General features: G+C 54.4%; 53 protein-coding genes and 1 tRNA gene (2 of these 54 only partly in view). 25 read left to right on the forward strand and 29 right to left on the reverse strand.

What is annotated here, in order from left to right; all coding sequences use genetic code 11:
- Window positions 1-320 carry the 3' portion of a GNAT family N-acetyltransferase gene (locus IM317_RS16185; protein WP_033146518.1) on the forward strand. The gene continues 85 nt to the left of window position 1, outside the view, so 320 of the gene's 405 nt are visible here — the last part of the coding sequence; the start codon falls outside the window, past its left edge; the stop codon is at window positions 318-320.
- A 64-nt stretch (window positions 321-384) separates the two neighbouring features.
- Here IM317_RS16185 and IM317_RS16190 read toward each other — a convergent pair.
- Window positions 385-472 (reverse strand) — tRNA-Ser (locus IM317_RS16190).
- A gap of 130 nt (window positions 473-602) precedes the next feature.
- Window positions 603-2,231, reverse strand: a complete 1,629-nt coding sequence (locus IM317_RS16195) for an ABC transporter substrate-binding protein (protein WP_033145136.1) — start codon at window positions 2,229-2,231, stop codon at window positions 603-605.
- 269 nt (window positions 2,232-2,500) lie between these two features.
- Here IM317_RS16195 and yccA point away from each other — a divergent pair, with 269 nt between their 5' ends.
- Window positions 2,501-3,160, forward strand: coding sequence for an FtsH protease modulator YccA (gene yccA / locus IM317_RS16200; RefSeq protein ID WP_023335168.1), 660 nt, complete (start codon window positions 2,501-2,503; stop codon window positions 3,158-3,160).
- A 54-nt stretch (window positions 3,161-3,214) separates the two neighbouring features.
- Here yccA and IM317_RS16205 read toward each other — a convergent pair whose 3' ends face one another.
- Together IM317_RS16205 and IM317_RS16210 are read right to left on the reverse strand one after the other, a co-directional pair.
- Window positions 3,215-3,691: a hypothetical protein gene (locus IM317_RS16205; RefSeq protein WP_033145135.1), complete on the reverse strand. Its 477-nt coding sequence runs from the start codon at window positions 3,689-3,691 to the stop codon at window positions 3,215-3,217.
- Window positions 3,688-4,443 (reverse strand): winged helix-turn-helix domain-containing protein, encoded by a 756-nt coding sequence (locus IM317_RS16210; RefSeq protein WP_033145134.1) that lies wholly within the window; start codon window positions 4,441-4,443, stop codon window positions 3,688-3,690. The genes IM317_RS16205 and IM317_RS16210 overlap by 4 nt, the downstream gene beginning before the upstream one ends.
- Window positions 4,444-4,776: 333 nt before the next feature.
- Here IM317_RS16210 and IM317_RS16215 point away from each other — a divergent pair, with 333 nt between their 5' ends.
- The 6 genes from IM317_RS16215 (at window position 4,777) to tusE (ending at window position 10,988) form a co-directional block, all read left to right on the forward strand.
- Window positions 4,777-5,496, forward strand: coding sequence for a fimbrial protein (locus IM317_RS16215; protein ID WP_223998189.1), 720 nt, complete (start codon window positions 4,777-4,779; stop codon window positions 5,494-5,496).
- 75 nt (window positions 5,497-5,571) lie between these two features.
- Entirely contained in the window at window positions 5,572-6,078 is a 507-nt protein-coding gene (locus IM317_RS16220; RefSeq protein ID WP_021240847.1) for a CS1 type fimbrial major subunit, read from the forward strand.
- Between the two features lie 72 nt (window positions 6,079-6,150).
- Window positions 6,151-8,868 (forward strand): TcfC E-set like domain-containing protein, encoded by a 2,718-nt coding sequence (locus tag IM317_RS16225; protein ID WP_033145132.1) that lies wholly within the window; start codon window positions 6,151-6,153, stop codon window positions 8,866-8,868.
- 1 nt (window position 8,869) lies between these two features.
- The gene (locus IM317_RS16230; RefSeq protein ID WP_033145131.1) at window positions 8,870-10,027 is read left to right on the forward strand and encodes a CfaE/CblD family pilus tip adhesin; all 1,158 of its coding nucleotides are present in this window, start codon (window positions 8,870-8,872) and stop codon (window positions 10,025-10,027) included.
- Window positions 10,028-10,037: 10 nt separating this feature from the next.
- Window positions 10,038-10,589 (forward strand): LuxR C-terminal-related transcriptional regulator, encoded by a 552-nt coding sequence (locus tag IM317_RS16235; protein ID WP_033145130.1) that lies wholly within the window; start codon window positions 10,038-10,040, stop codon window positions 10,587-10,589.
- A 69-nt stretch (window positions 10,590-10,658) separates the two neighbouring features.
- On the forward strand, window positions 10,659-10,988 hold the full coding sequence (gene tusE, locus IM317_RS16240; RefSeq protein WP_008499913.1) for a sulfurtransferase TusE: 330 nt from the start codon (window positions 10,659-10,661) through the stop codon (window positions 10,986-10,988).
- On the opposite strand, the gene yccX is transcribed toward tusE, so the two are convergent.
- Genes yccX through IM317_RS16255 form a run of 3 tightly spaced genes read right to left on the reverse strand, consistent with a single transcriptional unit; the run spans window position 10,985 to window position 12,634 of the window.
- Window positions 10,985-11,266, reverse strand: coding sequence for an acylphosphatase (yccX, locus tag IM317_RS16245; protein WP_033145129.1), 282 nt, complete (start codon window positions 11,264-11,266; stop codon window positions 10,985-10,987). The two genes, tusE and yccX, sit on opposite strands and share 4 nt — an antisense overlap.
- Before the next feature lie 11 nt (window positions 11,267-11,277).
- On the reverse strand, window positions 11,278-12,066 hold the full coding sequence (locus tag IM317_RS16250; protein ID WP_033145128.1) for an AraC family transcriptional regulator: 789 nt from the start codon (window positions 12,064-12,066) through the stop codon (window positions 11,278-11,280).
- A 10-nt stretch (window positions 12,067-12,076) separates the two neighbouring features.
- A complete protein-coding gene (locus IM317_RS16255) occupies window positions 12,077-12,634 on the reverse strand; it encodes a kinase inhibitor (RefSeq protein WP_033145127.1) in 558 nt (185 codons plus the stop codon).
- A 173-nt stretch (window positions 12,635-12,807) separates the two neighbouring features.
- Between IM317_RS16255 and rlmI the strand changes: the two genes are divergently transcribed.
- On the forward strand, window positions 12,808-13,998 hold the full coding sequence (rlmI, locus tag IM317_RS16260; RefSeq protein WP_032658151.1) for a 23S rRNA (cytosine(1962)-C(5))-methyltransferase RlmI: 1,191 nt from the start codon (window positions 12,808-12,810) through the stop codon (window positions 13,996-13,998).
- Window positions 13,999-14,058: 60 nt separating this feature from the next.
- On the forward strand, window positions 14,059-14,376 hold the full coding sequence (gene hspQ / locus IM317_RS16265) for a heat shock protein HspQ (RefSeq protein WP_008499919.1): 318 nt from the start codon (window positions 14,059-14,061) through the stop codon (window positions 14,374-14,376).
- A gap of 36 nt (window positions 14,377-14,412) precedes the next feature.
- Here hspQ and IM317_RS16270 read toward each other — a convergent pair whose 3' ends face one another.
- Window positions 14,413-14,826, reverse strand: a complete 414-nt coding sequence (locus IM317_RS16270) for a CoA-binding protein (RefSeq protein WP_028012609.1) — start codon at window positions 14,824-14,826, stop codon at window positions 14,413-14,415.
- Between the two features lie 173 nt (window positions 14,827-14,999).
- On the opposite strand from IM317_RS16270, the gene IM317_RS16275 reads away from it, so the two are divergent.
- Both IM317_RS16275 and mgsA read left to right on the forward strand, forming a co-directional pair.
- Window positions 15,000-15,662 (forward strand): DUF2057 family protein, encoded by a 663-nt coding sequence (locus tag IM317_RS16275; protein WP_033145125.1) that lies wholly within the window; start codon window positions 15,000-15,002, stop codon window positions 15,660-15,662.
- An 80-nt stretch (window positions 15,663-15,742) separates the two neighbouring features.
- Window positions 15,743-16,201, forward strand: coding sequence for a methylglyoxal synthase (mgsA, locus tag IM317_RS16280; protein WP_033145124.1), 459 nt, complete (start codon window positions 15,743-15,745; stop codon window positions 16,199-16,201).
- A 57-nt stretch (window positions 16,202-16,258) separates the two neighbouring features.
- On the opposite strand, the gene helD is transcribed toward mgsA, so the two are convergent.
- Window positions 16,259-18,313 carry a DNA helicase IV gene (gene helD / locus IM317_RS16285; protein ID WP_033145123.1) on the reverse strand — a complete coding sequence of 685 codons (2,055 nt, stop codon included), beginning with the start codon at window positions 18,311-18,313 and terminating at the stop codon, window positions 16,259-16,261.
- A gap of 123 nt (window positions 18,314-18,436) precedes the next feature.
- Between helD and IM317_RS16290 the strand changes: the two genes are divergently transcribed.
- Window positions 18,437-18,883 (forward strand): YccF domain-containing protein, encoded by a 447-nt coding sequence (locus IM317_RS16290; RefSeq protein WP_023311032.1) that lies wholly within the window; start codon window positions 18,437-18,439, stop codon window positions 18,881-18,883.
- A 19-nt stretch (window positions 18,884-18,902) separates the two neighbouring features.
- On the forward strand, window positions 18,903-21,065 hold the full coding sequence (gene yccS, locus IM317_RS16295; RefSeq protein WP_033145122.1) for a YccS family putative transporter: 2,163 nt from the start codon (window positions 18,903-18,905) through the stop codon (window positions 21,063-21,065).
- Here yccS and IM317_RS16300 read toward each other — a convergent pair.
- On the reverse strand, window positions 21,022-21,648 hold the full coding sequence (locus IM317_RS16300) for a TfoX/Sxy family DNA transformation protein (RefSeq protein WP_033145121.1): 627 nt from the start codon (window positions 21,646-21,648) through the stop codon (window positions 21,022-21,024). The genes yccS and IM317_RS16300 overlap by 44 nt on opposite strands.
- Window positions 21,649-21,865: 217 nt before the next feature.
- Here IM317_RS16300 and sulA point away from each other — a divergent pair, with 217 nt between their 5' ends.
- On the forward strand, window positions 21,866-22,375 hold the full coding sequence (gene sulA / locus IM317_RS16305; RefSeq protein WP_033145120.1) for an SOS-induced cell division inhibitor SulA: 510 nt from the start codon (window positions 21,866-21,868) through the stop codon (window positions 22,373-22,375).
- A 354-nt stretch (window positions 22,376-22,729) separates the two neighbouring features.
- Window positions 22,730-23,785 (forward strand): porin OmpA, encoded by a 1,056-nt coding sequence (gene ompA, locus IM317_RS16310; RefSeq protein ID WP_023311028.1) that lies wholly within the window; start codon window positions 22,730-22,732, stop codon window positions 23,783-23,785.
- A gap of 63 nt (window positions 23,786-23,848) precedes the next feature.
- Here the strand turns inward: ompA and matP are convergent, their stop codons facing one another.
- Window positions 23,849-24,301 (reverse strand): macrodomain Ter protein MatP, encoded by a 453-nt coding sequence (gene matP / locus IM317_RS16315; protein WP_032658161.1) that lies wholly within the window; start codon window positions 24,299-24,301, stop codon window positions 23,849-23,851.
- Window positions 24,302-24,487: 186 nt separating this feature from the next.
- Between matP and IM317_RS16320 the strand changes: the two genes are divergently transcribed.
- Both IM317_RS16320 and fabA read left to right on the forward strand, forming a co-directional pair.
- On the forward strand, window positions 24,488-26,248 hold the full coding sequence (locus IM317_RS16320; RefSeq protein ID WP_033145119.1) for a Lon protease family protein: 1,761 nt from the start codon (window positions 24,488-24,490) through the stop codon (window positions 26,246-26,248).
- Window positions 26,249-26,316: 68 nt separating this feature from the next.
- A complete protein-coding gene (gene fabA / locus IM317_RS16325) occupies window positions 26,317-26,835 on the forward strand; it encodes a 3-hydroxyacyl-[acyl-carrier-protein] dehydratase FabA (RefSeq protein WP_008499931.1) in 519 nt (172 codons plus the stop codon).
- A 72-nt stretch (window positions 26,836-26,907) separates the two neighbouring features.
- On the opposite strand, the gene rmf is transcribed toward fabA, so the two are convergent.
- The 6 genes from rmf to rlmKL all read right to left on the reverse strand — a co-directional run bounded on the left by rmf (window position 26,908) and on the right by rlmKL (window position 34,834).
- The gene (gene rmf / locus IM317_RS16330; protein WP_013097261.1) at window positions 26,908-27,075 is read right to left on the reverse strand and encodes a ribosome modulation factor; all 168 of its coding nucleotides are present in this window, start codon (window positions 27,073-27,075) and stop codon (window positions 26,908-26,910) included.
- A gap of 255 nt (window positions 27,076-27,330) precedes the next feature.
- Window positions 27,331-27,897, reverse strand: a complete 567-nt coding sequence (gene pqiC, locus IM317_RS16335) for a membrane integrity-associated transporter subunit PqiC (protein ID WP_033145118.1) — start codon at window positions 27,895-27,897, stop codon at window positions 27,331-27,333.
- Window positions 27,894-29,534, reverse strand: a complete 1,641-nt coding sequence (pqiB, locus tag IM317_RS16340) for an intermembrane transport protein PqiB (protein WP_033145117.1) — start codon at window positions 29,532-29,534, stop codon at window positions 27,894-27,896. The genes pqiC and pqiB overlap by 4 nt, the downstream gene beginning before the upstream one ends.
- Window positions 29,535-29,538: 4 nt before the next feature.
- The gene (pqiA, locus tag IM317_RS16345; protein WP_033145116.1) at window positions 29,539-30,792 is read right to left on the reverse strand and encodes a membrane integrity-associated transporter subunit PqiA; all 1,254 of its coding nucleotides are present in this window, start codon (window positions 30,790-30,792) and stop codon (window positions 29,539-29,541) included.
- A gap of 13 nt (window positions 30,793-30,805) precedes the next feature.
- Window positions 30,806-32,713 (reverse strand): ABC transporter ATP-binding protein, encoded by a 1,908-nt coding sequence (locus IM317_RS16350; protein WP_033145115.1) that lies wholly within the window; start codon window positions 32,711-32,713, stop codon window positions 30,806-30,808.
- A 12-nt stretch (window positions 32,714-32,725) separates the two neighbouring features.
- Window positions 32,726-34,834 carry a bifunctional 23S rRNA (guanine(2069)-N(7))-methyltransferase RlmK/23S rRNA (guanine(2445)-N(2))-methyltransferase RlmL gene (gene rlmKL, locus IM317_RS16355; RefSeq protein ID WP_033145114.1) on the reverse strand — a complete coding sequence of 703 codons (2,109 nt, stop codon included), beginning with the start codon at window positions 34,832-34,834 and terminating at the stop codon, window positions 32,726-32,728.
- 98 nt (window positions 34,835-34,932) lie between these two features.
- Between rlmKL and IM317_RS16360 the strand changes: the two genes are divergently transcribed.
- Window positions 34,933-36,042, forward strand: a complete 1,110-nt coding sequence (locus IM317_RS16360) for a YcbX family protein (protein ID WP_033145113.1) — start codon at window positions 34,933-34,935, stop codon at window positions 36,040-36,042.
- Here IM317_RS16360 and zapC read toward each other — a convergent pair.
- Both zapC and pyrD read right to left on the reverse strand, forming a co-directional pair.
- Window positions 36,039-36,581, reverse strand: a complete 543-nt coding sequence (gene zapC, locus IM317_RS16365) for a cell division protein ZapC (RefSeq protein ID WP_023311020.1) — start codon at window positions 36,579-36,581, stop codon at window positions 36,039-36,041. The genes IM317_RS16360 and zapC overlap by 4 nt on opposite strands.
- A gap of 165 nt (window positions 36,582-36,746) precedes the next feature.
- Window positions 36,747-37,757 carry a quinone-dependent dihydroorotate dehydrogenase gene (gene pyrD / locus IM317_RS16370; RefSeq protein WP_023311019.1) on the reverse strand — a complete coding sequence of 337 codons (1,011 nt, stop codon included), beginning with the start codon at window positions 37,755-37,757 and terminating at the stop codon, window positions 36,747-36,749.
- Between the two features lie 248 nt (window positions 37,758-38,005).
- Between pyrD and ssuE the strand changes: the two genes are divergently transcribed.
- From ssuE to ssuB, 5 genes are read left to right on the forward strand one after another with little or no spacing between them, the layout of a single operon-like run.
- Window positions 38,006-38,581 carry an NADPH-dependent FMN reductase gene (gene ssuE, locus IM317_RS16375; protein ID WP_023335146.1) on the forward strand — a complete coding sequence of 192 codons (576 nt, stop codon included), beginning with the start codon at window positions 38,006-38,008 and terminating at the stop codon, window positions 38,579-38,581.
- Window positions 38,574-39,536 carry a sulfonate ABC transporter substrate-binding protein gene (locus tag IM317_RS16380; protein WP_033145112.1) on the forward strand — a complete coding sequence of 321 codons (963 nt, stop codon included), beginning with the start codon at window positions 38,574-38,576 and terminating at the stop codon, window positions 39,534-39,536. The genes ssuE and IM317_RS16380 overlap by 8 nt, the downstream gene beginning before the upstream one ends.
- Window positions 39,533-40,678 carry an FMNH2-dependent alkanesulfonate monooxygenase gene (gene ssuD, locus IM317_RS16385; protein WP_033145111.1) on the forward strand — a complete coding sequence of 382 codons (1,146 nt, stop codon included), beginning with the start codon at window positions 39,533-39,535 and terminating at the stop codon, window positions 40,676-40,678. Before IM317_RS16380 ends, ssuD begins: the two co-directional genes overlap by 4 nt.
- A gap of 9 nt (window positions 40,679-40,687) precedes the next feature.
- Complete coding sequence (ssuC, locus tag IM317_RS16390; protein WP_023311016.1) at window positions 40,688-41,479, forward strand: aliphatic sulfonate ABC transporter permease SsuC; 792 nt, start codon at window positions 40,688-40,690, stop codon at window positions 41,477-41,479.
- Window positions 41,476-42,246, forward strand: coding sequence for an aliphatic sulfonates ABC transporter ATP-binding protein (gene ssuB / locus IM317_RS16395; RefSeq protein ID WP_033145110.1), 771 nt, complete (start codon window positions 41,476-41,478; stop codon window positions 42,244-42,246). The genes ssuC and ssuB overlap by 4 nt, the downstream gene beginning before the upstream one ends.
- Before the next feature lie 96 nt (window positions 42,247-42,342).
- Here the strand turns inward: ssuB and pepN are convergent, their stop codons facing one another.
- Window positions 42,343-44,955, reverse strand: a complete 2,613-nt coding sequence (gene pepN / locus IM317_RS16400; RefSeq protein WP_033145109.1) for an aminopeptidase N — start codon at window positions 44,953-44,955, stop codon at window positions 42,343-42,345.
- 256 nt (window positions 44,956-45,211) lie between these two features.
- Complete coding sequence (locus IM317_RS16405; protein WP_193362483.1) at window positions 45,212-45,598, reverse strand: S24 family peptidase; 387 nt, start codon at window positions 45,596-45,598, stop codon at window positions 45,212-45,214.
- Window positions 45,599-45,843: 245 nt separating this feature from the next.
- On the opposite strand from IM317_RS16405, the gene IM317_RS16410 reads away from it, so the two are divergent.
- On the forward strand, window positions 45,844-46,896 hold the full coding sequence (locus tag IM317_RS16410) for an acyltransferase (RefSeq protein ID WP_193362484.1): 1,053 nt from the start codon (window positions 45,844-45,846) through the stop codon (window positions 46,894-46,896).
- Between the two features lie 37 nt (window positions 46,897-46,933).
- Here the strand turns inward: IM317_RS16410 and IM317_RS16415 are convergent, their stop codons facing one another.
- The 8 genes from IM317_RS16415 to IM317_RS16450 form a co-directional block, all read right to left on the reverse strand.
- Window positions 46,934-48,967 carry a hypothetical protein gene (locus tag IM317_RS16415; protein WP_193362485.1) on the reverse strand — a complete coding sequence of 678 codons (2,034 nt, stop codon included), beginning with the start codon at window positions 48,965-48,967 and terminating at the stop codon, window positions 46,934-46,936.
- 57 nt (window positions 48,968-49,024) lie between these two features.
- Window positions 49,025-51,508: a host specificity factor TipJ family phage tail protein gene (locus IM317_RS16420; protein WP_193362486.1), complete on the reverse strand. Its 2,484-nt coding sequence runs from the start codon at window positions 51,506-51,508 to the stop codon at window positions 49,025-49,027.
- Window positions 51,450-51,887, reverse strand: coding sequence for a peptidoglycan endopeptidase (locus IM317_RS16425; RefSeq protein WP_193362487.1), 438 nt, complete (start codon window positions 51,885-51,887; stop codon window positions 51,450-51,452). The genes IM317_RS16420 and IM317_RS16425 overlap by 59 nt, the downstream gene beginning before the upstream one ends.
- On the reverse strand, window positions 51,880-52,350 hold the full coding sequence (locus tag IM317_RS16430; RefSeq protein WP_193362488.1) for a hypothetical protein: 471 nt from the start codon (window positions 52,348-52,350) through the stop codon (window positions 51,880-51,882). The genes IM317_RS16425 and IM317_RS16430 overlap by 8 nt, the downstream gene beginning before the upstream one ends.
- The gene (locus IM317_RS16435; protein WP_193362489.1) at window positions 52,350-52,844 is read right to left on the reverse strand and encodes a hypothetical protein; all 495 of its coding nucleotides are present in this window, start codon (window positions 52,842-52,844) and stop codon (window positions 52,350-52,352) included. Before IM317_RS16435 ends, IM317_RS16430 begins: the two co-directional genes overlap by 1 nt.
- 1 nt (window position 52,845) lies before the next feature.
- Entirely contained in the window at window positions 52,846-56,334 is a 3,489-nt protein-coding gene (locus tag IM317_RS16440) for a tape measure protein (protein WP_193362490.1), read from the reverse strand.
- Window positions 56,335-56,395: 61 nt separating this feature from the next.
- Entirely contained in the window at window positions 56,396-57,079 is a 684-nt protein-coding gene (locus IM317_RS16445; protein ID WP_193362491.1) for a DUF6246 family protein, read from the reverse strand.
- Between the two features lie 58 nt (window positions 57,080-57,137).
- Window positions 57,138-57,367: the 3' end of an Ig-like domain-containing protein gene (locus IM317_RS16450; protein WP_193362492.1), read on the reverse strand. The gene runs 532 nt beyond the window's last position; only the last 230 of its 762 coding nucleotides appear in the window; its start codon lies beyond the right edge, outside the window; its stop codon occupies window positions 57,138-57,140.

Consider the following 57,367-nt stretch of genomic DNA (forward strand, 5'->3'; position numbering starts at 1 on the left):
GTCCTCTGGAGGCAGCCCGGAAAGCACTGCCTGGCAGCTGTTACGGCATGCATATTCTGTATGAGGGTAAACCAGTGGGTATGGGGCGAATCGTGGGGGACGGTGCGTTGAATTTCGATATTGTCGATGTCGCCGTTGATCCCCTTTATCAGGGGAAAGGGCTTGGCAGAGTCATTATGGAAACGCTTGTAGCCTGGCTGGATACCCATGCCTGTAAAGGGGCCTACGTTTGTTTAATGGCGGATGTGCCTGAGCTTTATGCAAAATTTGGTTTTACGCTCGTTCGCCCGGAAAGCGAAGGAATGGCCAGAATCTGGTGACAGACAAACCCGCGTTAAGGCAAAAGAAAAACCCCAGGTTAACGAGTAACCTGGGGTTTATATCTGGCGGAAGCGCAGAGATTCGAACTCTGGAACCCTTTCGGGTCGCCGGTTTTCAAGACCGGTGCCTTCAACCGCTCGGCCACACTTCCTAAGTGAGGCGAACTATAAACACCTCACCGCGTGCTGTAAAGAGTGGCTGCACTCGTTCGCTGTAAAAATAGTCAAAACGTGTTTAATCGGTTGAACTGACGACACATCGACGATTTTATCAGCACAGGCCTAGTGTTTTTTGATGTACATGTCTTTCGTGAAATAGTACCCCAGCTTATCCGGCGTAAATCCGCCTACCCACGGTTTCACCAGGTGGGTGCGGACGTAGTGATAAACCGGAATAGCCGGCACATCACGCCCCAGCAGATCTTCCGCCTGCTGGTAGAACTTACCCCGCTCTTCCGCTGATTTGGCTTTTGCGGCATCGAGCAGCGCCCGATCGTATTCCGGATTGCTGTACTGGCTGGTGTTTTCGCTGTCGCCCGTGCGGAAGTTGTTCAGGAAGGTCGCCGCATCGTCGTAATCGGCAATCCACGCGTACCGCACCGCGTCAAAGTTGTGGGTGTGCATGGTATCCAGCATGGTTTTCCACTCCTGGTTTTGCAGCTTTGCCTCCACGCCAAGGTTTTTCTTCCACATGGAGCTGGCCGCAATCGCGATGCGCTGGTGCGATTCAGAGGTGTTGTAGAGCAGGTTGAAGCTCAGAGGATGGCTGGCGTTATATCCGGCCTCGTTCAGCAGCTTTTTCGCCTCAGCGATGCGCTTGTCCAGCGGCCAGCTGGCGTAATCCGGGTTCTGTAACTTCACGCCGCCAATATCCGGCTGGCTGATGAGCCACGCCGGGCGCTGCCCCTGCCCTAATACTTTTCCGGCAATGATGTCTTTATCCAGCGCCATGTTGAGCGCCTTACGCACGCGCGCGTCGTTGAACGGCGGCCGGGTGGTATTGAATTCGTAGTAATAGGTCGCCAGCTGAGGTGAAACGTCCAGCTCGCTGCCGAGGGTTTTCTTGAGCTGGGCAAACTGGTTGATCGGCACCGTGTACACGATGTCAATTTCGCCCGCCTTATAGCGGTTCACATCCGAGGCCTCGGACGTGATGGGCAGGTAGGTGACTTTGTTAATCACGGTATGTGCGTTATCCCAGTAGCGCGGGTTGCGCTCTGCCACGATGCGTTCGTTGACCACCCACTGCGACAGCTTATACGCCCCGCTGCTGACGAAATGCTCCGGCTTGGTCCACTTATCCCCGAAGCGGCCAATCAGCACTTTATCCACCGGCACCAGCGACGGGTGCGCCAGCATCGCGAGGAAGGCCGCGTTTGGCTGCGTGAGCGTCACTTCCAGCGTGGTGTCGTTAATCGCTTTTACGCCCAGCGTATCGGGCGCTTTTTTTCCCTGAGCAATATCGGCCGCGTTGACGATATGCATGTTGCCCGGATAGCTGGCATACGGCGAAGCCGTTTTCGGATCGATCAGGCGCTGCCAGCTCCAGACCACATCCTCAGCGGTAATCGCCGTGCCGTCGCTCCAGGTGATGCCCGGGCGCAAATGGAACGTCCAGACGGTGTTGTCCTTGTTCTCCCATTTTTCCGCCAGTCGGGGTTGAACTTCTCCTGCCGGGGAAACGCCCACCAGCCCTTCGAATAAATCACTGATAATATTGAATTCGACATCGCTTTCGACTTTATGCGGGTCGAGCGAAGCCGGTTCACTGCCGTTGTTTCTGACCAGTTCCTGTTTGTCGGCCAGCGCGGTTCCTGCCGGCACGTTAGCCGCCCAGGCTGCCGTGCTGGCGCACAGGATCCCTGCGGTTAACAAAGAGAGCGTAAAGTGAGTGCGTGTTTGTGGTTTCATTTCCTTCGCCTTATAGTCTGTTTTATGACGATCCGGAAATAACTCTTAGCGTTCGAATGGTAATAACGCAATATTTTTCAGTAACCTATAAGAGCTTGATCTGGTAAATTGTCGCAAACCGCTGTTCATACTGGCGAAACGGATTTCTGCAGAAGAAATAACCACCTCCAGCGCTAACGTGCTGAGTAAAGATGGGTAAAACCACTTTGAGACTGGCGTGCCGTTTCCTATTCTTTCCACTAATTACATCTGTCATAAGAGAGTGACTCATGGATCGTATAATTACTTCTTCACGCGACCGCACATCGCTACTCAGCACCCATAAGGTGCTGCGCAATACCTATTTCATGCTCAGCCTGACGCTGGCTTTCTCAGCGATCACCGCCACCGCCAGCACCGTTCTGATGCTGCCGTCTCCGGGGCTGATCCTGACGCTGGTGGGTATGTATGGTCTGATGTTCCTGACCTACAAAACCGCTGACAAGCCCGTCGGCATCCTGTCCGCGTTTGCTTTCACCGGCTTCCTGGGCTACATCCTGGGGCCGATGCTGAATGCGTATCTGTCTGCCGGTATGGGTGATCTTATCGGCATGGCGCTGGGCGGTACCGCGCTGGTGTTCTTCTGCTGCTCGGCCTACGTGCTGACCACGCGTAAGGACATGTCCTTCCTCGGCGGTATGCTGATGGCGGGTGTTGTGGTAGTGCTGGTGGGCATGGTGGCAAACATCTTCCTGCAGCTGCCTGCCCTGCATCTGGCAATCAGCGCCGTGTTTATTCTGATTTCTTCAGGCGCGATCCTGTTTGAAACCAGCAACATCATTCGCGGCGGCGAGACGAACTATATCCGCGCCACCGTGAGCCTGTATGTGTCGCTGTACAACATCTTCGTCAGCCTGCTGAGCATCCTGGGCTTCGCCAGCCGCGATTAAGCACAACGGATACGAAAAAGGAGAATGCCTGTGGCATTCTCCTTTTTTTATGCCCTACTCACCCCGGCAAATATAGGTGGGATAGCGCCGGTCCTGAATCAGCCACACGGAAGGCGAGAGTTCAGAGATCGTCAGGTAGTAGCGTGCGGTCGGATTGGCGAAGCTACCCCACTGAGCATCAGGCGTATTGTCATTGTGCCGACGCCAGGTTTTGGTGTAGCTCAATACGATGACGTTATCATCGTCCCGCTGCTGCCAGGTAAAATCCACATCCCTGTCAACGATCAAACATTGCCCGCCAGCCCTTGCCGCGCCTTTATAGGTGGTCAACCCGGTACCGTCCCGATGAAAATAGAACTGGGCAACGGTATTGACCTTCACTTCACTGGCTTTTCCCTCATTGCGCGTGAAATTAAATTCAGTGCTGCAGGCCAGCACATCCTTTTTACCCACGCTGCCGGAATAGTAAAAAAATGCCAGCGAACAACCAACCAGTACACCGCCCACGCCAAAAAGAAGTTTTATTTTCATTTTTGTGCCCCGCTTTTATAACGTATGGTTTTACACAGGCTGGTTTTGCTGACCGGACAGGCACCAATAAACACCTCATCTGCAGCGGAAATAGTAAAACGGGCGCTGAAATAATAAATGTCGTACTCCTCCCGTCCGCACGCCACGTTATTAGCCTCCAGCCGCTCCGCTAATTTCGATAGCACCAGCGGTCGTCCGTGATCGTTGATAATCCAGATGCTGCAACGCGCGATTTTTTCCTTAACCGGCTTGAGTTTCGCCGGAATGAAAATCCCCTGCTGTCGGCTGAAGTAGAGGCTCGTCCCCAGCGCAGCGACGATCAATACGGCCACAATCGCCCATTTTTTCATGGAGGCGCGTTGAGGCTTTACTTCTTGCGGTGCGACCGAGGGCTGCGGATCGACGGATGGAATATTCTCCCCGGGCTGAAAAATCACCTCAGCATCAAAGCGAAATCCGTAACGGGGTACGGTCACAATAAATTCGTGCCCCTCTCCCAGAGACTGGAAGCTTTTACGTAATTCGCTTACCGCTTTATTGAGATTATTTCCCGATGGCGTAAAGCCAAATTCCTCCCAAACGCGAGTGATCAATTCCTCCCGACTCAGGTCGTGCCCTTTGTGTTTTATAAATTCCTGCAAAAGCCGCACGGCTGGCGCCGAAAGCGTTAATACAGATTCTGGTTGTCCAACAAGACTTATTGCATGTGCTTCAGGATCGAATAACAACGAATTATTGCATATAAAAAACATCTTTTATTCTCGGCTGTTACCGCATGCTTTTTTAATCCCTGGTACATCGACATGAAAACCGCCTCCTGACCTGCTTATTTTTTCATCAGAAGGAATTTTCTTCCTATCCCTGGCCGCGGTATTTTCGCTTAACTATACAACCTTAAAGACAGAAAAGCAGGATAAAAACCTGTATTTAACGAGTTAATTAATACAAATTTTCACAAACCGCTGTTCTGGTTAAAGTTTCCCTGCCCTGAAGCAATACGAAAGCAGACGGTGTCCTGGTGTTAACGCGCCGCCGATGAACTCAGAGCAGGCAGACTGAATGTGAAACAGAAAAATAGAGTGAACATGACAACCGCCTTTTATGTCGCCGCGCTGTCATTGCCATTTTTCTCAGAAATGGCAATGGCCAATATGAGCGTGTACCCCATGGAACTGAATGTGGACAGGTCCGGTGCGGCGCAAATTAAGGTAGCGTCGAAAACGGATGATATTCAGTTCATTCGGGTGAGGCAAAAGAAAATTCTTAATCCCGGCACGGCCCAGGAAAAAGAGATTGATGTGGCCTCGTGGAAAGAAGGCGGCGTTGTTGTCACGCCCGAAAAATTTGCCCTCGCGGCAGGCGCCATGCGCGTCGTTCGTCTGGTATCGCTTACGCCACCGGAAAAAGAGACCACCTGGCGCGTCTATTTTGAAGGGGTAAAGCAGCCTGACAGCATTATTCCCGGCAAGGCAGAAAGCCCGGCTGCGACGGCGACATTGGGCGTCAATGTGATCTGGGGCGCCCTGATCCACCTCGCCCCGGAAAAAAGTGCGGTTTCACTCTCGATAGACCCTCGCAGGGGCACGTTAAAAAACAACGGTACGCTGCGCGTGCCGCTGAGAGAGATCGGTATTTGTGACGCAGATTCGTCGTGTAAATGGGTTAAAGAAGACGCGACGATTTATCCGGATACCGAACGGAAATTAAAAACGCTCACAAATACACAAGGCCAGAAATATAAATTCCGCTACTTCAACTGGGTGAATAAAACCGCTGAAGAAGCTGATTTACCCGTCGTGCAATAACACGACGTTACCGTAAAGACCCCAAAGGGTTTGTTTAAAGAGCCAGGGTGCTCATTTGTAAATATGGAGATATCAATGCGTAAGTACTTTAAACCTCTGATGATTGTTGCCGCGATGACCACGTCCGTTAGCGCGCTGGCGATCCAAAAAGATATTACCGTCAACGCCAGCGTTGATTCACAGCTGGACATGACCCAGGCCGATAACACGCCGCTGCCGGCAAGCATCGATATGCAGTATCTGCCTGGCCGCGGTCTGGAAAGCTATCGCCTGAATACCAAGGTGTGGTCTAACTCCGCCACCAGCAACGTGAAAGTCCGTCTGGTAAGCGCCGCGAAGCTGGCAAATGCCGACGGTGCTGAGACCATCCCAATGACGGTGAAGCTGGGCGACAAAACCCTCTCTACCGCCGATGTGGAATATACCGGTACCGAACTGTTCCCGGGAAGCATTGAAAACGGTTCAGCGGTACTGCCGCTGACCATTTCTCAGACCACCAAAGGCATTCTGAAAACCGGTCAGTACAGCGGCGTTGTCAGCCTGATGCTGACGCAGGCGACTACCACGGAAGGCGGTGCGTAACACCACAGCACCTAAGGAATAACGTCAGAGGGTGCCCACCCTCTGACGTCAGGATGATGTCGAGGCTCGTTCATGGCGTTTCACAGAAATACTCTCCTCTTTGTTGCTTTGTTACCCGCATCCATCCAACTCGCCTGCGCCGGGATGGCCGTCCCGGCAGGTTTTGAAGATCTGGCGAAAACGCAGCGCCTGTGGACAGAGGTCAACCTCTACGGCGAGTCGCTTGGACTTTTTGAAACGGATATCACGCTTGAAACGGTCAGTTTTGTCGCACCTGAAACCGTGGTTGCGGCCATCAAACGTCGGTTTAACGACGACCCTGCTCTCGTTGGCACCGTGTCTGCCGCGCTGGCCGTTCCGCTTGCCCGTAACGGCAACCTGGCCTGCAGCAGCAACGGCTCCGCAGCGGGCTGCGATTACATTGATACCGACCGCGCGGCCATTATCTATGACGAGAATAACGCCCGCATTAGCCTGTTTTTGGACAAGAAATATCTGCCTAAAGCTACCGCGGAAAATCAGTGGTATCAGCCCACGCAGGACACCGAAAATGCGCTGATCCATCAGCAGAATATTAATTTTGTTGCCGACAGGGATTATCAGTCAGCCACCGTACAGGGCAATGGCGCGCTGGCGCTCACGCAGGACGGCTATGTTAACCTCGACTGGACCTGGCTGGGACAGCGTTCAAGGCGCCAGCAGCAACAGGAAATCACCGTCAACAACGCCTGGTTCCGCCAGGATATCCTGCGTCAGTACTATGTCCAGCTGGGCGAGATGGATACCCGCGATCTGTTCAGTAATGCCGGCGGGAATATCAACCTCAGCCAGCTGCCGCTGGGCAAAATTCGCGGTCTGCGCACGGGTTCAACAAGAGCGTGGATGAATCCGGCTCAGCAGTCAAAGGGAACGCCTGTCACCGTACTGCTTTCCCATGACGCGCGTATCGACGCCCGCCGTGGCAATCAGCTGCTGGCCAGCTTTTATCTGAATGCCGGGGCGCAAACCCTCGACACGCGATCGTTTCCGGACGGGAGCTACACCGTCACGCTGTCGGTCTATGAAAATAACCGGCTGACGCGTACCGAGCAGGTGCCGTTTACCCGAACCGGCATTACGCCATTTGACCGCGTCGAGTGGTTCCTGCAGGCGGGTGAAACCGACAATAGCGATCGGAACGAAGAACGCAGCGCGGTTGCGCAGGCGGGTGTGCGCCTGCCCGTCACCCCGACCCTGGCGCTGACCAGCGGAGCAACGATAAAGAAAAACCAGCGTTTCCTGGAAAATGCGCTCGACTGGAGCCGGGGCTTCAACGCGGGCCCGATCGACGGCGTGCTCAGTACCCGGTTTAGCTACCTTTATGGCAGCGAAGGCCAGCGCGGCAATATTCAGCAAATCAGCTACAACGACGGTTTTTCACTGAGCCTCTATCGTAACGCGCTATCAGCGGAAAACTGCAACACCCGAAGCGCGGGGTTTGACGCCGTGAACGGCTGCTATCGCACCCTCTCGGTGATGTTTTCCGTCCCTGTCGGCGCCTGGTATGCGAGCCTCGGATATTCGGATAACCGCAACGAAGGACGGTACGTTTCACGTCGGGAGCTCCCGGACAGCGACGACCGCCACGATGCGGGTTTGCCGTGGGAATCGGTCTATATGACCCGCTCGCGCTCGCGCGCCTGGCAGGGAGGGCTGAGCAATGCCTTTAGCACCCGAGGCCTCAACATTAACAGCAGCATTAACCTGTTCATGCGTCACGATGACGCCCGCGCCGGCAGGGACAAAGGCGGCTACCTGAGCGTGAGCCTGTCCATGGCGCATAACCGTCAGGGTGATGCGTCGAGCTATACCTCTCTGGGCGCGACCTGGCAGCACCAGCAGCGTGAAAAAAATCAGCTGAGCTACAACGTGGCGCATAACTGGTACGCCGATGCACGCGGCGAAAACGAGTATGGTCTGAGCGCGTCGGGCATTAACAGCGACTCGCTGAATACCTCAGCCTATACGCGCCAGGGCGGGCGATACGGCAACGGCAGCCTGACCGTCAGCGACGCCTGGGATCGTCAGGACAGGCGCCATACGCTGAGCAGCAGCGGCAACTACAGCTCGACCCTTGCGCTGTCGCGTTCTGGCCTGTGGCTGGGACGCTGGAGCGACGGTCGTCCTGCTTCCGCCGTCGCGGTTAACGTTGCCACACCGGAAGATACCCAGGCTCCGAGCGTTGCCGTGTCGCTGGATAACAGCGGGAGCGCAGACATTCCGGGCAATAGCCGCGCCCTCTTCGCAGTGCCGGGCTACCAGCAGACAACGTTGACGATTAACGAATCGCTGGACGTATCCCGGGGAGCCAGCAGTGAGATCACGCAAGGTTCAGGCAGCAGAACGCTGTTTATGGTGCCTGGCAAACTGCTGCGTCGGGATGTGCAAACCACCGCAAGCTACACCTGGCTCGGCCAGTTAACCGACGAGCGTCATTCGCCGTTTATCGGTGGCGTGCCGCTGAACGTTAACGGCTGGAGCGATCTTGGCAACGGCGGATTCAGCGCCCAGAGCGATGCCCTGCTGCATAACCTCTACCTGGTGCGCCAGCAGCAGTTTTATCAGTGCGAACTCAACGTGAAAAGTATGCGCGACGTGGTGCGCTATGTCGGCTCAATTCCTTGCCGGGAGTTAACCTTCTCCGCCCTGCCGGATGCCGTCCAGCAGCAGGCGCAGCTGATGCTCGCCGGACGATCGGTACCTGCCAGTCCAACTGCCATGAACGCCGACAACCTCATTAAAGGGAAATGATGTGATTAAGTGCTTCTTTATATTACTGTTCTTAAGCCTGTGGACAGGCCAGGCGCTGGCGGGCGCCCCTGCGGGACGAAACACCAGCGTTGGGATCAGCTTCGATCGTACGGCACCGCCTGCGCGTTTCGATATCTGGTTTCATGAATCGGGCGGCTATGACCTCGCCGACCCGCAAAAGTGGGGACGTAATACCCTGACCTGTGAGTCCCGAACTGATACCACGAACGGGGCCTGCATGAACTCACCGGTCTGGTTCTCAGCTAACCCGGCCGCGCCCTATGCCATCAATTTACGTTTCACGCATGCCCTCACCAGCAAGACGGTGGATATCAAGGTATATGGCGATCACTACATGTTTATCAACAATAAAGTCTTTATCTTCGCCAGTTTTGTCACAGGGGGAACGGGCGATCTCAGCGCCTGGAACAGAGAACCCTATTTCGATTTCTATATTGTGAAAAGCGAACTGGATAAGCTCGCCCTGCCGGGGATCTGGACCGCAACGCTGAAGCAGAACCTGCGTCAATGGGGGAGCGCCGACTGTGGCGGAAACTTCAATGACGTAAACGTCGGATGCCCTGGCTACCTCACCATCGCCAGGTGGCAGGCAAACATTCGCATTGAGGTGGTCGATCCGGGTAATCAGCAGATTTATCTGCCGGCCTTTCCGCACTCAACGCCCGTCGTTAACCTCAACCTGACCAACTTCCCGGGGCGGCCCGGGGGCAGTGAGATCCAGGGTGAAAATTCGCTGGATATGTGCCTTTACGACGGCAAAAACAGTACCAGCACCCGCGCCTATCTTCGCTTTGAGGATGACGGACTCCCCTCAGCGGATCGTGCCGAAGGCGCGTTTTCAATCAGGCGACGCGGCGGTAGCCAGACCGATGCGCGGGATCGTCTCGATTATCGGGTCTCCGTCACCAACCCAATCACAGGCGCAACCGAAAGCGTCGCGAACGGTAAAACCCTGGTCTGGCAAGGCACAAACGATCCGCAGCATCTGCGTCAGGTCGTGCTGCCCGGCGGACGCGAGAGCGTATTGTGCATCCCTGCCCCTATTATCCTGAAAACCCCCGCGTTTGCCGCCAGCAGCAAAAACGCGGGCGACTATACCGGCACGCTGCGCGTTATCTATACGCCCAGCACGTTATAACGAGGTCACCGTGAGTTACGCCATTCTCGACAATAATCGATTTTACGCCGAAGGGTTGCGCTACGCGCTGCTGCGTCGGGGCGTTCAGCCAGAGGTCCAAAGCGACACCGTGCAATGGCAGCCAGCGCTGCTTACCCGCCGCGTGGTTGTCGTACGCTGCCGTTTTTCCGTGGCGGGTACGCATCAGGCATTGATAAACATTTTGCTCAGACTGGAAGCCGCCCGCTGGCAAGGCAGCCTGTATCTGGTCTGCAATGAAAAGGGGTGGGCGCTGGCGACGCATTTACGCAAGCGTTTCAGTACGTTGACCCTTTATATCATCGATGACCGGATCGCCGTCGCTGATGCGGCATATTTGCTGGCAAAAGAGCCTCGCCGCGTCCGAAGTCTTGACTGCTGTCTTACCGGCCTTGAATTCAACGTGCTCGATCTGATGCTTACCGGCTTGCCGGTACGCCACATTGCCATCGTGACGCGTATGTCTGAGAAACAGGTTTCAACCCATAAATGCAGCGCGCTGAAAAAGCTTAATGCCAACAATCTGCTGCAACTGCTCCTGTAGGGCACGGCTTATCCTTCGGCGGCTTTTTTGCTACACTGTCGCCGTTTTTTTCACAGACGACAGAAGATTATGTTCATTTTTGCAGGCCAGGAAATTGAGACCGATAGCGAAGGCTATCTGAAAGATACGACGCTCTGGAGCGAGCCGCTGGCGGAGAAAATTGCGGAAAACGAAGGGATTACCCTCTCCCCCGAACACTGGGAAGTGGTGCGTTTTGTTCGCGAGTTCTATCTTGAATTCAACACCTCTCCGGCGATCCGCATGCTGGTCAAAGCCATGGCCAATAAGTTCGGCGAAGAGAAAGGCAACAGCCGCTATCTGTATCGTCTGTTCCCGAAAGGCCCGGCAAAACAGGCCACCAAAATTGCCGGCCTGCCTAAGCCGGTGAAGTGTATTTAATACCGAATCCCGAAGTTTACGTATTCGCGCCCGGGTTGATGCGGTTCCGTTAAGACCTTATCAACCCGTGCGCTGCGCGGCCCGCCCGCTTTCAGCCACGCCACCAGCTTGTCGACCTGCTCCGCTTCGCCGCAGGCGACCACCTCAACGCTGCCGTCGTCCCTATTTCGCGCGTATCCCGTGAGCCCAAGCTCAACCGCTTCGCGCTGGGTGCTGTAGCGGAACCCCACGCCCTGAACAACGCCGTGAACCCAGGCAATGGTGCAGACTTTTGACATTTTTCTTCTCCTTAACGTAGCGTTTTCGGCAAACAGCCATAGTGCTGCCGGAAACGGGCGGTGAAACGAGAGCTGGAAAGATACCCACATTGTAATGCGATTTCGCCAATTGGTAATCGGGTTGACTGGAGCTGTGACAAAGCAACGGCCATCCTCACCTCCTCCACGATCTGGCGAAAACTCTGCGACTCTTCACGTAAGCGTCTGCGCAGCGTCGGCACGCTTAAGGCCAGACGGCTGGCGACATCCTGCGCGGTCCAGGCTCTGGAGGGCGACAGCATAATGAACTGCCGCACCTGCTCGGTCAGGTTACTGTTGCGCTCAACAAGCAGCGGACCCGCCACGCCATCGTGCAGCAGGGCCAGCAAAAGGCCGAAAGCCTGATGCTTTTGTAGCGCCTCCGGTAAATCCTGACGCACGGCGTGCAGCAGATTGTCCCACATAAACGCCAATCCCTCGCTCAGCGGGGCGCAGAGCGAATGCAGCGTCGTGCGCGGCCAGGATTTCAGGTAATGCGCCTTAAACTCGGCGACGATCTCCGGGGATAACATCAGCAAATCCGAGTGAAACAGACCGTTTACAGGCTGATTGATAATCTCCATCGCCGTATTGGCCGGGATAATGATGAGCTCATCCCGTGTCGCCTCCAGGCGGTTATCATCCTGAACTATCACCTTAGTGCCGTGAGTGATATGACAAATAGCCGGAAAAAAGAGCTTAACCTGGTGCAGGCGATGCATTTTGCTGGCAGTCACTTCACCCGCGGTAAGATGGTTATGTCGAAAATGAAACTCCTGCACCCTGCCATCCTTATCTGCTGTAGGTTGCTGTTAACTGAGCCTTTGCCAGAACGTGACTATTGAGCATAAAACCGACCAGCGCACCGCTGGCATTGTTGTCGACGGGCAGTTTATCCACGTCCAGGGCCCAGACGGTAATCTGATAGCGGTGAGGCTTGTCCCCTTCGGGTGGACATGCGCCGCCGAATCCAGAATAGCCGAAATCATTACGCCCCTGCACAACGCCGGCAGGTAATTTCTCGCCGTTTGGGTTACCGGCATCAGCGGGCAGCGTCATTGTCTTCGCCGGAATATTGGCTACGGTCCAGTGCCACCAGCCGCTTCCGGTAGGCGCATCCGGGTCATATACCGTGACGGCAAAACTTTTCGTACCGGCAGGCGGATTTTTCCATGCCAGCTGTGGAGAGATATTCCCACCGTGGCAGCCAAACCCCTCAAATACCTGCTGTTGCGCCAGTCGCCTTTCGCCGGAAATATCCCGGCTGGTGACGTCGAAAGGCGTTGTTGCTAAAACCTGAAAACTCATCGCCGTCAGAGCGGCTATTGCTATCACACTGCGCTTTTTCATGGGTGCTTCCTCTGCTGTACCGGAAGCCCCACTCTAAACCCAGCTGCAATATCGTAATGTGCCTAAGCGATTTGATTTTGTGCCGAAACGCTCAACGGTATCCGCAGATGATTGCGCCTTGCTGAATGTGGTAATCTACGCGCCATTTCCTGAAATCGACAGAACAGCAAATTATGAGTGTACGTTTAGTGTTAGCCAAAGGGCGCGAGAAATCATTACTGCGCCGTCATCCCTGGGTCTTTTCCGGCGCGGTTGCCCGTATGGAAGGCAAAGCCAGCCTCGGTGAAACCATTGATATCGTTGACCATCAGGGGAAATGGTTAGCGCGAGGCGCCTACTCGCCAGCGTCCCAGATCCGCGCTCGCGTCTGGACGTTTGATAAAGATGAAACCATCGACATCGACTTCTTCGTTCGCCGTCTGCAGCAGGCGCAGCAGTGGCGCGACTGGCTGGCAAAACGCGACGGGCTGGACAGCTACCGCCTGATTGCCGGTGAGTCCGACGGCCTGCCTGGCGTGACCATCGATCGCTTCGGTAACTTCCTGGTGCTGCAGCTCCTGAGCGCCGGAGCGGAATACCAGCGTGCCGCGCTGATCAGCGCGCTGCAAACGCTGTTCCCGGAATGCGCCATTTACGACCGCAGCGATGTGGCGGTGCGCAAAAAAGAAGGCATGGAGCTGACTCAGGGGCCCGTAACGGGCGAACTGCCACCGGCCCTGCTGCCGATTGAAGAGCACGGCATGAAGCTGCTGGTGGATATTCAGGGCGGGCACAAAACGGGTTACTACCTCGACCAGCGCGACAGCCGTCTGGCTACGCGTCAGTACGTTGCCGACAAACGCGTGCTGAACTGCTTCTCCTATACCGGCGGTTTTGCCGTTTCGGCGCTGATGGGCGGCTGTGCTCAGGTGGTGAGCGTGGACACGTCGCAGGAAGCGCTGGACGTGGCAAAACAGAACGTCGAGCTCAACAAGCTGGACTTGAGCAAAGCGGAGTTTGTGCGCGATGACGTGTTCAAGCTGCTGCGTAAATATCGCGATCAGGGCGAGAAGTTCGACGTTATCGTGATGGATCCGCCGAAGTTTGTGGAAAACAAAAGCCAGCTGATGGGCGCGTGCCGCGGGTATAAAGATATCAACATGCTGGCTATCCAGCTGCTGAATCCGGGCGGGGTTCTGCTCACCTTCTCCTGCTCCGGCCTGATGACCACAGATTTATTTCAGAAAATCATCGCCGATGCCGCAATAGATGCTGGTCGTGATGTACAATTTATAGAGCAGTTCCGTCAGGCAGCCGATCACCCCGTGATTGCTACCTACCCGGAAGGACTGTATCTGAAAGGGTTTGCCTGTCGCGTCATGTAACTTGAAAAGAGAAATATTGCCCGCACATAACGTGTAAGTAGTGTTTCCCGGGAGGTGACTATGATTGCCAGCAAATTCGGTATCGGCCAGCAGGTCCGCCACACTTTGCTAGGGTATTTGGGTGTGGTCGTGGATATCGACCCGGAGTATTCCCTTGATGAACCGTCAGCAGACGAGCTGGCGGTGAACGCAGAGCTTCGCGCCGCGCCCTGGTACCATGTGGTAATGGAAGGTGATGATGGACAACCCGTTCACACCTATCTGGCCGAAGCGCAGCTGAGTAGCGAGCTGCAGGAAGAGCATCCGGAGCAACCCACAATGGATGAACTTGCTCAGACTATCCGCAAACAGTTACAGGCTCCGCGCCTGCGGAACTAAGCGTGTAAAAAAAGCCCGATAACGGGCTTTTTTTTATTACTTCGCCAGCCCCAGACGGGGGATGTCGATCGCCGGACAGCGATCCATGACGACCTTCAACCCCGCATCCCGCGCCAGCACGGCGGCCTGCTCGTTAATCACGCCCAGCTGCATCCACAGCGTTTTCGCCCCTACGGCGATAGCGTCCTGCGCCACTTCCCACGCTGCCTCGGAATTACGGAAGACATCGACCATATCGATTTTTTCCGGCACGTCCGCGAGCGTGGCGTAACCCTGCTGACCCAGCAATGTTTTCCCCGCCACTTTTGGTGAGACCGGGATAACGTGATAGCCCTGATCGAGAAGGTATTTCATCACCCGATAGCTGGGACGATCGGGTTTATCGCTCGCGCCCACCAGCGCAATGGTACGCGTGGATGTCAGAATCTCGGCAATATCGTTCTCTTTCATGGTTTTTCTCCTGGCTTTTTTAAAAGTGTACGCCAAACCGCACATCTCAACCATCCATCCCATACAGATGCATGAGGGCAAAACGGCGAAATATGTCTATATGTTAGTAAACGTGATTATCGAAAAATTTAGATACATTAATGCGGCGACAGGATTTCTGACGGGAGCCTTCTATGAAAACCGGTATTGCCACTGCCCTGATTGCGTTAGTGATGCCGGTCTGCGTTTTTGCTACCACGCTCCGGCTCTCTACCGACATTGATCTTCTTGTACTGGACGGAAAAAAGGTCTCCAGCTCGTTATTGCGCGGTGCAGACAGCATCGAGTTAGATAACGGGCCGCATCAGCTGGTCTTTCGGGTAGAAAAGTCGATCGGTCTGGCTAATCACGAGCAACGGATGTACATCTCCCCGCCTCTGATCGTCAGCTTTAATACCCGGCAAATCAGTCAGGTGAACATCACCCTGCCTCGCCTTGAAACGGAGAAGGAATCTGCGGCCTTCGACGCTTCACCCCGCGTTGAACTGCTGGACGGGAATGCGATGCCGATTCCGGTGAAGCTGGATATTCTGGCGTTAACGACCTCGCCGAAAGGCCCGGATTACGAGGCCGCGACCCAGACCTATAACAAAGCGGGAAAACGCGCATCGCTTCCGCAGTTTGCCACCATGATGGCGGATGACAGTACGCTTTTATCCGGCGTCTCTGAACTGGACGTTATTCCTCCCCAGTCCCAGACCCTGACGGAACAGCGCCTTAAATTCTGGTTCCAGCAGGCCGATCCCGACACGCGGGCCCGGTTTTTACAATGGGCAAAACAACAACCTTCATCATAAGCCACATTTTTTACGCCTTTCTCTTGCAGCGTCAGACGGTTCCCGTCATCGTGTAGTCAGTTAACCTGATGGATATGATTATGGAACTGACAACACGCACGCTGCCTGAGCGCAAACACATTGCTCTTGTGGCGCACGATCACTGTAAACAAATGCTGCTTAACTGGGTTCGCCGCCATCAGCCTTCGCTGGAAAAGCACGCCCTGTCGGCGACCGGCACAACCGGTAACCTGATCCAGCGCGAAACGGGTCTGCAGGTGAATGCCATGCTGAGTGGGCCGATGGGCGGCGATCAGCAGGTCGGCGCGCAGATTTCCGAAGGGAAAATTGATGTGCTGATCTTCTTCTGGGACCCGCTGAACGCGGTTCCGCACGATCCGGATGTTAAAGCGCTGCTGCGCCTGGCGACGGTGTGGAATATTCCGGTGGCGACAAACCTGTCGACGGCGGATTTCATCATCGAATCGCCGCAGTTTAACTCGCCGGTTGATATCCTTATTCCGGACTATCAGCGTTATCTTTCCGACAGACTGAAGTAGCTTTTTTGCCGGGTGGCGGCTATGCCTTACCCGGCTACAAAATCTTGCCTGACATCGTTATGGCTTACGCGCCACCGGCACATCAATACTCTTCAGGATATCGACAAACACGGATGGCTCCTCTTTATTGAACAGCAGCCACACGCGATGCCGCGCGCGGGTGATGGCCACATACAGCAAACGCCGCTCTTCGGCATCCGGGAAGTCTTCCGGCACCGGCAGCAGGGCCTCTTCCATCACCGACTCGCGGGCCGGGGCCGGGAAACCGTCGCTGCCCTCTTTCAGCCCCACCACAATCACATAGTCAGCCTGCTGCCCTTTGCTGGCGTGAATTGTCATAAATTCAAGCTGCAGTTTCGGCCAGCGGGTGGCGGCTTTTTCCAGCGCCGCGGGCTTAAGGTGATGGTAGCGGGCCAGCACCAGAATACGTTCATCGGGCTTCGCGTAGCCGCTGAGCTTGTCCAGCAGCGGCTCCAGCTGGTCATCCGCCAGCAGGGTGACCGCTTTTTTATCCCCTGGGCGCAGGCTATTGAGTGGCTTGGCCAGCTGATGCGGGTTCTGCTGGATAAAGCGGTTGGCGATCTCACCAATGCGTGAATTGAAGCGGTAGGTGGTGTCCAGATCGCTGCGATCCCCTTCGCCAAAATAGTGGTGGAACGCGGTCGTCAGGGAGAGCTGCGCCCCGCTGAAGCGATAGATGGCCTGCCAGTCGTCACCCACCGCAAACAGCGACGTATGTTTATTTTGCGCCCGTAGCGCCGAGAGTAGTGCAGCACGCTGCGGAGAGATATCCTGGAACTCATCCACCAGAATGTGTTTCCACGGGCTGACAAAACGTCCCTTCTCAAGAATGATGATGGCCTGATGGATTAAACCGGAGAAATCGACGGCATTTTCCTCTTTCAGCGCGGTTTTCCAGGCTTTCAGCAGCGGAGCCATCAGCTTGACCCGTTTCGAGAACAGATCGCGAATCGCCTCCGGCGCGCTTTCAATCATCTCTGCCTGCGTTCCACCGTGCATTCGCATCAGGCTGACCCAGCGGTCAAGTCGCGAACCCAGCCGACGCGCCAGTTTGTCATCCTGCCAGAAGCTGCCCTCTGGCACCTCCCAGCCGAGCTCCTCCTCCAGCCACTGACGCCACCCTTTCGCCTGCGCCTTTTTCTCACTGCACTGCTGGCGCCACGTTTTGATGAACAGCGCCTGACGCGCCTGCGCGTCGTTTTCCAGCTTACTGATGGAAGGCACTTTTTTACTGCCCTGCTGAATAATATGCAGCGCAAGGGCATGGAAGGTTCTGGCCGTGATATCCCGCGTGTGCAGACGTTCCTGGATACGTTCGTCCATCTCCTGGGCAGCCTTGCGGCCAAAGGCCAGAAGCAGTATTTGATCGGCTACCGCTTCTCCGGTCGTCAGCAGCCAGCCGGCACGCGCCACCAGCACCGACGTTTTACCGCTACCGGCCCCCGCCAGCACCAGCAGCGACTGCTCGCCGTTGACCACCGCGCGCGCCTGGGCCGGATTGAGCGGTGAAGACTCCACCGTACTAAAAAAGTCGGCGTATTGGGTGAGCATGGCGTCCGTCCAGGCCTGGTTATGGGCGAGACGGCTTTTATCCTTATCATTCAGCCACGCCTGACACTGGCGCCAGGCGTCGCGACAGTTGTCAAACTCGTCGAGACGCGTCACGGAGAGCGGCAGCGCCGAGAGTGCCTGTCGGATCTTTTGCTGCAGCCCGGCGGTCTGCTGACGGGTCAGCCACGCGTGCTGTGCGTTGCTCTGCGCGATATCGTCCAGCACCTGCTGCAGCACCTGGGCGGCAATTACGCTCATATCCTGGCTCCACTGCTGCCAGAGTGCGTTCAGGTGATGATGGAAACGCTGGGTTTCCGACCACTCGGTGCCGTGAAGACGCACGACTTTATCGTCAGGCAGAACGAACTCCAGCTCGCCCCACACCAGCCCGCGCTTACAGTGGATAGCCAGAAGCTGATTAAACGGAATAAGGTATTCGTGGCGTTCCCCGGAGACTTTCACCCCGGCATTAAGGAGAACCACCCTGTCGTAAGGGTGTTGCGCCAGGCGTTTGCCTAACGAGGTTGCTTTCAGTTCCATGTTCCGCCAAATCCACGAAGAGATAATTTACCTGACAGTTTAACTGCCAGTTTTAAGGTGCTCCAGCCTAAAAAAACGTTACAATCATTGGGCGTTAATTTTATCGAAAGGAAGTGAGGGTTTATGCGTACCGTTCTGAATGTGTTGAATTTTGTGCTGGGCGGTTTTGCCACCACCCTTTCCTGGCTTTTCGCCACGCTGGTGAGCATCGTCCTGATTTTCACGCTTCCCCTGACCCGTTCCTGCTGGGAGATCACAAAACTCTCCTTAATCCCCTACGGAAATGAAGCTATCCACGTTGACGAGCTCAATCCGGAGAGCAAAAACGCCCTGATGAATACGGGCGGAACCCTGCTGAACATTCTGTGGCTGATTTTCTTCGGCTGGTGGCTGTGCATCATGCATATTTTTGCCGGTATTGCACAGTGCATCACGATTATTGGTATTCCGGTGGGGATAGCGAACTTTAAGATCGCCGCTATCGCCCTTTGGCCCGTTGGTCGCAGGGTTGTTCCGGTAGAAGTGGCCCAGGCGGCGCGTGAAGCAAACGCGCGTCGTCGTTTTCAGTAAATAAGGACCGGCCGCGTTTATGCTAAGCCCACTGCTTCGCCGTTATACCTGGAACAGCACCTGGCTATACAACGTCAGGATATTTATCGCGCTTTGCGGCACGGTTGCACTGCCCTGGTGGCTGAATGATGTCAAGCTCACCATTCCGCTTACGCTGGGGGTAGTGGCCGGGGCGCTGGCGGACCTGGACGATCGTCTGGCCGGGCGCTTACGTAACCTGGTCATTACGCTCGTCTGCTTTTTCATTGCGTCAGCGTCCGTTGAGCTGCTTTTCCCGTGGCCCTGGCTGTTTGCCCTGGGCCTTACGCTCTCAACCAGCGGGTTTATTTTGCTGGGCGGCCTCGGGCAGCGCTATGCCACCATCGCGTTTGGTGCATTGCTGATCGCTATCTACACCATGCTGGGCGTTTCCCTCTATGACCAGTGGTACCAGCAGCCGGTTCTCCTGCTGCTGGGCGCCATCTGGTATAACCTGCTGACGCTAACCGGTCATCTGATCTTCCCGGTTCGCCCGCTGCAGGATAACCTTGCCCGCAGCTTTGAGCAGTTAGCCCACTATCTGGAACTGAAATCCCGGCTGTTCGACCCGGATATCGAGGAAGAAAGCCAGGCTCCGCTCTACGATCTGGCGCTGGCAAATGGCCAGCTGGTCGCCACCCTTAACCAGACAAAAGCCTCTCTGCTTACCCGTCTGCGCGGCGATCGCGGTCAGCGCGGAACGCGAAGGACCTTACACTACTATTTTGCCGCCCAGGACATTCACGAACGTGCCAGCTCCTCGCACGTTCAATACGCGGCCCTGCGCGAGAAGTTCCGCTACAGCGACGTGATGTTCCGCTTCCAGCGCCTGCTGTCCATGCAGTCTCAGGCGTGTCAGCAGCTCTCGCGCTCCATTCTGCTGCGTACGCCCTATCAGCATGACCCCCGCTTTGAACGCGTATTCAGCCATCTTGATGCGGCGCTCGACCGCGTTCAGGCCAGCGGAACGTCACCGGAGCACATCAAAGCGCTGGGCTTTCTGCTGAACAACCTGCGGGCGATTGATGCTCAGCTGGCGACCATTGAGTCCGAACAGGCGATGGCGCTGCCGGGCAGTGAGGTGGAAAATCAGCTTGCTGATGACAGCGTGCACAGCGTTAGCGATATGTGGCTACGGCTGAGCCGTAACTTTACGCCGGAGTCGGCTCTCTTTCGCCACGCGGTAAGAATGTCGCTGGTGCTGTGCGTGGGGTATGCCTTTATCCAGATAACCGGGCTGCACCACGGCTACTGGATCCTGCTGACCAGCCTGTTCGTCTGCCAGCCAAACTATAACGCCACCCGACACCGTCTTGCGCTGCGTATTATCGGCACGCTGGTCGGCGTCGCGATCGGCCTTCCGGTGCTCTATTTCGTGCCCTCCGTTGAAGGTCAACTGATTCTGATTGTGATCACCGGCGTGCTGTTCTTCGCGTTTCGCAACGTGCAGTACGCGCACGCCACCATGTTCATCACGCTGCTGGTGCTGCTCTGCTTTAACCTGCTGGGTGAAGGGTTTGAAGTTGCCCTGCCCCGCGTGATCGATACCCTGATTGGCTGTGCGATTGCCTGGGCTGCCGTCAGCTTTATCTGGCCGGACTGGCGTTTCCGCAATTTGCCGCGCGTGGTAGACAGGGCAATGAACGCCAACTGTCGATACCTTGACGCAATCCTGGAGCAGTACCACCAGGGGCGCGATAACCGCCTGGCTTACCGGATAGCCCGTCGCGACGCGCACAACAGTGATGCAGAACTGGCCTCCGTTGTCTCTAACATGTCAACGGAGCCTCGCGCCACGGCGGAGATTCGTGAGACTGCGTTCCGCCTGCTCTGCCTGAACCATACGTTCACCAGCTATATTTCGACGCTGGGTGCCCACCGTGAGAAACTCACCAACCCGGGCATTCTCAACCTGCTCGATGACGCCGTCTGCTACGTTGATGACGCACTTCATCACCGACCGGCCGATGAGCCGCGCGTTCAACAGGCCCTGGATGAACTGGCTCAACGCATTGCGCATCTTGACCCAGGAAACGACAGCAAAGCGCCGCTGGTTCTTCAGCAAATAGGCCTGCTTATCGCTCTGCTGCCTGAAATTTGCCGGCTGCAACAGCAAATCGCTACCTGGAGGAGTGATTCTCCTGTGGCTCAGGCAGCGCATTAAACCACTCCGTCAGCTCCCGGCGAATGCCTGCCGGGAGTGCCGCCTCATGCAGCCCCTCGATAGCCCCTTCCAGCGCGAAGAGAACTTTAATACCGAGCGCTTTGTTTTTTGCCCGCATCTTCAGCCAGCTCGCTCTGGCACCCAGCGCCCGCAGCGTTTCCTCATTGGTGATGCCAGCTTCAAAGAGCAAGACTTCAAGCTGAAAGGTCAGGTTTGGCAGATCCTTGAGTCGGTTTCGTTGATGGCGCTGATAGCGCTCTTTTCTTGCCGCACTGAGCGCAAACGAGGAGAGCTGAAGCAACCGCTCCCTGTCCTGCCATAATCCGTCATCCACACGATAATAGTTGAGCAGCACAGGGCGGCCTCGCTTCATCAACGTCAAAAAAGAGGAGGCATTTTTTACACAGTATTTCGCACTCTCCTCACAGGCGCGAAGATAAAGCTCTCCGTCTGACACCATGGCAAAAACCGCATCATCCACCGCCAGGGTATAGCCTCCAAACAGCGCACGATGATGAATCTCGCCCAACGGGGAGAGGTATTCCTGGGATTTATAAATCCGTTCATAAGATATCTTTTTCATGATATTTCCCTTCAAAATCATAAAGTAACAACGAAATTTCTTACTAGCGGATCCGTTAGCAGGAAAATAGGCAACTTATTGCCGATGAGCAAGATGATTTTTCGAGGGACATCAACATTGAATGAATTTTGCGAGTCGCTTTCCGAAAATGAGGTTGATCTTTATGCATACAGGGGTTACTGTATATCCATACAGTAACTACAGGGCTGGAATGAATATGCACACTTCAGGCTATGCAAATCGCTCAACCTCTCTCTCTTCTACCGCAGGCAATGTCGCGCAGAATTCCGTCGAGCGTGTTTCCACGGGGCTAATCAGTGAAGTGGTTTATCGTGAAGACCAGCCCCTGTTGACGCAACTTCTGTTGTTGCCGTTATTACAACAGCTTGGTCAGCAATCGCGCTGGCAGCTTTGGCTCACGCCTCAGCAAAAACTGAGCCGTGAATGGGTTCAGTCCGCAGGCCTTCCGCTTACTAAGGTCATGCAAATTAATCAGCTCCCGCCGTGCGATACCGTTGAGTCGATGATCCGCGCGTTACGCACCGGAAATTACAGCGTGGTGATTGGATGGTTACCGGAAGAATTGACGGAAGAGGAACATTTCCGTCTGACTGAAGCAGCCGAAGAAGGGAATGCGATCGGGTTCATTATGCGTCCGGTTCGATCGGATTCTTACCGCAGAGGACAACTTTCTGGGCTAAAAATTCACTCAAATTTGTATCATTGAGTGAAATTAAGATTTTTCCTGGAATTTTTTTTGACCACAAGATGGCATTAAAGTTCCCGGTCTGAAAATTGCGGCAAGGCTTGTCTGGTGCGGTTCTCCTTAATTTTATTGCACAAAATTCGTTCGAAAAATGTTAAATAATCGGTATACGGAACTTTTTTTTTCATATGCCTGACGGACTTCACACTTGTAAGTTTTCAGCTACGTTGTAGACTTTACATCGCCAGGGGTGCTCGGCCTAAGCCGAAGATATCGGTAGATTTATATTTGACCACGCCCCCCGGTGAAGGATTTAACCGTGATTCTCTCCTGAGACTTTCATGGCGAATTTTGGATGATAACGAGGCGCAAAAAATGAAAAAGACAGCTATCGCGATTGCAGTGGCACTGGCTGGCTTCGCTACCGTAGCGCAGGCCGCTCCGAAAGATAATACCTGGTATGCAGGTGGTAAACTGGGCTGGTCTCAGTTCCATGACACCGGCTGGTACAACAGCAGCCTGAACAATGATGGCCCAACTCACGAGAGCCAGCTTGGTGCAGGTGCGTTCGGTGGCTATCAGGTTAACCCGTATGTTGGTTTTGAAATGGGTTACGACTGGTTAGGTCGTATGCCATACAAAGGCGACACCATTAACGGCGCTTTCAAAGCACAGGGCGTTCAGCTGACCGCTAAACTGGGCTACCCAATCACTGACGATCTGGACGTGTACACCCGTCTGGGCGGCATGGTATGGCGCGCAGATTCCAGCAACAACATCTCTGGTGACAACCATGACACCGGTGTTTCCCCAGTATTCGCTGGTGGCGTTGAGTGGGCTATGACCCGTGACATCGCTACCCGTCTGGAATACCAGTGGGTTAACAACATCGGCGACGGCAACACCGTTGGTGTTCGTCCAGACAACGGCATGCTGAGCGTAGGTGTTTCCTACCGTTTCGGCCAGCAGGAAGAAGCAGCTCCAGTTGTTGCTCCAGCGCCGGCTCCAGCTCCAGAAGTACAGACCAAGCACTTCACTCTGAAGTCTGACGTTCTGTTCAACTTCAACAAAGCGACTCTGAAACCAGAAGGCCAGCAGGCACTGGATCAGCTGTACACCCAGCTGAGCAACCTGGATCCTAAAGACGGTTCCGTAGTGGTTCTGGGCTTCACCGACCGTATCGGTTCTGACGCTTACAACCAGAAACTGTCTGAGAAACGTGCTCAGTCTGTTGTTGATTACCTGATCTCTAAAGGTATCCCAGCTAACAAGATCTCCCCACGTGGTATGGGCGAATCTAACCCAGTTACTGGCAACACCTGTGACAACGTGAAAGCTCGCGCTGCACTGATCGACTGCCTGGCTCCAGATCGTCGCGTAGAGATCGAAGTTAAAGGCATCAAAGACGTTGTAACTCAGCCAGCGGCATAAGTTATCGTCTTATAAAAAAACCCCGCCATGCGGGGTTTTTTATTGTCTGAAGAAAAGAAAAATCTATTTTTTACCCAACAGAGCCTGAAGGTCGTTCTTCAGCGTCGACATCTGGTTGGCGTACTTCTCTTTATGTTCGGCATCCTCAATCAGCTGCACGATGGTTTCCGACAGCGTTTTGCCCCGTCGTTGTGCCAGCCCAGCCAGGCGTTGCCAGACAACGAACTCCAGGTCGATTGATTTTTTGCGAGTGTGCTGATGCTCAGCATTAAAATGCCGTTTGCGTCGCGCGCGGATAGTTTGCTTCATCCGGTTTAACAACGCGGGATTGATGTGTTTCTCGATCCAGCCGTTAACCTGTACCGGTTCATTTTCGAGGGTCAGCAAAATATCCACGGCTTCTTGCGCAGCGCTGGCTTCGACGTAGCAGGTGATCAGCTCCCCTTCACGGTGCTTTTTGACCAGGTACTTCCATTTCCAGCCGCTTTCGAGATTTTCCAGTTGTTGATATTTCATTGCGATCTCAGTGTTACCACGTAACTCTGTTCAGAATATCAGTTTTTTAGCAATCTGCTGAAAAGAAATCATATCCTGTGAGTGAATGCAGCCAATCGCCCTGTCGAAATCCCCAATCCTGCTTGGGTACAGCCCCCCGCTTACGGTATACTCCACGCTTTTACATCTGACTAAAAAACATCAACTTTGACCATTACGAAACTTGCATGGCGTGACCTTGTTCCGGATACCGAAAGTTACCAGGAACTGTTTGCACAGCCCGAACTCGCAAAAGAACACGAATTCATCCTTAGCGATACGCAGCCTCGTTTGCATTATGCGCTGGAGCAGGTGTTAAGCCCATGGGCAACAGCGCCCTTCATGCTGCTCAAGGCCCCGGAAGAAGCGGAATACCTGACGCTGCTCGGTGATGCCGTGCGCCAGCTGAAGCCGGAAGCGAACGCAGTTTTTGGCGGCCAGTATCGTATTGCGGGACATGATGTCACTTTCGAACCAACGGCGCAGACCGATGGCCGTTTTGCCGTTAAAGGCGAAGTGATTACCGCTAACTGGGTCGAGGCGGAACAACTCTTTGGTTGTCTGCGCCAGTTTAACGGCGAACTTTCGCTGCAGCCGGGGCTGGTTCATCGCGCAAATGGCGGTGTTCTCATCATCTCACTGCGTACCCTGCTCTCGCAACCGCTGCTGTGGATGCGTCTGAAAACTATCGTCAACCAGCAGCGTTTCGACTGGGTCGGCTACGACGAGTCTCGTCCTCTGCCTGTCTCTGTTCCGTCTATGCCGCTGTCGCTGACCGTCGTGCTGACGGGCGACCGCGAATCGCTGGCGGATTTCCAGGAAATGGAGCCAGAACTCGCTGAGCAGGCGGTGTATAGCGAATACGAAGACAACATCCAGATTGCTGACGCCGACGATATGGCGCAGTGGTGCCAGTGGGTGATGGCCGTTGCTGAGCGTTTTGCGCTGCCAACCCCTGCGGCTGACGCGTGGCCGGGCTTAATCCGCGAAGCGGTACGCTACACCGGTGACCAGGAAACGCTGCCGCTTTGCCCGCTCTGGATCGGCAAACAGCTGCGTGAAGTGGGTGTGATTAGCGGTAACGGGACGTTCACCGGAGAACAGCTCACTCAGATGCTGGCTCAGCGTGAGTGGCGAGAAGGCTATCTTGCCGACCGTATGCAGGATGAAATTCTGCTGGAACAAATTCTGGTGGAAACCGAAGGCGAACGCGTCGGGCAGATCAACGCCCTGTCGGTGATTGAATTTCCTGGCCATCCGCGCGCATTCGGGGAACCGTCCCGTATCAGCTGCGTTGTGCACATTGGCGATGGCGAGTTCACCGATATTGAACGAAAAGCCGAGCTGGGCGGCAACATTCACGCGAAAGGCATGATGATCATGCAGGCGTTTTTGATGTCAGAGCTGCAGCTTGAGCAACAGATCCCCTTCTCCGCCTCGCTGACGTTTGAGCAGTCCTACAGCGAAGTGGATGGCGATAGCGCCTCTATGGCCGAGCTGTGCGCCTTAATCAGCGCCCTGGCGGAAGTGCCCATCAATCAGAACATCGCGATCACCGGTTCGGTGGACCAGTTCGGTCGTGCCCAGCCAGTGGGAGGCCTCAACGAGAAAATTGAAGGCTTCTTCTCTATCTGTCAGCAGCGCGGTTTAAACGGCAAACAGGGTGTGATTATTCCTGCTCCCAACGCACGCCATTTGAGCCTCAGCCAGGATATTCTGGATGCGGTTGAGCAAGAGCAATTCACCATCTGGGCCATCGAAGGGATTGAGGATGCGCTACCCTTACTGACAAATCTGGTTTGGGATGGCGAAGGGCAAACTACCCTGATGCAGACTATCCAGGAGCGCATAGCTCAGGCGACACAGCAGGATGCTCGTCATCGTTATCCATGGCCGTTACGCTGGCTGGGCTGGTTTAGTTCGAACTGATCGGACTTGTTCAGCGTACACGTGTTAGCTATCCTGCGTCCTTCACTAAAATAAGGCTTACTGAGAACATGGTAGATAAACGCGAATCCTATACAAAAGAAGATCTTCTTGCCTCTGGTCGCGGTGAACTGTTTGGCGCTAAAGGCCCACAGTTACCGGCCCCGAACATGCTGATGATGGACCGTGTCGTGAAAATGACCGAAACCGGCGGCAACTTCGATAAGGGTTACGTAGAAGCAGAACTCGATATCAACCCGGATCTGTGGTTCTTCGGTTGCCACTTTATTGGCGATCCGGTAATGCCTGGCTGTCTGGGCCTGGATGCCATGTGGCAGCTGGTTGGCTTCTATCTGGGCTGGCTGGGCGGCGAAGGTAAAGGTCGCGCGCTGGGCGTGGGCGAAGTAAAATTCACTGGCCAGGTTCTGCCTACAGCGAAGAAAGTGACCTATCGTATTCACTTCAAGCGCATCGTTAACCGCCGCCTGATTATGGGCCTGGCAGATGGCGAAGTGCTGGTCGACGGTCGTCTGATCTATAGCGCAAGCGACCTGAAAGTTGGCCTGTTCCAGGACACATCAGCTTTCTGATCGTGCTTTTGGCCCCCCCCAGAAAGGCGAAACCTCCGCATTGCGGAGGTTTCTTTTTTGAAAGAGACGTTATCAGGCTATGAGTGCCCTGTCGCCGATGGCTTCTCGCCAGCCTCCAAGCCATTGTGACCTTTGATTTATCGTCTGATAAGGACACATTTCTTTAGAACGTCCAGCGATGCCGGCCTGATAACCACGTTGATGAGCCCGTTCCAGGCGATCTCGTTTCTGTCTCTTCATGCCTCGTTTCCCTCATTCTTTTGTCTGGTGGAAAGAAAACAGTGTCTGCACTCAATGCACAGGCACAGATAACGAATACCCCGAATTAGTCGCATCGTCAATGTTCAAAATTCATACGGGTGTCATATTTGTGAGCTAGCCGGAAGTTCATTTGTACAAAAATTGTGACGTGGCACAAGTAACAAACTGAAGTGAAAACGAAAAAAAACCGCAATCAGCAACAGGCCAACTGCGGTTTTTGATGATGAATTTTACTTATGGCAGACGGGAAATTTCTCTCGCGATGCTGGCCGACTCCTGTGCCCAACCCTGAGCCAGGACTTTCACCATTTCGTCATAGCCATCTTTCTGCTGCTTCAGCTCCAGATGGAAAGGACGCTTAATCAGCTGCCCCTGATGGTTCAGCAACCACTCCCCGCTGATCACCACCGCACCGTCATAACGGCCGTGGAAGCCCGTAACCGTGACGTTAAGCGTATCCTGGTCGTTACCCAGCGGCTGCGACGCGACAACCCAGCCCGGAAGCTGGCTGCCCAGATTGGCCACCAGCGTGTTACGCAGCTGCTGATCCAGCGGGCTGGCCCACAGGTTGTTCGTCGCAATCACGTATTTAACGTCGCTGGTCTGATAGACCACGCCGTTTCCTGCCAGATAATCCGGCACGGCAACCTGCTCAACCCACAGCTGGCGGTTTCCCTGGCTGGCCGTGCTTTGTCCACCGCTGTGGGTAGACACAGGCAGCTGATAGTAGCTTTTATTATCTACCCCTGAACTGCACGCCGTTAACAGCAGAGCGCCAACCATCAATAGCCACTTTTTCATTCTTTTGCCCTCTTCGGCTCAGGATCCTTTTTATCTTTCGCTTCGAACACCAGCGCATTGCTCTTCTCGTTGAGCGTTTTCAGCACCGGCTGCAGTTCACGCAAGACCTGATCAAGACGCTGCATATCTGCCACCATCTTGTTGTACGCCGCTGAACCCGGCTGGAAGCCCTGCATACTGCGGTTCAGCTCACGCAGCGTTTTCTGCATATCCTGCGGCAGCTGCTGCATGCTCTGGCTCGCCGTGATCTTGTTGATGTTATCCAGCGTGGTTTGCAGGCGACGCATCGTTGCCTGGCTTTCGCTCAGAGAGTTCGTCGCCGCTTCAATCATCGGATTCAGTGGCAGATTGTTGATCTTATCCAGCGTTTCCATCAGACGCTGCTGGATCTGAGCCAGACCGCTGCTCACCGTTGGAATGATCTTGTAGCCACCAAATTCACGAATACCGGTAATCGGCGGTGCTTTCGGGTAGAAGTCCATATCCACATACAGCGCACCGGTCACCAGATTACCCGTCTTCAAGGAACCTCGCAGACCACGGTCCATCAGTTGACTGATATGGGTGGCAATATCCTGATTCTCGCCAATCTGGTTAAGCAGACGCTCCGGCTCGATGCGGATCAGCACCGGAATACGATAATCATCGTCCAGCATCTGGCTCAGGCCCGGTACAAAGAACGGAACTTGCCCAACCGTACCAAGACGAATACCGCGGAACTCAACGGGTGCGCCCGGCTGCAGACCGCGGACGGAATCCTTGAAGAACATCAGGAAGTCGATGTGGTCGGTATAGAGCGCGTCCTGAATGCTTCGCTGATCGTCAAAGAGTCTGAACGCCGTTTTCTCGGCAACCGGCTGCCCCAGATCCTGCCCTTCCGGCACATCAAAGCTCACCCCGCCGCCAAACAGCGTGGTTAAGGAACCCATTTCTACGCGCATCCCCGCCGACGTAAGATCGACCGCGATCCCGCTGTCCTTCCAGAAGCGAACGTTGCTGGTCACCAGACGATCGTTTGGCGCATTGATGAACAGCTGATAGCTGATGGTACGCTTTTGCGCATCGAAGGTGCTGGTTTCAACGGAACCGACGCGGTAGCCGCGGAACAGTACCGGGTCACCCGCCGTAAGCTGGCCTGCTTTTTTGCTGTCGAGGATCACGCGGATACCCTTGGCATCAGGCGGCGCAAGCGGCGGTGAGTCGAGAAGCTGATATTGCCCAGGCTGGCTGCCCTTCGTGCCGGGCTGCAGTTCAATATAGGCCCCGGAGAGCAGCGTCCCTAAGCCGCTGATCCCTTCGCGCCCCACCTGCGGTTTAACGACCCAGAAAACGGAATCGCCGTGCAGCAGTTTTTCCATGCCGGCATTAAGGCGCGCCTTAATTTCCACGTGGGTTAAATCGTCGGTCAGGGTTGCGCTTTCGACCACGCCCACGTCCACGCTACGGCTTTTGATGGTCGTTTTACCGCCCTCAATCCCCTCGGCATTGGTGGTTATCAGCGTGACTTCCGGTCCCTGATGGCTGTAATGATAAAACAGGATCCATGCACCGATCAGCGCGGTCACAATGGGGAAAATCCACACCGGCGACCAGTTTTTGACCTTCTGCACTTTCGCCTCTCCACTCTTATTTTCCATGCTCTTACTCTTCCTCATGGCTTGATTCAGGCTCACGATCCCACGATAAACGAGGGTCGAAGGTCATGGCCGCAAACATGGTCATAATCACGACCAGTGCAAACATTAAAGCCCCCATCGCGGGATAAATACTCATCAAACCGCCCATCCGCACCAGTGCAGAGAGAACGGCGATGACAAACACGTCAATCATTGACCAGCGTCCGACAAACTCGACCACTTCATAAATCAGGTGCATGCGTTCGCTGTCGCGTTTTCCATGACCCTTCGCATCCCAACAGAGCCAGGCGATGGCGATCATTTTTAAGGTTGGCACCATAATACTGGCGATAAAGATCACGCCGGCGACAGGATAGGAACCTTCGCCCCACAGCAGGATCACCCCGGCGAGGATCGTCGAGGGCATTTTATCGCCGAGCAAATCGGTGATCATGATCGGTAGAATATTGGCTGGCAGATACAGCATGATGGAGGTGACCAGCAGGGCCATCGTCCACTGAAGGCTATTTTTACGGCGTACGTGACCCTTCGTTTCGCAGCGCGGACAAACGTCGAGATCGGCGGGCAGCACGGCGGTACAGCACGGGCAGGAACGCAGCCCCTGACGAATGCCGGGCACGCCGACTTTTACCGTTTGCGCAAGCGTCGGTGCCGGGGCGATATCATCCCACGCCCAGCGTCTGTCCACGCACTGGAAAGCACGCAGCTGCAGGACACAGTACAGGCACCACGGAATAAAGCTGCTGCCGATCCCCACATCGCCGTACGCCATGAGCTTCACGAAACTGACCAGAATGCCCGCCAGAAAGATCTCGGCCATACCCCAGCTTTTAAGCTGAAAAAGGATACGCGCCAGCCGGATTTTCAGCGATGTCGGCATCCTGACGCGGTTGACCAGCAAAAGGATAACGACCAGGCAAAAAGCCGGGACTATCTGGACAAACAGGAGAAAAAAGGTGCCGAGGCTGGCGTAATCTTCCGAGAACATTACGCCCGGGATTTCAAGCAGATCCACCTGGCTGGTTATCCCTCCCACCTTCATATAGATGAAGGGGAAGAGATTGGAGAGCAGCAGCATGAACAATGCTGCCAGAGCGTAAGCAGTGGGACGCTGCCGCGGCGCGTCCCACTCGGTTGTCAACGTTGCGCCGCAACGTGGACACAGGGCTTTATGTCCGTGACCAAGCTCTGGCAACGCCACGAGCATATCGCATTGCGAGCATAAAATATGCCTGTCGGCATGGTGCTGGTCACACATATGTTATCCCTGTCTATGCGCCGTTTTTCAGAGACTCAAGGTACTCCCAGCGCTCAAATGCTTCTTCCAGGGCTTTTTCAGCCGCGGATAGTTCAGCCAGTACTTTCTGAGTATAGTCATGCGATTGGGTAAAGAATGACGCATCAGCGACCTGTTTTTGCAGATCCTCAAGCGCGGCCTCCAGCTCTTCAAGACGCTGCGGTAGCCCCTCCAGTTCGCGCTGCAGGTTATAGCTTAGTTTAGCCGAGGTTTTCTTGACAGTTTCTGCTTTTGTTACAGCAGGTTCTGAACTTATTTTGGACTTTGACTGTTTCTGCGCCAGAGACTGCGATTGCTGCCCTTTTGCATCGTGATAACCGCCTACGTATTGTCCAATTCGCCCTTCACCTTCGAAGATCCAGCACTCGGTTACGGTGTTATCCACGAACTGACGATCGTGGCTGACCAGCATTACGGTCCCCTGATAACCGTCAATCAGTTCTTCGAGCAATTCCAGCGTTTCGACATCCAGGTCGTTCGTTGGTTCATCGAGAATCAACAGGTTACTTGGTTTCAGGAACAGACGCGCCAGCAGCAGACGATTACGCTCTCCGCCAGATAACGCACGGACTGGGGTCATCGCACGTTTCGGATGGAACAGGAAGTCCTGCAGATAGCCCAGCACGTGGCGCGGTTTGCCGTTTACCATTACCTCTTGCTTGCCTTCGGCGAGGTTATCCATCACCGTGCGGTCCGGATCCAGCTCCGCGCGGTGCTGGTCGAAGTAGGCCACTTCCAGCTTAGTCCCACAGTGAATGCGGCCGCTGTCGGCCTGCAGCTGGCCCAGCATCAGCTTCAGCAGCGTGGTTTTTCCGCAGCCGTTCGGGCCGATAAGCGCAATTTTGTCGCCGCGCTGCACCTGGGCGGAGAAATCTTTCACCAGCACTTTGCCATCAACCTGATAGTTGACGTTTTCCATTTCGAAGACAATCTTGCCGGAACGGGACGCTTCTTCCACCTGCATTTTGGCGCTACCCATCACTTCACGGCGTTCGCTGCGCTCACGGCGCATTGCCTTCAGAGCGCGCACGCGGCCTTCGTTACGGGTACGGCGGGCCTTGATGCCCTGGCGGATCCACACCTCTTCCTGCGCCAGCTTGCGGTCGAACTCCGCATTCTGCAGCTCTTCCACGCGCAGGTTTTCTTCTTTCTCCAGCAGATAGGTGTCGTAATCGCCAGGATAGGTGACCAGCTTGCCGCGGTCGAGATCGACAATACGCGTCGCCATGTTGCGAATAAACGAACGGTCGTGCGAGATAAAGATGATGGTGCCGCTGAAGGTTTTCAGGAAGCCTTCCAGCCAGTCAATCGCTTCGATATCCAGGTGGTTCGTCGGTTCGTCCAGCAGCAGCACCTTCGGCCCGCTGACCAGCGCGCGGCCCAGGGCCGCTTTACGCAGCCAGCCGCCGGAGAGCGCCGACAGCTCCATGTCCGCTTCCAGACCAAGCTGGGCCAGAACCTCGTTAATGCGGTTTTCAAGCTGCCACAGACCGTGGTGATCGAGCATCTCCTGCACTTTCGCCAGTTCGTTGAGGTTCTTGTCGCTCGGGTCGGTCATCACCAGATGCGAAATCTCGTGATAGCGCTTCAGGTATTCGGCCTGCTCAGAAATGCCTTCCGCCACGAAATCGTAAACGCTGCCTGTCACGTGACGCGGCGGGTCCTGCTGGAGGCGAGAGACGATCAGATCCTGCTCGTACACGATGCGGCCGTCATCCAGCCCCTGTTCACGGTTGAGGATTTTCATCAGCGTGGATTTACCCGCGCCGTTACGGCCCACCAGACAGACGCGCTCGTTATCTTCGATATGCAGCTCTGCATTATCGAGAAGCGGCGAGTCGCTGAAAGAGAGCCACGCGCCGTGCATACTAATTAAAGACATTTATTTTTCCTTTCAGGCCGCGGTAATCAACCAGCAGTTATGAATTTGACGGTTACGGGCAAAGTCCTGAGACAGCGTTTTTTGGCTGATTTCTTGTGCTTTCAGTCCCAGGGCTGCTAAGCCGTCATGATCCATACGGAAGCCGCGTTTGTTGTTCGAGAACATAATGGTACCGCCCTTACGCAGCAGGCGCTTCAGGTCGGTCATCAGGCGCAGGTGATCGCGTTGAACGTCAAAGCTATCCTCCATACGCTTGGAGTTGGAGAAGGTCGGCGGATCGATAAAGATCAGATCGAACTGCTCGTCGGTATCACGCAGCCAGCCCAGCACGTCGGCCTGCATCAGTCGGTGCTGACGTCCGGTCAGCCCGTTAAGACGCAGGTTGCGCTCCGCCCACTCCAGATAGGTGCGGGACATATCCACCGTGGTGGTGCTTCGCGCGCCGCCCAGACCCGCATGCACGCTCGCGCTGCCGGTATAGGAGAACAGATTGAGGAAATCTTTGCCCTTGCTCATCTGGCCCAGCATGCGACGGGCGATACGGTGGTCGAGGAACAGGCCGGTATCCAGATAGTCTGTCAGGTTCACCCACAGGCGAGCGTTGTATTCGCCCACTTCGATGAAGTCGCCCTTCTCGCCCATCTTCTGGTACTGATTTTTCCCTTTCTGACGCTCGCGGGTTTTCAGCACCAGCTTGTTCGGCGCAATGCCGAGCACGGCGATGGTGGCCGCGATAACGTCCAGCATGCGCTGACGCGCTTTTTGCGCATCAATGGTTTTCGGTGGCGCATATTCCTGAATCACCACCCAGTCCGCGTAGCGGTCAACCGCCACGTTGTACTCCGGCAGGTCGGCGTCGTACAGGCGGTAGCATTCAATCCCTTCCTGCTTCGCCCATTTTTCATATTTTTTCAGGTTCTTGCGCAGGCGGTTGGCATAATCTTCCGCCACGCCGGATGGCTTACTGTCCGCCGCTTTCTCCGCAAGATGGTAGTTTTTCTGCACGCAGTCCAGCGGGCCGTTTTTCGCCTTAAACTGGCGATCGGCACGCAGCTGCAGGCAGCTCAGCAGCTCCGGCGAGGCGCTAAACAGCGACAGGTTCCAGCCGCCGAAGTAGTCCTTCATATTGCGGCCCAGCAGGCTGTGCAGGGCAATCAGCGCCGGCTCGCTGTCCAGACGCTCGCCGTATGGCGGGTTGCTGATCACGGTACCGTACGGACCTTTTGGCAGCGGGTTGGTCAGATTCGCCACGTCTTTCACCTCGAAGGTGACCAGCTCGCCGATACCGGCGCGACGGGCGTTGCTGCGCGCGCGTTCGATTACGCGCGGGTCGCTGTCCGAACCGTAGAAGTGGGAGGTGTACTCCGCCAGACCTTTACGCGCGCGGGTCTGCGCGTCGTCTTTGACCTCTTTCCAGAGCGCTTCGTCGTGCTGGGCCCAGCCTTTAAAGCCCCAGTGACCGCGATGCAGGCCCGGCGCGCGATCGGTTGCCAGCATGGCCGCTTCAATCAGCAACGTACCGGAACCACACATCGGATCGAGCAGCGGCGTGCCCTGCTGCCAGCCGGAGCGCATCACAATAGCGGCAGCCAGGGTTTCTTTAATTGGCGCCATACCGGTACGATCGCGGTAGCCGCGCAGGTGCAGGCCCGCGCCGCTCAGATCGAGAGAAATACTCGCCGTGTCACCGTTGAGCCAGACGTTAATACGCAGATCCGGATTTTCGCGATCGACGTTCGGACGTTCCTTATTTTTACGCGTGAAGCAGTCCACAATGGCGTCTTTGACGCGCAGGGCACCGTACTGGCTGTTGCGGATCTCGTCGTTCACGCCGTTGAAATGCACCGCAAAGGTGGCATTGGGCGTGAAGATCTCTGTCCAGTCGATCATCTGTACGCCGGTATAGAGGTCCAGGTCGCTATAGACCTTGCACTCCTTCATCGGCAGCATGATGCGCGACGCCAGACGGCTCCACATCAGGCTCTGGTAAATAAGCCGCGTGTCGCCCTCAAAATGGACACCACCCTGAACCACCTGGCACTCTTGCGCGCCCAGGCTTTCCAGTTCAGTTTTTAACAGCTCTTCCAGCCCACGGGCCGTACTGGCAAACAGAGAATTCATATCGTCACTTTTACTCTTAGAAAATTGTCGCGCATTATAGCTAATATGGCGTGTATGTCATAAAGTTGAAGGCTTATTTTCATTTGTGGGAGTGTGCAGTGGCGACGTTATCCAGGCTTTTTATTCATCCGGTGAAATCCATGCGCGGCATCGGCGTCTCTCACGCGCTGGCCGACATGAGCGGATTCGCCTTCGATCGTATTTTTATGGTCACCGAGCCTGACGGCACGTTCATCACCGCACGCCAGTTCCCGCAGATGGTTCGCTTTACCCCTTCCCCGCTTCATGACGGTTTGCACCTTACCGCGCCGGACGGTTCCAGCGCGGTCATTCGCTTTGCTGATTTTGCGCCTGTCGATGCGCCAACGGAAGTGTGGGGCAATCATTTTACCGCGCGAATCGCCCCGGATGAAATTAACCGCTGGCTGAGCGGTTTCTTCTCCCGCGACGTGCAGCTGCGCTGGGTAGGTCCTGAACCGACGCGTCGCGTGAAGCGCCACGACGCCGTTCCCCTCTCCTTCGCCGATGGTTTCCCATTCCTGCTGACTAACGAAGCCTCGCTGCGTGATTTACAAGGCCGCTGCAAGGCCAGCGTTCAGATGGAACAGTTCCGTCCGAACCTGGTGGTTACGGGTGCCGACGCCTGGGAAGAAGACACCTGGAAAGTGATCCGCATCGGCAGCGTCATCTTTGATGTCGTAAAACCCTGCAGCCGCTGCATTTTCACCACGGTGAGCCCTGAGAAAGGCCAGAAGCACCCTTCCGGCGAACCGCTGAAGACGCTGCAGTCGTTCCGCACCGCACAGGATAACGGCGATGTGGATTTCGGCCAGAACCTGATCCCGCGCTCCAGCGGCGCAATCCGCGTCGGTGATGAGGTAGAAATTCTTGCCCGAGGGCCTGCAAAAGCGTACGGCTCAGGTCAGGAAGAAGAAATGGTCGACGTTGTGACGAATGCCGCCTCTGCGGTAGATATTCACTGGCAGGGCAACGTCATCCGTGGCAACAACCAGCAGGTATTACTGGAGCAACTGGAGCAGGCAGGTATTCGCGTACCCTATTCCTGTCGCGCAGGCATTTGCGGATGCTGCCGCATCAGGCTGGTGGATGGAGAGGTCAGTGCGCTGAAAAAATCGGCAATTGGAAATGACGGCACAATTCTGTGCTGTAGCTGCATACCGAAAACGTCCGTACAGCTGGAAGCTTAAACCGCCTGTTCAAGGCTGAAGGAATCTACGCGCAGCTGCGGCTTCAGCCTGTCGTTCATCACTTTAATGGCATCGCCAAGCTGCATCGTCCGCCCGGCAATGGTTACGCCGGGCTGCGCCAGCAGGCAGAGCGCAGCATTTTCGCCTGGCTCAACCACCAGCAGGCTCACCTCTTCTGCGGTATCGCTCAGATTGACGCTGGCCGCGTCACCCGTTGCCGGGGTCCAGCTCATACCATGCGCAAGAAAATGCCAGCTTTTTGGCATTTGCGGTTTCAGGAAGCGGATAGCCACCAGCGCATTTAATACCAGCTCGGCACGCTGCTCTTTAGAGAGCACCAGATCGCGGCATTTTTCTTCAAAGGAGAAATAAAGCGCCGCATCGTCAACGCAAAAGCCCGACGGGGAAAATGCATCCGGGGTTAACATTCGGCGGGCAAAACGAGAACGAAACAACATGCCATTGGCTAAATCGAGCATCATTCGGTCATGCTCGTCGCAAAAATACCAGCGCCAGTTATCGTCAGGTTTAATTCGCATGTGTCTCTCCCGTCCCCAAACGTCCTGTACTAAAAATGTCCTGTTTGCCGCCTCGTTTATAACACCATTAATAAAAGACTATAATGACTAAATAAGCAACAGTGACGGAATATAAAACAACCAGGGCTGGAAATAAAGCCCTGGTTGTCTGATTAAGAGAAAAGATTAGATATGAGTAACGATTTCTTTAATCAGCGGCGGTCCTTTAAAAATAAAGCCGGAATAGATTTGCACCAGTGATGCACCCGCCGCCATCTTCTCGCGCGCAGCAATCACTGAGTCAATGCCGCCGACGCCAATAATCGGCAGACGTCCTTTTAATTCCGCAGACAGGGCGCGAATAATTTCGGTGCTTTTTAATTGCACCGGACGTCCACTTAACCCACCCGCTTCGTCACAGTTTTTCATTCCCTGCACGAGGGAACGATCGAGAGTGGTATTGGTCGCAATAACACCATCAATATTATGGCGAACCAAACTGTCGGCAACCTGGATCAATTCTTCAGGAGAAAGATCCGGGGCGATCTTAACCGCGACCGGAACATATTTATGGTGGATCGTCTGGAGTTCATTTTGTTTATTTTTAATGGCACTCAGAAGATCGTCCAGCGCTTCGCCATATTGTAAGGAACGCAGACCCGGAGTATTGGGTGAAGAAATATTCACCGCGATATAACCGGCATAGGCGTAGACTTTTTCCATACAAATCAGATAGTCATCTTTACCCTGCTCTACCGGCGTGTCTTTATTTTTACCGATATTGATGCCTAATATTCCGTCAAAATGGGCTTTTTTTACGTTCTCAACCAGGTGATCAACACCGAGGTTATTAAAGCCCATGCGGTTGATCAGCCCTTCGGCTTCAACCAGGCGGAACAGGCGCGGCTTGTCATTTCCCGGCTGCGGGCGCGGCGTGACGGTACCGATTTCAATGGAGCCAAAGCCCATCGCGCCCAGGGCATCAATGCACTCGCCATTTTTGTCCAGACCGGCCGCCAGACCCAGCGGATTCTTAAAGGTCAGACCCATGCACTGCACAGGTTTTTCCGGCACATTCTGACGCACCAGAGCGGCCAGCGGCGTTCCGGTAATACGACGTAATTGCTGGAATGTAAATTCATGAGCGCGCTCAGGGTCGAGCTGGAAAAGGGCTTTACGAACGAAGGGGTAGTACATGAACTCTCCTGGATTCCCGGTGTGCAAACCGGGAGGGGATTATGGGCGATCCACGCGCGAAAGGGAATTGACCTGCGGCAAAAAATCAGCGTAAAACGCAATCGTTTACCTCCCCGTCTATTTCTTATGCACTTTTTCGCATTTTAATTGCAGATAAATCATTTAGTGGAATAACCGCGCGGTGTCACACTCCTGAAAATTGTTATGAATGTTAGATAAAAGCAAACAATTGGTTATAAGGAGGAAGTATGCGCGTCATTACCCTGGCCGGAAGTCCACGATTCCCTTCGCGCTCCAGCGCCCTGCTGGAATATGCCCGCGAAAAACTCAATGCCCTGGATGTGGAAGTGTGCCACTGGAACCTGCATAACTTCGAACCTGAAGATCTGCTCTACGCCCGCTTCGACAGCCCAGCGCTAAAAACGCTCATCGAGCAGCTTAACGGCGCTGACGGCTTAATTGTGGCCACGCCTATTTATAAAGCCTCTTTTTCCGGGGCGCTGAAAACCCTGCTCGATCTGCTTCCGGAACGCGCCCTGGACGGCAAAGTCGTGCTGCCGCTGGCAACGGGCGGTACGGTTGCCCATTTACTGGCCGTGGATTATGCCCTGAAGCCGGTGCTGAACGCGCTGAAAGCGCAGGAGATCCTCCACGGCGTTTTCGCAGATGACTCCCAGGTTATCGATTATCAACATAAACCTCATTTTACGCCGAACCTGCAAACCCGCCTCGATACTGCCCTGGAAACCTTCTGGCATGCCCTGCACCGCCGGGATATCCAGGCCCCGGCGTTTGGTCAGCCTCAAGGAGTCGCACATGTTTAAAACGTTAACCCGCATCGGACTGGCAGGTCTGATGGCGCTTAGCTCGCTGGCCCATGCCGCAGAAGCGGCTCCGGAAAGTTTGCGCATTGGCTATCAGAAAGGCAGCGTCAGCATGGTGCTGGCGAAAAGCCACCAGCTGCTGGAAAAACGCTTCCCGGACACCAAATTCTCCTGGGTGGAATTCCCGGCTGGCCCGCAAATGCTGGAGGCCCTGAACGTCGGCAGTATCGATCTCGGCAGCACGGGTGATATTCCGCCGATATTCGCCCAGGCGGCGGGAGCGGACCTCGTCTATGTTGGCGTTGAGCCGCCCAAACCGAAGGCCGAAGTGATTCTGGTGCCTGAAAACAGCGACATTAAAAGCGTCGCCGACCTCAAAGGGCATAAAGTGGCTTTCCAGAAAGGTTCCAGCTCACACAACCTGCTGCTGCGTGCCCTGCAGGAAGCCGGGCTGAAGTTCACTGACATTCAGCCCGTTTACCTGACGCCTGCCGACGCCCGCGCCGCGTTCCAGCAGAAGAACGTTGATGCCTGGGCCATCTGGGATCCGTACTACTCCGCCGCATTGCTGCAGGGCGGCGTTCGCGTGCTGAAAGACGGTACCACGCTGAAGCAGACCGGCTCGTTCTATCTGGCCGCGCGTCCTTATGCGGAAAAGAACGGCGCATTTATCCAGGGCGTACTGGATACCTTTACTCAGGCCGATGCGCTGACCCAGACCCAGCGTCAGGAGAGCATTGCCCTGCTGGCGAAAACCATGGGCTTACCTGAGCCGGTGATCGCGAGCTATCTCAACCACCGTCCGCCGACCACCATTACGCCCGTGGACGCGCACGTCGCCGCGCTTCAGCAACAAACGGCTGACCTTTTCTATCAAAACCACCTGGTGCCAAAACAGGTCACTATTCGCGAACGCATCTGGCAGCCCGCAGGCAAAGAAGGAGCTAAATCATGAGTCTGAATCTTTTCTGGTTTTTACCCACCCACGGTGATGGACACTATCTTGGTACAGAAGAGGGCTCGCGCCCGGTTGACCACGGCTACCTGCAGCAGATTGCGCAGGCGGCGGACCGAATCGGTTTCACCGGAGTGCTGATCCCGACCGGACGTTCATGTGAAGATGCCTGGCTGGTCGCCGCGTCGATGATCCCGGTCACCCAGCGTCTGAAGTTCCTGGTTGCCTTACGCCCGAGCGTGGTCTCCCCCACCGTGGCGGCGCGTCAGGCGGCAACGCTGGACAGGCTGTCCAACGGCCGCGCCCTGTTTAACCTGGTGACGGGCAGCGATCCGCAGGAGCTGGCGGGCGATGGGGTGTTCCTCGACCATACCGAGCGCTACGAAGCTTCCGCCGAGTTCACCCGCGTCTGGCGACGTCTGCTGGAAGGTGAAACCGTCACCTTTGAAGGCAAGCATATTCACGTTCGTGACGCGAAGCTCTACTTCCCGCCGGTGCAGCAGCCGCGACCGCCGCTCTATTTTGGCGGATCGTCGGACGTAGCCCAGGATCTGGCGGCAGAGCAGGTCGATCTCTATCTGACCTGGGGCGAACCGCCTGAGCTGGCGAAAGAAAAAATTGCCCAGGTACGCGCTAAGGCGGCCGCCCATGGTCGCAAGGTGCGCTTCGGCATTCGCCTGCACGTAATTGTGCGGGAAACCAATGAAGAAGCCTGGCAGGCCGCCGACCGCCTGATCTCCCACCTGGACGATGAGACCATCGCCAGGGCGCAGGCCGCGTTTGCGAAAACCGACTCCGTCGGACAGCACCGAATGGCGTCCCTGCACAACGGCAAGCGCGAGAACCTGGAGATCAGCCCGAACCTGTGGGCGGGCGTTGGCCTGGTGCGCGGCGGTGCGGGCACGGCGCTGGTCGGCGACGGACCGACCGTAGCCGCCCGGATTAATGAATACGCAGACCTGGGTATCGACAGCTTTATTCTCTCCGGTTATCCGCATCTGGAAGAGGCGTACAAGGTGGGCGAGATGTTATTCCCGCATCTGGATGTCGCCATCCCGGAGATTCCGCAGCCGCAGCGGCTTCAGCTTCAGGGCGAAGCCGTGGCGAACGAGTTTATTCCCCGCAAAGCCGCGCAGAGCTAAGGAGCGACCATGTCTGCCACCTCCCAAAAATGGCTGCTGCGCGCCGCGCCGTGGTTTTTACCCGTCGGCATTGTGGCTCTCTGGCAGCTCGCGTCGTCCACCGGCTGGCTGTCGAGCCGCATTCTGCCCTCTCCGGAGGGCGTCGTAGAAGCGTTCTGGTCGCTGAGCGTGAGCGGTGAGCTGTGGCAGCATCTGGCGATCAGCTCCTGGCGCGCCGTGATTGGGTTTTCCATCGGCGGCAGCATCGGTCTGGTTCTGGGCCTGATCAGCGGCCTTTCCCGCTGGGGCGAGCGGCTGCTGGATACCTCCATTCAGATGCTGCGCAACGTGCCGCATCTGGCGCTGATCCCGCTGGTTATCCTGTGGTTTGGCATTGATGAGAGCGCCAAGATCTTCCTCGTGGCGCTGGGTACACTGTTCCCGATTTACATCAACACCTGGCACGGCATCCGCAACATCGATCGCGGTCTGGTGGAGATGGCACGCAGCTACGGCTTGTCCGGTTTTTCTCTCTTTATCCACGTGATCCTGCCTGGCGCCCTGCCCTCCATTATGGTCGGGGTGCGTTTTGCGCTCGGTCTGATGTGGCTGACGCTGATTGTGGCGGAGACCATCTCGGCCAACTCAGGTATTGGCTACCTGGCGATGAACGCCCGCGAATTCCTGCAAACGGACGTGGTGGTGGTTGCCATCATTCTGTATGCCCTGCTCGGCAAGCTCGCCGACGTCAGCGCCCAGTGGCTGGAGCGCAGCTGGCTGCGCTGGAACCCGGCCTATACCCTTCAGGAGGCGAAAGCATGAATACTGCACGACTGAACCAGGGAACGCCGTTACTGCTGAACGGCGTGACCAAACGCTACGGCGAAAACACCATTCTTAACGGGCTGGATCTGCATATTCCCGCCGGACAATTTGTGGCCGTTGTCGGGCGCAGCGGCGGCGGCAAGAGTACCCTGCTACGTCTTCTGGCCGGACTGGAAGCCCCCAACGGCGGAGACATTCTGGCAGGAACGACGCCGCTTTCGAATATTCAGGACGATACCCGCATGATGTTTCAGGATGCACGCCTGCTGCCGTGGAAAACGGTTATCGACAATGTCGGGCTCGGTCTTAAGGGCAGCTGGCGGGATGAAGCCCGGCAGGCGCTGGCCGCCGTTGGGCTGGAAAATCGTGCGGGTGAATGGCCTGCCGCCCTCTCGGGCGGGCAGAAGCAGCGCGTGGCGCTGGCGCGCGCGTTGATTCACCGTCCGGGCCTGCTGTTGCTTGATGAACCGCTCGGCGCGCTCGACGCCCTGACGCGGATCGAAATGCAGGATTTGATTGGATCCCTGTGGCAGGCGCACGGCTTTACGGTACTGCTGGTGACGCATGACGTGAGCGAGGCCGTCGCGATGGCTGACCGGGTGCTGCTAATTGAGGACGGGAAAATAGGCCTGGATCTGACGGTGGATCTTCCGCGGCCTCGTCGCGTGGGCTCGGCAAGGCTGGCGGAGCTGGAAGCTGAGGTATTGGATCGGGTGATGAAGCGCGGGGGGGCGGAGTTACAGCGAGCCAAGGCTAATGCCTGATGCCCTCACCCCGGCCCTCTCCCACGGGGAGAAAACACAAAAAACGGCAACCGAGGTTGCCGTTTTGCTTTTACCTGCCCACCGGGCAATTTTTTATTACTCTAAGGCTTTAGCAATCTTCTCGTACAGATCGCCAGACAGGTTTTCCAGCCCTTTCAGCTGCTCAAGCGCGGCACGCATCTTCGCCTGTCGCTTCGCATCGTAGCGTTTCAGACGGATCAGCGGCTCAATCAGGCGCGACGCCACCTGCGGGTTACGGCTGTTCAGCTCGGTCAGCATTTCCACCATGAACTGATACCCGCTGCCGTCTTCGGCGTGGAACGCGGCTGGGTTGCTGCTGGCAAACGCGCCAATCAGAGAACGCACGCGGTTTGGGTTGCTCAGGGTAAAGGAGCGATGCTTCAGCAGGCTGCGCACGTTGCTGAGCGCATCGGCCGCCGGGCTGGTCGCCTGCAGGATGAACCATTTGTCCATCACCAGGCCATCCTGATGCCACTTGTCATCGTACTCCTGCATTAACGCATCACGGCACGGCAGTTCAGCGGCAACGCTTGCACCCAGCGCGGCCAGGGCGTCGGTCATGTTATCCGCTTCGTGGTACTGCTTGCTCACCAGGGTGTTCGCCAGCTCGGTTTCACCAAACGCCAGATAGCGCAGGCAGGTATTGCGCAGAGAACGTTTGCCAATGTCCGCGTGCTCAACGCGATAAGCATCAAGCTTATTGGCGTTATATATAGCCAGGAACTCATCGGCCAGCTCTGCAGCCAGCGTACGGGTCAACGCTTCACGCACCGCCACGATGGCAATCGGGTCGATGATGTCAAACAGCTCGGCGATTTCAGTCGCTGACGGCAGGGTCAGAATTTCAGCGGCCAGGGCCGGGTCAATCTTCTCATCCAGCAGGATCGCGCGGAACGCGTCAGCCACATGGACAGGCAGCGACAGCGGCTGGCCCTGCTGATGACGGTTTACGTTGAGCTTAATGTAGGTCGCCAGCAGGCTTTGCGCCGCGTCCCAGCGGGAGAAGTCGTTACGCGCGTGACGCATCAGGAACGTCAGCTGCTGATCGCTCCACTTGTATTCCAGCTTCACCGGCGCGGAGAATTCACACAGCAGCGCAGGCACCGGCTGGAAGTAGACGTTATCGAAGATAAAGGTCTGCTCGGCCTGAGTCACGTTCAGCACGTGGTGTACCGGGTGGCCGCCCTTCTGGAGCGGGATGACTTTGCCTTCGTTATCGTACAGCTCAATGCTGAACGGAATATGCAGCGGATATTTCTCTTCCTGCTCCGCCGTCGGCGGCGTGCGCTGGCTGATGGTCAGGGTGTACTGCTCGGTTTCCGGATTGTAGTCGTCTTTGACGGTGACAATTGGCGTACCGGCCTGGCTGTACCAGCGGCGGAAGTGAGAGAGATCGACATTAGAGGCATCTTCCATCGCCTGCACAAAATCGTCGCAGGTGGCCGCGCTGCCGTCATGACGCTCGAAGTACAGCTGCATCCCTTTCTGGAAGTTCTCCTCGCCCAGCAGGGTGTGGATCATGCGGATAATTTCAGCACCCTTCTCGTACACCGTCAGGGTGTAGAAGTTGTTCATCTCGATGACTTTATCCGGGCGGATCGGGTGCGCCATTGGGCTGGCATCTTCCGCAAACTGCAGGCCACGCATGGTACGCACGTTGTTGATGCGGTTCACCGCGCGTGAACCCAGATCGGAGCTGAATTCCTGATCGCGGAAGACGGTCAGGCCCTCTTTCAGGCTCAGCTGGAACCAGTCGCGGCAGGTGACGCGGTTACCGGTCCAGTTGTGGAAATATTCGTGGCCGATAACGCGTTCGATATCGAGGTAGTCTTTGTCCGTTGCGGTATCGGTACGCGCCAGCACGTATTTGGAGTTAAAGACGTTAAGGCCTTTGTTCTCCATTGCGCCCATGTTGAAGAAATCGACGGCGACGATCATATAGATGTCGAGGTCATATTCGAGGCCGAAGCGCTCCTCGTCCCACTTCATGGAGTTGATGAGGGAGGTCATCGCCCACGGCGCGCGGTCCAGGTTGCCGCGGTCAACAAACAGCTCCAGCGCCACCTCGCGGCCTGAGCGCGTTTTGAAGGTGTCGCGCAGCACGTCGAAGTCCCCCGCCACCAGCGCAAACAGGTAGCACGGTTTCGGGAAGGGATCCTGCCACTGCACCCAGTGACGGCCATTCTCCAGCTCGCCTTCGCCTACGCGGTTACCGTTAGAGAGCAGGAAGGGATACAGGGTTTTATCGGCGATGATTTTGGTGGTGAAGCGCGCCAGGACGTCCGGACGGTCGAGATACCAGGTTATGTGGCGGAACCCTTCCGCTTCACACTGGGTACACAGCGCCACGCCCGACTGGTAAAGCCCTTCCAGCGCGGTGTTGGCGGCCGGGCTGATTTCATTCACGATGCGCAGCGTAAACTGTTCCGGCAGGTTGTCGATGACCAGCTGGTTGTTTTCTTCTTTATAGTCTGACCAGGCTTCATCATTAATATGCAGGGAGACCAGCGTCAGGTCTTCACCATCCAGACGCAGCGGCACCGCAGTTGCGCTATGGCGCGTCACCTGGCTCACCGCCGTGACAACGGTTTTTGTTGCATCCAGGTCAAAAGTCAGATCGATTTCGCTAATCAGGTAATCCGGCGCACGGTAGTCGTGGCGGTATTTGGCTTGTGGCTGTTGTGTCATAGAAAACCTTATGCATCGTTTGTCGAGTAACGTTTCAATATATTCCTGTTGCGCAAATCGCGCTATGCAGAATGTTCATCTTTTCAGGGTCAAAACCTTTTTTTGCTACATTTGTATAATATGAACCCATAATTTTTAAAATCGACAAAGACCGTCCAAGAGCGCACTACATAACAGATGGTTAGAGTCGTTGAAAACATCAGTCGTCTAAGTTCACCTTAGAGCGAGTGCTGTTTTGTGTCCCACCCATGCCCCATCACATCACCGGACAATCATCAAACTCACCAGAACGCGCATCGTTGATGATGTAGGTGATCACCCCAAATATCGCATCCGGGCTATCCCCTTCATCGTGAGCCGGTATCTCTTCACGCCTTCCTGTCTGCAAATCCTCCAGGTGAGGCTTGGGTGATTTTCGATACCTATTTATCCTCAGCTCGCCTTCCATTCTGCAAACCAGCAATGAACCATCACATGGGCTAAGCGATGCGTCGACAACCAGCAAGGCTCCAATAAGTATGCCCTCTCGGTAATGCGTCGCTCCAGCACGCATGAAGTACGTAGCAGCTGGCCTGGTAATAATGCGCTGGTCTAGTGATATGCGTTGTTCAACGTAGTCTGCTGCAGGGCTCGGGAATCCCATGATGCACCTCCGATAGTTACTGTATATGCATACAGTATTATTGATCTGTGGCATCGATCAAGCAAAATGACATGCTATTGCGCTAAGTATACGTAAATAAAAACTATTATCTTTTAAGTCACAGCTCTCATTTGTGAAAATCTTAGTAGCCAGAAGTGGTGCTCTTAATGGTGATGATTTAAATTGTTTGTTACTATGCATGCCACTAGCAAAGCCAGTTTTTAACACACAGCTGAAGGTCTACCATGTTACTTAGAAACATACTGAACAAGGGGAACAACAACCTTGATTTGATTAGAATATTTGCTGCATGCATGGTTATTTATGGTCATTCATTTGCGATATCACCAGAGCCTGGAAAGGTTGACATTATCCAGCAACTGCTTGGCTTTGATTATTCTGGTTCCATTGCAGTAAAAATATTCTTTTTTATTAGCGGCTTAGTCGTTGCAAACTCATTTATGCTTAAACAAAACGTCTCCGAGTTCATTTTAAGCAGGTTCTTTAGAATATATCCCGCCCTTATAGTTGTCTGCATTTTTGGATATGCATACGCCTTTACATTCACAACTTCAACTCAAGATGAATTTTCGACAGGAGCGCCTCTTGCTAAATACATTTATGGAATTGTAACTCTTGAGTTTTGGTGGAAATTCCCTGGTGTGTTTGACAAAAACAATATTCCAGCATTTAACGGATCGCTATGGTCTATATATTATGAAATTGGCTGCTACATAACAATGCTGTCAATATTTGTACTCTCGCAATTCAATAAAAAGCTGTTATCTGCCATATGTTTTTTGATTATTTTGGATGCCGTTTATTTAAAGCTCATGATTTTTCATGACATATACGGACATGAAGAGATGAGATTTTTACCAGCCTGCTTCGCGCTAGGCGTTATTTTTTCCATAAATAAAGATAAGATAACAATAAACCAGACAACCTTCTTGTCAATGGTCTTACTTTCTTGCGTTCTGAGCTCACTAAACAGCGAGATTGCACAAGTTACAGTTTATACAACAATTATGTACGGCGTCCTTTATATCTCTTCTACAAGTTTGCTGCTAAAGGTTAAGCCTCCTTTTGACATGTCATATGGGATATACCTTTATGGATTCCCAATACAGCAAATAATAGCACAGCACTTCAATGAGCATGGGTTGCTATTTAACCAGTTAACTAGTCTTCTTATGGCAATTGCAGCAGGAACAATCAGTTGGTTTGTTATAGAAAAAAGATTTATTAACATTGGTCGAAATATACTTAACAGAAAACAAGCTATGTCTATTGCGTGACTTTAAAAAATATAGCGGCGTACTGCCGCTATTAGCATCATGGCATCCTAACCACACCAACAATATTGTTTGGGTTTGCAGGAAGAGCCGAGCCAGTAATTGTTAATTTAAGAAAACCTGAATTGTTTGATGGCGTGACTGTTATATTTGACACTGCGCCATCGAGATATACGGCATCATTATAAACCCTTCCTCGTACCTTTTGACCCTCAATAGTTAAGTTGATGATGACAATCATGTGTGGCCTGAACGTGACAGCCGTATAAATAGCTCTTGTGGCAACTCCCTCATTAACCTGTGAGCAGAACGGTATTGTTGCTGATGAGTCACCCTGGTCTCCACTGAAAGGCAAATCAACTTTCCCACCAGTGAAGTTCTGACGTGCAATAAAGTTACCCGACCCATCGAGCGCTACTACCGGGAATGAAATTTTCTCAAATCCTGATAATGACCACCCAGCCGGAAGACCTGGAAGCGTGTTTGCTGACACACTTGCCGGTGGAATGTTAACTGTAATACCGTTGAGACTTCCTGTAGCAGTATCAAATATTTTGTTGCAGTTATGGAAATAACTGTTCTGCCCAAACTGACCACTGCTCAATGTATGTCCATAGAAGCATGTATTAACATTGTTGAAAAATCCATCTATCACAATATTTCTATGGCCGATTACAGTACCCATGTCAATTGCTAAATCTGTAATATCCTCATAATACCCATAGATGTGAATTGGCATCACCTCTCCAGTGAAAACAATGCCTTTATCACATCCTTCAGCATTTACAAATTCAAGCCTTTGCCCATTGACAGCGCCGTCAAATCGGTAAGCCAACTTGCGCTGAATCACGTTAATGTGATGAATGTTCTGTGAATTAATATAAGTACTGAACAAGAAAGCGGGTTGTGTATGCGTTTTAGGCGCAGTTGGGTTTCTTGATGTCATGGTATGGAAAGCGCCATACCAGGATGAGTCAGCAACGCCACACTGCACGCAATCCACAAATGTCAGGCTATGAATCTCGCTCTGCTCAGCGAAGTTCTTCACGTTATAGCCTAGACCGGCATTTCTGATTATACCGTTGTGGATTTTTGTTCCTGTGATCCGGTATGTCCCATCAGGAAGCGAAAGGTTGCTTTCAAGAACACCATTAGTCACGTTGTAGCCACCAGTCACAAAGATCGTATTTGTATTATTACCAACGATCTCAGCACCACACAGATCTATTTCAACCTGAGAAGGAACGATTATTAATGCGTTACCGGTTACATTGAACTTACCTCCCTGGGTCAGAACCTTCCTTATGCCTGGGTTTAGCGAAGACGAATATACGTCACCAGCAACACGGCTTCCGGCAGCTTTAACAGCATCAGCAAAAGCAGATGTGTTATCTGTCGCTCCATTATAAGCACCAAAGAATTCTACGTAGAGATCTCCACACTCCCTTACCCAGCGGCCTGAACCTGTAATTGCCGTAGGCTTGATTATCACGCCGTTGTCATCATCCCTGGAATTCCCTGCATCCCAGTAAAATAAACCTCCACCACCAGCAACGCCAGACCGGTATGATTTGACCTGGATTCTCTGCAAGTTTGTGGTGCCAGAAATTCCTCTTAGCGCTGAAATAGAACTAACGGCCCCAATAATGCCATATCCATCAGGAGAGGTGAGTTGACCTCTCAAGGATGAGTCACCAACACTCAGCCACTTACCAACCCCTACTCCCCCTGTAGTTTCTGGCGTTGAACCTGCTGGTACATATTTAGGGAGAGGGCCATCCCATCGATAGTATTCACCGTTTGCTTCATTCAATAAAGCCTGGTTTGGCAGTGTTATTTCGTTACCAGGAAGAGGAGCTCCAATCTGAAAGCTTTTTAAAGGGATAAACCCAATCTGAGAAATTACCTGGTCGGCGGTATATTCTATTCCAGCAATAGTCAAGTGTTGCACACCAAACCGATCAGTGTATGTATGACTTTCAGACGTTACAAACTCATCAATTTTCCCCGCGTTAAATTTAAGATCGCGAGGAGATTCGCTTGGTACTGGCATGTTAGTAGGTTGCGTAGCCATATTTATTCCATAAAAAAACCCGGCGCTATGGCCGGGTTGTGGTGATCGGGATGGGTCTTATTGGTAAATCAGATCGCTATACTCAGCGAGGGTTAATGCAGTGCTACCCTTGCCGTCTGGTTGTTTCGCCGTGATAGTCCACTGCCCTGCATCGAGCTCCTGTGAGGTGGCGATAACGTACCGAGATGGAGACTGGACGTCGAAACCATCAAACAGGTTGAGTTCGATATTAGGGATAGCAGCGGTAAAGCCGAACGCTGTATCAGCACGCGGAGACGCAGGGTATCTCGCTGTGGTGGCGCCGGATGAATCCGTGACCTGCACAAACATGCTTCCGGAGAAGTTGATTCGTTCACTCGTTTCGAAGTCATTCCCAGCCCGCGACACGATATAACCGGCCTGCTGGTTGGTATCGTACGTGTCCGGCACCTGAACCATATCGCCAATGTTTACCCACTCTCCGTCCGCCATTGCGGTGATTTGCATGGTCATGCGGGAGTAGATAAGCCGCTTGCACTCGCGCAGCGCGCGCTCGTCGGCCTGAAAGCGATTCCTGACGTACAGCATTTCGAACTTTTTCGCTTTGGCCGGCGATCCTTCAATGATGGAATTTCCGGATATCCGGTACCGGACAAAGTCCTGCTTATTGGTGTCCGGGTTACGATACTGCACCTCTACGCCGTCATAGCCGCCAGGAAGCGTCATGTCGTAGGAGAGCGAGTAGCCATCAGGTTTGGTGTTAGAGCGGTTGAATATCGTGGCCGCAGAGGTCTTTTTTCCGTCTCTGGTGAATGACAGAACGCCATTGTCGTCGTAAACCGATACGCTGGCGGCGTCACAGATAGTCTCCATGCGCGAACCAAGCGACACATCCTCATCGTCAAAGGTGAAATCGAAATAACCCAGACGCGGGTCGATAGCGTCTATTTGAGTCTGTATCTGGTACAGACCGTAAATATCAATGCTCGACTCCGGCTGCTTCCCGACCACCAGCCAGTTAAACAGCGCAATATCTGCAAACTTGCGCGATGGCCTGAGCGTGTAGTCGACCTGCTGAGTCGTCATGTTGTAGCTGATGACGTGGCGGGTGATCAGCGCGTTATACTTCCTGTCGCGCCCACTTGAGGCATTCTCGGTGGCCCTGACTTTCACCATTACCAGCGAATCTTCAGCGTGAACGACGTTCGTCCTGACGTTTACCGCATGAATCTCTTCTACCTGCAACTTGCTCGCATCGCTGCTGTTGTCGGTCCTCTGGAAGGTGATCGCATAGCGCCCAAACCCGGCCACCGGGGTTAGTTTGTCAGTCCGGTTAAACGTCTCAGACATGTAGTCGTGAGGCGTAGTCTGCCGGTACGTAAACGTCTGCTCAGTTCCGGGTATCAGGTTGTTGTCATTGTCGACCTTCCAGATGTTGACCACCCAGTTCGTTTCGCTGTTCCCGCCGAGCCCGGAGTTAGTATGCAGCCACAGCTGGCTAGACGGTATAGGCGAGAAGAACGGGCCTACTATCAGCGCGGCGTTATCGTTCAGAATGAACTTCGTCGTGTTAATAGTTGCATCCTGAATGGGGATAGACGGTCCATTCAGGTTGTCGAACGTGAACGTGTAATAATAAACAGGGCTGACGACTGATCCATCGTTTGTCTCCGCAAAGCTTATAAGGCGCCCGGAAAGGGTGACATCTTCCGTGCGCGTTCCGCCGGTGATCGGGTACGTCACGTTGATAGTGAACGTGACCGGGTGCGGGAAAGTCAGGTCAGCGAAGTAGTCGAAGTCCGCCTGTTTAACGATTTTCATCGCTATCTGGCCGCCAGCATAAACGCCACTGATGACGGTGTTTGCTGTCGCTGTCTCGATCGGGAAATCGTCACTTTCGTTCAGGCCTGGTACTTCCTGCCCGTCGACATCGTCGAACTGATATCCCTCATTCACCACCGGTATGACATCACCTGGCTGGTAAATGGTGTAGCTGGCACCGGCCATAGAACCAAGATTCGACTCCGAGAAACGAACAGAAGTTACATCGTACTTCCCCAGGCCAAACACCATCAGCTCAGTGATGTATTTCAGGTTGCTGATGTATTCAAAGAGCGACTCCTGAGCCAGATCAGGGAAAGAGCGGACCTGGCCGAAATTGTCCGGCTTCGCCTCGCCATTGCGCGCGATGTTAGTCTGCCCCTTCAGGCTGTTATTAGGTGAGGTCTTACTGTTTCCGCCGCCGGCGTTCGTGTTTGGCTTCGGCATCAGCGAAGACAACACCTTTTGGGTGAACTTGATCGGGTTCAGGTGCTCGAGCGGGTTTAGCAACGTGCCGACAAGACCGCCGCTCTTCGGCTGGTCGAAAATTATTACCCGGTCGTCATCCTGAAGTGCAAACTCCAGCTCATCATCTGGCTGCAGTTCTTTGCCGTTAACGTTGATGCGAATATCGCGGTGAAAACTTTCCTGCTCAAGCCACTCGGAAAATAACGTGCCGGCTTTAACAATCGCCCGGTCCTTCGGCATCCCCGGAACGCGCTGAATCTCGATTACCGGCATAGGTGTAAAACTCCACTCTGGTGAATAGCTTCTGTATTGTCCGGATAGCGTCGAACCGGACGTGTCCATTTTCCCCGCGGCTGTGCAGCGCGCGACCATCAACAATCAGGCCGACATGCACAGGCTGGCTGCCAACCCAGGCGACGAAGATCCCGCTCTCAGTGAACGTGGCGCCCGGCTGCCAGAAGACAACGCCAGAGTCATAGCACGTCATGAAGTCGCGCCCGGATTCGTAATCCACAGTCTGGTGAATCTCGATCCCCAGAACGTGGCGGTAATAGAGCACCACCAGGCCCCAGCAGTCAGCAGCGTCAAAGCTGCAGGCGCGGTTACTCCAGGGAATGCCCTCCACACGGGATATAAACTCGTCTTTAAGCATTCTGGAGCCCCGTATATTCTTCGACAGTATACAGCCGCCCGACGTTACGATTGAGCGGATTTACGCGCGTCAGGCTGCACGTCACGTCCTTGTCGTCCATCGAGCAGTCGCTGACGTAGAGCGTCCACGACTTGATGGCCGTGGACATGTCGGCTGCGTCAAATTGCTGGTACGTCGCCGAGATTGGCGTGATGCGCGAGTAGGCTTTCCACTGTTTGAGCTGTTTCTTGAAGTCCTGCGCCAGCCGGCCAAATTTGACGGTGCTGTCGAGGATCGGCGTGTTGCTCTGCTGGCTTTCGGTTAACTCCATTCTGCATGGTGTGTAGACCTGACCGCCGAGCGTTTTTGGGAAAATCTGGTTGTTAACGAGCCTAATATAGCCAAAGACCGGGCTGTAAAACGTGATGGTTTCGTACAGGATTCGGTTTGGCCTTCGGCTCTGAAATTCTCTGAGCGTCGGCATTATGGCACCTTCGGTAAGCTCTCCGGGTCGCGCCCGTCAGGATAGCCAGTGACAACGATATCCAGCCATGAGGCCCACGGCGGAGGAAGCTCAATGATGATATCGTCAAACTCGTCATCTGAGTTAACCAGCTCGCGAGCAACGACATTACCGCTCCACGTGAAAATAGATCCGGACTGTGACCATGACGGCCAGGAGAGAAAGTGTAATTCCTGCACCTCGACGCCGGTGTCTCCGGTCCCGGTTCCGAGTGGCATCGTGAACCACTGATTGCAGTTATCGAGGTAGTTAGGGCTGCGCAACCACTGCATGAATGCCCGGTGCTGGTCCTGGGTGAATATCCACGTCAGGGAGACAGACGTCTTCAGATCGTCGGTTAATTTCTGGAATACCGGCGCGCCGACCGTCGGCTGGTCGACGCGAAACCCGGTATCGGTAGTGGGTGATTTCCCTTTCTGGGCCAGCGGCAACCAGTCAGGGTACGGAATTGGCATGTTATCCCCTTGCTTTGCGTGGTGCCTGGTGATTTTGCTGGATAGCCTGTCCGATGCGCCCACCCTGGCTGATATCGGCAACAATCATATCGATCGTCACTCCATTGCCGTTCTGGGTCGCCTGCGCATCGACAGTTGCACCGGTATAGTTCTGAATGTTGATAGTGACAGGCACAGAACTACCGCCGGCACCGGAATTCATCTGCTTGTTGCTGATGACTTTTCCGTTGTCGCCAGGGATCATGTACTGGCTACCATTCGACGCCTGGTAGATTTCAGGCATACCGCCCTCACCCACCTGATACGTACGTCCAGCCGATACCGGGCCGCCGTTCTTACGCTTGCCAGCAATACCACCAGCCATCGCCATAGCCGCAATAAGGGCAGCAATACCGATAGCCGCAGCACCACCGAATGAACCGATTGAGGCAACGGCCGCCGCTGGGGTCCAGACAGCCATCGTGGTAGTAGCCGCCGCAGTGCTTGCCGCAGTGGTTGTCGCTAAACCAGCAGTTTGCGCCGCAGTAGTTGTGGCAATGGCTGAGGTTTGTGCAGCAGCACCCATCACGGCAGATTTAACCCAGTCGACGCCCATCTGAACGAAGCCGTTAATCAGGCTATTCAGGGCGTTGCTGGCGAGAGATTGCATTGCCTCCTGCGCCGACATGCTCCCGGTGATGATGCCGGTTAAGGCATTGGATGCATTGCCTGCGAGAGAGTCAAAGCTCGCGGCCAGCAACTCATTTCCCATACTCTGGTTGCGGAAAATCTCCCACTGGGCAGCGATGCGAGCCTGCTCATACTGCGTGTCAGTTGCAGCACGCAATGCCATGGCGTTCTGGTGAGTAATCAGCCCCTGCTGCTCGTATGACTGAATAAGCGCGAGTTTCTTTGCGTTTTCGTTAGCCAGCTGCTGAACAGGGTCAACTCCGCCGACCGCTTCCTGCTGTGGCGTCACTGCCTGTTGAGCCTGGATTTTCGCAAGGTTGGCCTGGTGGGTTGCTTCCAGTCTCTCAGATGTCTGATTGAACTGCTCCTGACTGATTTTCTTCGCAGACAGAGCGGTATTTAGATCCTCAACATCCTGCTTATAGCTGGCGTTTTCGCGCGCTTCTGGTAGAAGCTTCTCGGCTGCGGCCTGCGCTTTCAGTGCGTTGGCCGTATCCCATTTTGCTGCAGCATACTGGCGGGCCTCTGCGATCTGGGCCTGAGTCGCGCCTTTCCCAAGAGATTGCTCGGCATTAAGCATGGCCTGCTCTCTACTGAGTTCTTGAGTTGACCCGGCCGCCAGTTCTGCTTGCTGCTTCAGGTTCGCCAGCTTCTGGGCAACAGATTCAGCAGAAGACGCTGATTTTTTCCCCTGCTGCTCACTCTCTTGTTGAGCTTTTTTCCTGGCTTCTTCTGACTTCTCTAAATCATAATTTTCAGCAGCCAGCCTGCCAGCTGCAGAGATTTGATTCTGATTGTCAGTGACTTTGGCAGCCTGCATCCTGGCTTTGGCTATCGCCCGCGCTCTCTCATCCTGAATTTTAAGTAATTCATTCTGCTCTTCCAGAGTAGCGATAACTTTATCGCCCTCCTTGGTCGCGGGAGATATCTGCAGCGCTTTGGGGTCGAAGCTTTTTCCAGCCTGATTAGCTCGGTTTATTTCATCAGCTGTCTCTCCAAAGGCTTTCGCTACGGCACCCTGAACCTGCTCAAGAGACCAAGATTTTTCGATGAGTTGATCATGAACTCCCATCGCCGTGAGCATGTTGTTCGTGAGCGTGCGAGTCGCCTCTGAGGCGGTTTCTTCTGTTCGGGATAATTTATCTTTAGCGGCCTCAAGGTCTCGCGTCTTACGAGCCAGTTCATCAGACACTTCCGCCTGTTGGCGGGCGAAGTCTGTACCTTGCCCCATAGATTCAGCAACCTTCTGGGCAGCCGGGGTAAAGTTCTGGTATCTGTCTCTCAGCGAGTCAACTTCACTTTGCAGATCCGCAACAGCCTCTTTCTGAGCTCGAATAGAATTATTGGCATCTGCAATAGCCCCACGCAGCTGAGTATTGGACATTGCATTCATGGCGGCATTGAGCTTATCCAGCCCATCGGCAAATGCGATTGCCTCCTCTTTTGCCTGCTGGGCTTTCTGCCAGAAATAGAAGATGGCTCCGGCAGCAAGCATAGCCGCCCCCGCTGGACCACCTATAAGAGCAAGTGCACCACGGGCCATTCCGATACCAATTGACGCCGCACGAGCAGCAGTCGCTGCGCGGGCAGAAGCCGCAGCCTGGGCAGTTTCAGCCTCAGCAAGGGCAAGAGATGCGGTAGTAGCCCGAGTTTTCGCGGCCACAAGAGCATCCATTGCCAGCATCTCTGCAGCGCTACCTTTTGCCACGTTATACTCAGCCTGGGCCAGCGCGAGAGAAGATAGAGCAGCCTCTTTATCAGCAAGAGCCTTACGCTGAACAGAATTAGCAGCAACCAAAGCAGCCTGTGCCGTCTGATTGTCTGCTACGACCTGCTGACGAGATGCTGCGATATCTGCAATTTTCGCAGAGGTGGCCATGGTCAGAGCGCCGACATATCGCGCGCCCATAACACCTGCAACAATGGTCAGAGTAGCGCTGAGAACGTCCAGGTTTTCACTGAGTGTAATAACTGAATCACTGAATATTTTGACGCCAGTTTTTACAGTGGCATTCTCGCCAAAGAACTTCGTGATGTTGTTGTTGGCAATTTCAAGAGACTGGCTGATCGTTGCAGTAGTTTTAGCGAACTCCTGTCCAATTTTATCGCCCTGAGAAAGCAACCCATTCACGATCACATCAGTGGTTAACTTGCCCTCTGCAGCCATGTTTCTGAGCGCCCCAATGCTGACATTCATAGAGTCAGCAAGAGCAATCATGAGCCGGTTACCCTGCTCGTTCACAGAGTTAAATTCATCACCTCTTAAAGCTCCGGACGCCAGCCCCTGAGCAAGCTGAATGATTGCGTTGCTTGCCTCCTCGGCTGTTGACCCTGAGACCACGAAGCCCTGGTTAATAATGGTTGTCAGCCTGGTAATGTCCTCAACACTGACACCATAACTCCGTGTTGATCGCTCGAGACGTGCATAGAGAGTGGCCGTGGCATCGAGACCTGAACGAGTCTTTTGAGAGATATCAAAAACACGCTCGGTGACATCAGCCAAGGTCTCAAAAGGAGGTACGGAATCCCTGACGGCGTTTGCCAGTTTATTACTCAGGTCCTGCCATGCCTGGGCATATGCGCCAACCTGCTGGACAGAAAGAGCTGCTATGAGCGCTTTCGCGACGCCAGTTAAGCTGGACATAGTGCCTTCAATCGAGGACAGGGATCGCTCAGTGCGGTTTAATCCCGCCTCAAGACGACCCATGCTACCGTTGAGCCCATTCAACGCGGCATCAATATCCCGGCGTCCCTGAAGGATCCCGGCGGTGTCCATGTCAACTTCATAAACAATCGTTCCAGCGCTGACAGTACCATCCATAATCTAATCTCCGGGCAATAAAAAACCCCGCCGGTGCGAGGTTTTTTGGGTGTGATTTTATTTAGGTGGCCCGTTTCGCCCGGGCTAATCGTTTTTCTTTCTTCGCCAGATAGTCATCTGCGACTGCGTCGTACTCGTCTTTTGTGAAGCCTTTCTGGTCCGGATATTTGGCGGCGATTAAGAGCTGAAATTCCGTCATGGATAATTGCTCTGCTTCCGCCCGGCTCATGCCGAAGTGATTACGTGCCGCGCTGATGTACTCGAAGGCATTAAATTCGGTTGTGGTTTCGCCACTCTCATGGCGCTGCAACTTGCGAACCTTTGCCTTTCCGATGATGCCGTGAGTAATCAGAGACTGAGCAATAACCACCATATCGAACTCGTCCATTTCGCCGCGACGCATCTTGAATGGACGCCCACCAATACGCGCTGGTCGCAACTCACCGATCAGCACAGAAATATCATCATCACAGCAAGCCTCCAGGACTGTTCCGGCAGCCAGCATCGCCGCCCGACCGTAGGTTGAATCTTTGATGTGCTGAACGATCCACTCAGGTATATGTCCGTATGACGTCATTGCCCTTTCCAGAAGGGCTGAGACTTCATCGTGATGGAGAGCATAAAAAGCAGCAACTATCTCACCCGGGTCGCCAATTCTGGTCATATTGGCGAACGAAGGTCTGAAGAAGAAATCCCGATCGCCGCAAGTGATCAGCAGTTCACCAATCTCTTTCATGGGTGTCATGTTATCTATCCTTAGCCAGCATTATATGGGCTTCAACTGGAAGCCCCGGTAATGGTGACTAAACGGTTACAGTGACAGCAAAGACCGCGGTGAATGAGCCGTCAGTGGTGGTGACGGTGATGTTCGCAGTGCCCGCCGTCGCGCCAGACGGAGCGTTGACCGTCACGGTGTTTCCGCTGATTGTCGCTGTGGCACGCGCCGGCACAGACGAAGTAACCGTGTAGGTTTTATCGGTTGCATCACTTGGTGCCACATTGACGGTAAAGGTTGTCGAGCCGCCGGCCGCAA

This window comes from Enterobacter cloacae complex sp. S3 (genome assembly GCF_014930495.1).
In the GTDB taxonomy this organism is placed as follows: domain Bacteria; phylum Pseudomonadota; class Gammaproteobacteria; order Enterobacterales; family Enterobacteriaceae; genus Enterobacter; species Enterobacter asburiae_B.

Bases quoted from the DNA above. Each gene is read 5' to 3' on its own strand.
- IM317_RS16195 (WP_033145136.1), bottom strand. From the start codon at position 2,231: ATGAAACCACAAACACGCACTCACTTTACGCTCTCTTTGTTAACCGCA.
- yccA (WP_023335168.1), top strand. From the start codon at position 2,501: ATGGATCGTATAATTACTTCTTCACGCGACCGCACATCGCTACTCAGC.
- IM317_RS16205 (WP_033145135.1), bottom strand. From the start codon at position 3,691: ATGAAAATAAAACTTCTTTTTGGCGTGGGCGGTGTACTGGTTGGTTGT.
- IM317_RS16210 (WP_033145134.1), bottom strand. From the start codon at position 4,443: ATGTTTTTTATATGCAATAATTCGTTGTTATTCGATCCTGAAGCACAT.
- IM317_RS16215 (WP_223998189.1), top strand. From the start codon at position 4,777: ATGACAACCGCCTTTTATGTCGCCGCGCTGTCATTGCCATTTTTCTCA.
- IM317_RS16220 (WP_021240847.1), top strand. From the start codon at position 5,572: ATGCGTAAGTACTTTAAACCTCTGATGATTGTTGCCGCGATGACCACG.
- IM317_RS16225 (WP_033145132.1), top strand. From the start codon at position 6,151: ATGGCGTTTCACAGAAATACTCTCCTCTTTGTTGCTTTGTTACCCGCA.
- tusE (WP_008499913.1), top strand. From the start codon at position 10,659: ATGTTCATTTTTGCAGGCCAGGAAATTGAGACCGATAGCGAAGGCTAT.
- yccX (WP_033145129.1), bottom strand. From the start codon at position 11,266: ATGTCAAAAGTCTGCACCATTGCCTGGGTTCACGGCGTTGTTCAGGGC.
- IM317_RS16255 (WP_033145127.1), bottom strand. From the start codon at position 12,634: ATGAAAAAGCGCAGTGTGATAGCAATAGCCGCTCTGACGGCGATGAGT.
- rlmI (WP_032658151.1), top strand. From the start codon at position 12,808: ATGAGTGTACGTTTAGTGTTAGCCAAAGGGCGCGAGAAATCATTACTG.
- hspQ (WP_008499919.1), top strand. From the start codon at position 14,059: ATGATTGCCAGCAAATTCGGTATCGGCCAGCAGGTCCGCCACACTTTG.
- IM317_RS16270 (WP_028012609.1), bottom strand. From the start codon at position 14,826: ATGAAAGAGAACGATATTGCCGAGATTCTGACATCCACGCGTACCATT.
- IM317_RS16275 (WP_033145125.1), top strand. From the start codon at position 15,000: ATGAAAACCGGTATTGCCACTGCCCTGATTGCGTTAGTGATGCCGGTC.
- mgsA (WP_033145124.1), top strand. From the start codon at position 15,743: ATGGAACTGACAACACGCACGCTGCCTGAGCGCAAACACATTGCTCTT.
- helD (WP_033145123.1), bottom strand. From the start codon at position 18,313: ATGGAACTGAAAGCAACCTCGTTAGGCAAACGCCTGGCGCAACACCCT.
- IM317_RS16290 (WP_023311032.1), top strand. From the start codon at position 18,437: ATGCGTACCGTTCTGAATGTGTTGAATTTTGTGCTGGGCGGTTTTGCC.
- yccS (WP_033145122.1), top strand. From the start codon at position 18,903: ATGCTAAGCCCACTGCTTCGCCGTTATACCTGGAACAGCACCTGGCTA.
- IM317_RS16300 (WP_033145121.1), bottom strand. From the start codon at position 21,648: ATGAAAAAGATATCTTATGAACGGATTTATAAATCCCAGGAATACCTC.
- sulA (WP_033145120.1), top strand. From the start codon at position 21,866: ATGCACACTTCAGGCTATGCAAATCGCTCAACCTCTCTCTCTTCTACC.
- ompA (WP_023311028.1), top strand. From the start codon at position 22,730: ATGAAAAAGACAGCTATCGCGATTGCAGTGGCACTGGCTGGCTTCGCT.
- matP (WP_032658161.1), bottom strand. From the start codon at position 24,301: ATGAAATATCAACAACTGGAAAATCTCGAAAGCGGCTGGAAATGGAAG.
- fabA (WP_008499931.1), top strand. From the start codon at position 26,317: ATGGTAGATAAACGCGAATCCTATACAAAAGAAGATCTTCTTGCCTCT.
- rmf (WP_013097261.1), bottom strand. From the start codon at position 27,075: ATGAAGAGACAGAAACGAGATCGCCTGGAACGGGCTCATCAACGTGGT.
- pqiC (WP_033145118.1), bottom strand. From the start codon at position 27,897: ATGAAAAAGTGGCTATTGATGGTTGGCGCTCTGCTGTTAACGGCGTGC.
- pqiB (WP_033145117.1), bottom strand. From the start codon at position 29,534: ATGGAAAATAAGAGTGGAGAGGCGAAAGTGCAGAAGGTCAAAAACTGG.
- pqiA (WP_033145116.1), bottom strand. From the start codon at position 30,792: ATGTGTGACCAGCACCATGCCGACAGGCATATTTTATGCTCGCAATGC.
- IM317_RS16350 (WP_033145115.1), bottom strand. From the start codon at position 32,713: ATGTCTTTAATTAGTATGCACGGCGCGTGGCTCTCTTTCAGCGACTCG.
- rlmKL (WP_033145114.1), bottom strand. From the start codon at position 34,834: ATGAATTCTCTGTTTGCCAGTACGGCCCGTGGGCTGGAAGAGCTGTTA.
- zapC (WP_023311020.1), bottom strand. From the start codon at position 36,581: ATGCGAATTAAACCTGACGATAACTGGCGCTGGTATTTTTGCGACGAG.
- pyrD (WP_023311019.1), bottom strand. From the start codon at position 37,757: ATGTACTACCCCTTCGTTCGTAAAGCCCTTTTCCAGCTCGACCCTGAG.
- ssuE (WP_023335146.1), top strand. From the start codon at position 38,006: ATGCGCGTCATTACCCTGGCCGGAAGTCCACGATTCCCTTCGCGCTCC.
- IM317_RS16380 (WP_033145112.1), top strand. From the start codon at position 38,574: ATGTTTAAAACGTTAACCCGCATCGGACTGGCAGGTCTGATGGCGCTT.
- ssuD (WP_033145111.1), top strand. From the start codon at position 39,533: ATGAGTCTGAATCTTTTCTGGTTTTTACCCACCCACGGTGATGGACAC.
- ssuC (WP_023311016.1), top strand. From the start codon at position 40,688: ATGTCTGCCACCTCCCAAAAATGGCTGCTGCGCGCCGCGCCGTGGTTT.
- ssuB (WP_033145110.1), top strand. From the start codon at position 41,476: ATGAATACTGCACGACTGAACCAGGGAACGCCGTTACTGCTGAACGGC.
- pepN (WP_033145109.1), bottom strand. From the start codon at position 44,955: ATGACACAACAGCCACAAGCCAAATACCGCCACGACTACCGTGCGCCG.
- IM317_RS16405 (WP_193362483.1), bottom strand. From the start codon at position 45,598: ATGGGATTCCCGAGCCCTGCAGCAGACTACGTTGAACAACGCATATCA.
- IM317_RS16410 (WP_193362484.1), top strand. From the start codon at position 45,844: ATGTTACTTAGAAACATACTGAACAAGGGGAACAACAACCTTGATTTG.
- IM317_RS16415 (WP_193362485.1), bottom strand. From the start codon at position 48,967: ATGGCTACGCAACCTACTAACATGCCAGTACCAAGCGAATCTCCTCGC.
- IM317_RS16420 (WP_193362486.1), bottom strand. From the start codon at position 51,508: ATGCCGGTAATCGAGATTCAGCGCGTTCCGGGGATGCCGAAGGACCGG.
- IM317_RS16425 (WP_193362487.1), bottom strand. From the start codon at position 51,887: ATGCTTAAAGACGAGTTTATATCCCGTGTGGAGGGCATTCCCTGGAGT.
- IM317_RS16430 (WP_193362488.1), bottom strand. From the start codon at position 52,350: ATGCCGACGCTCAGAGAATTTCAGAGCCGAAGGCCAAACCGAATCCTG.
- IM317_RS16435 (WP_193362489.1), bottom strand. From the start codon at position 52,844: ATGCCAATTCCGTACCCTGACTGGTTGCCGCTGGCCCAGAAAGGGAAA.
- IM317_RS16440 (WP_193362490.1), bottom strand. From the start codon at position 56,334: ATGGATGGTACTGTCAGCGCTGGAACGATTGTTTATGAAGTTGACATG.
- IM317_RS16445 (WP_193362491.1), bottom strand. From the start codon at position 57,079: ATGACACCCATGAAAGAGATTGGTGAACTGCTGATCACTTGCGGCGAT.